This window comes from Amycolatopsis acididurans, assembly GCF_012328925.1.
GTDB lineage: Bacteria > Actinomycetota > Actinomycetes > Mycobacteriales > Pseudonocardiaceae > Amycolatopsis_E > Amycolatopsis_E acididurans.
Map to the genome: position 1 here is coordinate 1 of NZ_JAAXLS010000027.1, position 57,671 is coordinate 57,671.

Here is a 57,671-nt window from a genome sequence, read left to right on the forward strand (position 1 = left end):
GGTCTACCCGTCCGCACCGGCAACAAATCCTCGATCAACGCCCACTGCTCATCCGACAACAACCGAAACCGCGACACGACAGCAGCATCCCAGCCGACAACCAAGATCTTTGTCAGACACGCCCTAGGAGCACGAGGAAGCGATATCGGCCCGGCACCACCTCCGCCAGCCGATACACCTCGTCGATCGACGCGTGGGGCCGCTCAGGCGTTCGGTGCTGATCAGCGCCCTTGATCCGGCACGGGTTGCGCTTGATCCGCCCGTCGTCCACTGCCGTCGCGAACATCGAACGCACCAGCCGGTACGCCTTTGCCGTCCGGTCCTCCGAGCGCCCGTTGTCCAGCAGTTCCGCCCGCCACCTACGGACACGCTCCGGACCGATCTCGTTGACCCGAAAGCGGCCCAGGAACGGCTCGACGTGGTTTCGCCAGACGCTCGTGTGCTCCTCGCGGGTCCGCTGCGAGACCTTCCGTTCCTTGAGCCAGGCCCGCCCGTACTCGCCGAACGACACCCGGCCCAACTCCGGGTCCAGCCAATCACCGCTCAGGATTTCCGCCTCGACGACGGACAGCCACTGCTCCGCGTCCCGCTTCCCGGCGAACGTGTGCGGCGCGGGATGCATGAGCCCATCCGGTCCGAGGTAGCGCGCCTGCCAGCGCCCGGACGCCAGCTTGCGCAGCGCACCAAACCGCCGACGGCCCTTCCTGTTGGGCATCAGGCGGCCCGCCCCTGGTACGTCCGACGTGTGATCGGCTCGACACGTCCGGCCTGCACGTAGTCCTCCAAGTCATCCACGGCAAGGCGCACATGTGAGCCGACCTTGTGGAAGGCCACGCGCCGCTCAGCGATGAGTCGGCGGATGAACCGGACCGAGGTGTTCAGATACTCGGCCGCTTCCTGCACGTTCAGGTACTTCGCTTCCACTGTTCCCCCTATCAAGCCGCGATTGCCGAAGTTTCTGGAGGACGGCCCGGAGGCCCGGCCGCGAGCAAAGCTCTGTCGTATTCGGCCTTCCAGCTGATTCGCTCGGAAATGGCCCGCATGAGCAGGTGAGCCCGCGGCGGGGCGTCCCGATCACCGGGCGCGACCTTGCGCCAGATCAGCCGCGAGGTGCCCTGTTCAGGTTTCTCGATCCCGACTGCGGCGAGCATGTCCCGGACGAACGCCTTGCGGTCGGCCTTGTGATCGGCCAGGGACTTGCCCGACCACTTGCGCGAGACCAACACCCGCCGACCGGGCAGCCCGAGCGTGGTGCGCCGATGCGCCCGCCCCTTGCAGTGCCCTGGTGTCATCCGACTTGTCGCGCCCCGCGGCTGAATCCCGTACAGCAGCCACACCGCACACCGAGGCGAACACGGCGTGACGGCCAGCTCCGCGTGCAGCCGGTCATGGTGATCACGCTGACGACTTGTCGACGCCTCGACAACCTCCCCCGTGGACTTGGTGAGGTACTTCGTCAGATAGCCGATGTGCCGACCCGCTTCCTCAGAGCCACCGAGGATCCCCTTGGAGTGCACCTGCTCGCCGAAGGTCACCACGTGAGTCGGCGCCTCAACAGCAGCCGCCGCGTCCTCCCAATCCACCAACGGTTTCCGTGATTCCGGATCTACAAAGGACTTCGTCCGCATGTCCCACACGGGCATGTAGTCCCGGCCGTACCGGAGTTCGTCATGCGCCGGCCACCACACCTGGTGATAGGTCGCCTCCGTGACCTGCCGGATCACCTCATGCGGAATCGACCCCCGCAACGCGGTGTGCAGATGCGGTGCCGCCCGCTTCTGCGGCTCCACGGTGGCGAAGTACTGCACATCCCACCCGACGACGCGGCGCAGGTTCTGCCACCATCGATCCACCAGGGCCGAGAAGTGCACCGCGTCCCGCGCTGCCCGCCGGTAGTCGTAGGTCGCGATGTCCACCGGCGTCCCGTCGTCCCGTACACGCCCGTAGGTGTCGCAGGTGAGGGTGACGAACATGGAGGGCCGGAACTTGCCCGCGAACTCCCGCCCGAGCGTCGTCTTGGCGACCTTGCGGCGCGGCAGGTTCGGCGCGTCCTGCCGCCGTTTCGTGGACCGCTTGACCGGTGTCTTGCCGGGCAGGTCCGGTGAGGGCAGGCGGCCGCGCATGCCGAGTTGCCGGAGTTCTTCATCGACTCCGCGGATCTCGTCGCGCAGCTCGTCTGCCTGGCCCTCCTCCCCAGTGCCGACAGCGTGCCGGTACGACTCCACCAGGTCTGCGCGGAAGGCCATCAACTCCTCCTGATCGTCGGTCGGCGGCTCCGGGGTGAAGTCGGGTTCTTCGTCCAGGTGCCAGCCCTCGCGACATTGCGCCATTCGTAGCGCCTTCGCCTTCTTCGCGCACGGAGCGCAGACACTCTCCACAGTGGAGCCGCACGGCACAGCGACGTAGCGAAGTTCTCCGGTATCAGGGTCGCCAACCTCCATCGTGAAGGGACGGACACAAACGCCGTACTTCTCCGCCGTCGCCCGCATGACCTCTGTGGACAGTGGCAACGTCATCCGCTCGGCTCGGGTTTGTGACATCAGGCGGCCACCCCCGACACGCGCTCGGCGGTCACGAACGCCTCCAGGGCCTTCACCATCTGGTCAGGCACCCACCCGGCACGGACTCGTAGCGGTTCGCGGAGTCCCTCACCCCAGACGTAGCCCACACCGGCCGCGGACTCGTCGATGCGGTTTGCCCACGCGCCTCGTTCGTACGCCTGGTCCCCAAGCACCATGCCGACATGCGACTTGGCCGTGACGCGCAGGCAGATACGCCGCGGGAACAGCTCCCGCACCGGCACGGTCTCCTTCGTAGGCTCTTGCACGTATCCGCGCACGGTGAACCCGAGCGCCCGGCCCTGGGTGGTCAGCAGTGCCACCCGCTCCACGATCTGATCCCGAGTCTTGCGATCCACATAGCGGGTCAGAGCGCCGATCTCGTCGAACTCGAGCAACTCCAGCGGATTCTCCGTCGACACCGGGACTGTGCGGACTCGGCCGGCGAACTCCGTCTTGCGCGCATCCATCGCCGCAACCAGGTCGTCCAGCAGCGCGAGGGCATCCTTGGCAGTGACGGCGTAGCGATGGAAGATCCCGCGCCCGTACGCGAGTTCCATGCCCTTAGGGTCGATGCCCGACACGCGCACCAGGCCGTCACGGATGGCCGGGGCAATCGATGTCAGCGGGCACCACATGACCGAGTTTTTCCCGGCCCCGGATGCACCCGCTGTGAGCGTGTGGCTTCCCGAGCCGTAGAGCGGAAGGTGCCAATCCTGCCCGTACTCTGTCCGCCCTGCCCATGCGTGGCGCACGTCAACCGAGTCCCCGAGCGCTGGAACAGCCACCGGGACGGCGAGCAGGTCTCGCCGCTGGAAGTCGATCGACACCACGTTTGGCGCGACTTCCCGCACCTGGCAGCGGGCCACCTTTCGTGCGGTTGCCAGCGCACGGGCCGCTTCGTCGAAGTCCTCAGGCTTCTGACCGGGCACAAGCTCCACCCGGACCTCGTCCCACGACGGCCCCGACCGAACGCCGCGCACCCGAGGAATCCGCACACTCCGGTTCTCCGAGCTGCGCGTGATCTTCTTGCGCCCTACGAGGCTTACGGTCACATCCACCGGGATCGTGTCGTCCTTCACCGACAGGCCGCAGGCGTGCAGCCAGCCCGGCAGCTTTGGCGCGTAGACCGTCCAGCGTTGCCACCACGACCGCAGCGCCTTCCCTGCCCACTGGTCGTAGGAGACCAGATGGAAATACCGCCACAGCGCCAGAACAGCGGTGACGCAAAGGCCGACGCTGGCAAGGGAGACCCAGCCGACGTAGTAGCACCAGGCCGCCACCGCAACGACGGTGACGCTCGTACGGGGGTGGGTGACGATCTCCTTGACGACCCAGCCCAAGGCGCGCAACAGCCACCACAGCGCCAGGAACACCACCGCCGCAGCCGCCAGAGCTTCGGCGACCGAAGCCAGCGCACGCCCGAGCTTGTGCAGGACCCATACGACGACGGCCAGCCCGACGCCGCCGAGGAACAACAGTCCCAGGGTGTGTGCGTTCATCGGGCACCACCATCCGGGATGGGCAGGGGGAGCCGTCCGGCGCAGGCCGCGCAGGTGGTGTCGCCAGGGGCCAGGCGGGTGAACTTCTTGCACACGGTGCACCGCGGCCGGGTGCGGCCCGTTGACACCGATCGTTTCTCGTTGTCTATCGTTGGCACTGTCTGCTCCATCGGGTAGACAGCGCAGAAGCGGAAACATGGTTGGTAGCCTCGGGTTCCGCTTCTGCGCCTCAACTTCTCGGGACTCGCATGAGGGCGCACGGCATCACCACACGAACCCTCGTGTGTCTCTAAAGGACAGTTCTCGGTATCTAGAGCCCTTCGTGTGGGCGCATCACACACGCCCTGCACGCGAACGGCTTGTTACGCACCACCAGGTGCGGGCGCCCGCACAGCCAGCATCGCCGCTTCACGAGCCAGCGACGCCGGAATCCTCGGGCTAGGGACGCCACACTCCTCACCTTCTCTCGATCAGTTGCGCTTGCGGTCGGCGACGTAGGTGCCCTTGGCCCGCACCGTGACGACGAGCCCGCGGAACCGCAGGAGCTGCGTGGCGTGGCGGGCGGTGCCGAGCGAGACGCCGTACGCGGACGCGAGCATGCGTTCACTCGGGAGGGCCGCGTGCGGGGCCAGTTCGCCGGATTCGATCTGCGCGGCGATCTGGTCGGCCACCCACTGGTAGACGTAGCCTGGTTCCCCGCCAGGGCGTCCCGTTGTTGGTCGTTCCTGCTCCCGCGGGGCGTCAGGCGTCGTCATTGTCGCGAGCCCCTTCATGCGGCCTTGGCTGACTGCTCGCCCGCAGCGGGTGCCTTGGAGCGCCCGCTGCCGCTGGTTGCGGCCTTGAAGCCGGTCGCGCGGAAGACGAAGGACTGATACTTGAACTCGCCGTTACCCGCCACACGCGGCTCAGCGGTCAGACCTTCCAGCTCGATCGGCCGCATACCCGGCAGCACTTCCGTCGTCGCGGGCACGGGCTGAACGTCGGCCAGGAACGTGATCTCGAACGACGCCCGCTTGGCGTTCACCTCCGACGGGTCGGTGACAGCCACCTTCCACTGCCGCTTACCGGTCGTCTCGTCGATCCGCTGACGAGCCGGGCGACCGGCCGCACGGTCCTCGCGCGACTGGTACTCGTTGTCCGGCGATACCTCGCCCACCATCACCAGACCCTGCGGAAACGCCTCGTCGAACTCAATCGGGAAACGGTGTCCCCTCGTGATAGCCATGTCGATGAATTCCTTTGCTGTGTAAGTGTTTTCTGTCTGTCAGTCGTGTTCTGGGAACGCGCGCGTGCGGTTCTGCAAGTCACACCACTCACCGAACGCGGCGGCGGCGATTGCGAGATTCCGAGCGAAACGCGCAGTGTCGACCAATGCGCCGATCCGCGCCGGAACCTGGAAGACGAAGGTGGCGTCCTCGTCCCCGACGACCAGTTGCCGGACACCAGAAGGCGACGGTACGACTTCCGCGTCCCAACCGGTTTCGGGCTGGATCACCACGTGAATGCCCATGTGCTCTCCCGTTGGTCTTTGGTTCTCCCGCGACCAGCAGGACGCGGTATAACCCAGGAGACACCCAAGGCAAGACAACAACCCGGACAAACTGTCCGGGTCCATTTCAGAGGGGGCTAGCGCGAGGGAGGAACGGCCCTATTCACTGCGTCGAGCACGGCGGCCCAAGGCAATTCACGACCGGGGGCAGAGCGCGGTTCGTGCAGCGGCCATACGTCGTCGCCGTACACAAGATGTACCCCAGCGCGCCGCAGCTTCGCAATATGGTCCTCCCACGACGGATGCCGCGCGTGGGCAGCATTCACGCGAGGGAAGACCACCACGGGCAGGTCACGCGTGCCGATGGCCTCGTTGAGCTGAGTAAGAGCCTGATTGTCCGCGATCCCGAGCGCGAGCTTGGCAACCGTGTTCGCCGAGGCCGGGGCGACGAGGTAGCAGTCCACCCGGGGGTGGGGACTCTGCTCGTCCGGGGAGCGAGGCTCGACCCTCACGGGTAAACCGGTCACCTCTTCGATCTCCGAGAGTGTGCCGGACTTGGCCAGCCAGTGGCCGGCGGTCGGTGTGAGGGTGACCGCGACCGTCCAGCCCTGCTCCTGAGCCGGGCGAATCAAACGAGGAAGCAGTTCCTCCACACCACCCGAGCCCGATCCAACAAGGCCAAGCACACGCGCAGCCATCCGCTACCTCACCGCGCCGCAGCGCTCAGCCAACGCCAGCAACGCCGACGACTTCCGGCCCGCCGAGGCCGGGGGCACGCCGGTACATCGAGCGCACGACCTCCCGCACTACGGTCGAGTGCCGCACGATCCCGGGCGACTTCTGCTCGGCCGTCAACAGAGCTTGCAAGGCGTCATCGTCCTTCGCCGTCAGGCTCAGCGCACGCGCGAAGTCGATCAGGTGCGTGACCTGCCGCTCGACGGGAAGGTGGTCGACACTGACGCTCGGGGCGTGCTCGATCACGCGTGTCACGTCGCCCAGATCAAGCGCGGCGGAGATCCGGTGAAGCTCGACGTTCGACGGGCCGAAGCCGGTCTGCCAGTAGTTCGCATCCACACCCAGACGTTCCCCCGCGCGCGTGGCGTGTGCGAGCAGGTCATTCGAGGTGGCCCGGTCCTGGTGCCGAGCAGCGGCGACAGCCGTCCGGAGGTAGAGCATCCCGTAGAGGCTCAGCGCGGCCGGGTCACCGGCGGCCATCTTCGGCTCCAGCCACCGTGCGGCAGCCTCGCCCAGCTCCAGCGCGTCCTCGAAGCGGCCCACGGCCAACAACGCGTGCGTACCGGAGCGGGCAGCCGAGGCCAGGACCAGCGGATCGTCCGCCTCATCGGCGGCTTGCATGGCCCGCTCCGCGGCAATCCACGACAGGTCGGCCTCACCGATCTTGCTCAGCGCCGTGGCTGTCAGGTGATGCACACGCGCCGAGATAGAGGCCGCTTGCCGCTTGTAGGCCGGGTCATCGGCACCGGCAGCTTCCATCTGCTGGCTGGTCTTGATCAGGCCAGGGAGCGCCTGGACGACATGCCCGAGGTCGCCACCCTGGTAGCTCAACCAAGCGCTCTCCACCAGCGCCGCGACGGGTGCCGGGTCGATTCGCTCAGGAGCAAGCGCAGAGGCGAACAACGTACGGGACAGACGACTAGGGGCCATCAACGCGTCACGGATGGCGGGAACGTCGTCGTGGCGCTCCTCGTCCTCCATCAGCACGGGCTCACCGAGCAGGTCCCCGAGCGTGACGCGCAGCGCCTTCGCGACCTCCGCCAGCACGTCCAACCTGCGGATATCGCGCTCGCCGCGCTCGATCTTGCTCAGCCAGTCCTCGGACCGGCCCACAAGGTCCGCCAGTATGGCCTGCGAGAGACCACGGCGGCGCCGGTAGAAGGCAATACGCTCTCCGATGCTGAGCTGATCACCCGCACCACGCATGGGAACAGGCTAGCAGCGTGGCTCTATCGACACGCAGATGTGAGCACAACGTTCAACTAGCTCACTCCGCGAGCGGCTTAAGGACATAGCCGTCAACGACGTGAAGTTGATGGGGTACCCCGGCCAACATTCTCTGTAGAGACCCGAGTTCTTCGGACGTAGCAAAGATAATTTGACGATTACCATCATCGTTGGCTGCACGCTCCAGCAACGCGGAAAATGATACCTCTTTTGCGCTCTGCTGCCTCGGTTCATCGAAGATTAGAAGACCAGGATGATTTGTATCGGTTGTTCGAGCAGTCTCTAACAAGCCCAGGAGGTACGCCCAAACGACCCGAATTGAGTCCGATGCGGAGATATCAGCCTGTAAGTCGAAGTCATCGCGACGAGGCAGATAATCATCGCGTGATATCCCGAGCCTTTCATCTCTAAATGACCCAAAATCATAGGAACGGAGCTGGTCAATGAAGACGCGCTCCAGCACCGACAACTTGTTTTGGTCCGGGTCCGACAGTCGATCCTTGGGCAAGTTGGCAAGGGAACCACGGACTCGACGGCCCTGCTCCGACAAGCGTTCCAGTTCCCCCAGAAGGACATAGAAGCGTTCAGTCACCGATTTGAGTTGATGAATGCGCTCCTGTAATCGAATTCGGCGCGCAACGTCTTCTTCGGCTGGTGATTCGCCAGGAGCTATAAGTGTCGAGCGGATTGAACGGATACGGTGACGAGCCTCTGCGGCGCGTCGACGCAGTGCAGCCAATCTTTCACGATTAGCATCAAGTACCTGCGCGGTATCACGCTCCATAACGGTGAAGAGTTCGATCTGCTGCTGAATGTAGTCGACGCTCTCTTGGGTTGACGAAGTCTGCAAAGGCGATTCTGCGCGCAGAAGGGAGGCCGGAATTTGTTGATGGCACACGGGACAATCTTCGTGCAGTCGTGCCAATGATGCGGAACCAAGATTTTCGAGCTTCAGGATATCTTGATGTTCGCGCAGATCTTCTTTGAGTGCAAGCACACGGCTTCTGACGAGTTCAAGTTCACTCTCGTCGCGCAGAACTTGCTCGCGAAGCACGGCGCTCGTCTGCCGTATCGCGTCGGACTCTTCGAGTGCCGCGGAAAGGTCTGCCTCAAACTCGTTGGCAGCCCCATCAACCTCGCGGGTACCAATTGCATCCAACTCGACTTGCGATCGAATCGCGTCTTCGATAACCCGTTCTACGGGCACCCAATCTCGTCCAACACTTTCAGCCAGAACAGGGTTCGTCGGGGGAGGCCATGCGACGGTTAGCTTCTCAGGGATGCCAATCAAAATCAGTCCGTCATTGGCAATTGATTCTTTGAACAAACGCACAGCGGCTCGCCAATTGTCCTGTAGAGACTTTTCTTCCGCCCGTAGTCGCAACTTCTCTGATTCAATTTGTCCAACGTCCAGCCTCAGTAGAAACTCGATAGCTCGGCGCTTGACATCTGGAACTCCGGAGAAATAGGGCATCTGGGCCTGAATTCCGCCCCAGCCTCTGCGCTGCTCCACGAACAGAAGGGGGAAAACCTGCTCCATGTATAACGGAACTTGCCGGCCGTCGGTAGCCGTCAAGAGCGGGAGTTCCCAACCGATGAAATCTGCTAGCCACCGATGAAAACCGAACGGATTCTGCGCCGCGCCCGCTCGGCCCACGTAGTAGTCTTGAACCGGATAATCGTCCGGATCGGTCAAGGCAGGGCCGGTGACAACTCGAACAAGGCCAGCATCGATATCATCATCTTTGACCCACCGAGTCACCGTAGCTCTGGTGCCCTGTTCCCCTTCAATCTCCAAACTGACCCACGATGACAACACGGCAGTTTCGGCCTTTGTCGCAGCGTCATAGATTAGGCGATCGCGCATCGCCGACGTCACAGCTTGCGCCGGACGGTTTGTGATCATCCTTTCGAGACCTAATGCAAAAAGGAAGCTCTGCATGGACGTCGACTTCCCCCGTGAGTTGTCGGCGCGAAGAACCATGAGTCCGTCTGACAGGGGGATGTCTGCCCCGAACGGGCCAAGCTCGGTCTCGACCCGGAGACGGAGATGACACAAGCGAAGTTTCACCTTCGCCTCCATTCCAGCAAACGCGCAACTTCTTTCTGTGTAACCTTGCCACCGAGACGATCGAGTCGAGCTCTTTCAACTTCGAAAGCATCACTCTTTTCAATTTCGGATACAACTTTTTTACTTGTGGTCGTTAACTTATAAACGTTCTTGTTCTTTTGCTCTAGCAACCCTAGCCCTACCGCCAAATCGATCGCTCTGTCTAGGGCTGGCTCAAATCTGACAAGCGCCCGGTCGGGAAGGTCGTTGTTGGTTCGAAGGCTTATGATCAGATCGATATTTGCATCGCTGCGTACGGCCCAACTCAGCAATTGGAGCCCCTTCCAGCTTGCGCCTGCCCCATGGCTCTTGGCCACCAAGAGCAGAAGGAGCGGTATGCGACGCTCCGGCCGGAGCGATGCGGGAACCGGGTCTGGCCGTCGTTCGAACTGAAAAGGAACATCAAGTAGTGCTTCAAGGTCGCTATAGATTGGGTCAGACATCGCCGCCACCGAAACTGAGAGGACATCTCATGAGCCACTCCCCAACTTGCCCCATGGCAAGTCGCTGCGCGTCGCCCGGCCGAATTCCTCCCACGTTCGTAAGAAGCTCTTTTTCGTACTCCTTTATCAAACCTAGAATTCGCTGATTCGAGGGCGTTGGATCTAGTTCACTTTCCAGTTCTAGATGTTCTTGGCGAAGCTGCCGTTGCAGCTCGATTGCTTCCCAAGTTGCGGGCCAGCTCGTCAAGCTGTCCATGATCTTTTGCTTGACGAGAAAGGCCCGAATCAGCTTGTTTCGCAGGGGAGCGATGTTTACGCTCATGATCTGCTCTTTGAGCTGCTCCAGCTTCCCGTCCAGCGTTTGCGCTAGTGCCGGTTTGTTACCTTCGAATTCACTAATGTAGTCATTTGGAATTTCGAGGTCATGAATCAGGACCTTCGCGGTATCGTCTTGCAGTGCCGCCTGAAATTCTGCGGGATAGTCATGCGGCGTCTTAAGGCGGATCGAAAAATTTGAACTAATGAAACTCAGGTTGTAGCCGCGAATAATACCCGCGCGCTTCGCGGCGTATTCGATCAGCTCTGAAGCGTGGTACTCGGGGACCAATAGGAAGTAGCTTTGCAATACGACGCCATCGAGCATTGATTCAAGCTTGACGGCATTTTTCTTCAATTTTTCTGTGTCTCGGTAGAGCTTTTGTTTTTGCTTGTCGGTTCGATGTCTCAAGTTGGCAGAATCCCTATCGGCGTAAGCCTGGTAGGCGATGCCGTCGGTCGAGAACCCTTCGATCCCACAGTCGCCGCCCATTTCGGCGGGTATGTAAACCAAATCTGCAGGTGAATACCGCCGTCTGAGCAATCCCCAAAAGTACTCTTCGAAGGCGTCGCCAGGGTCGGCAGCTGGAGTGCGGTCAGGGTCGATCATCGACATTCGATAGCCCGCTTAGATTCAGAGGAGAGCCCAAGCGTGCATGACTGCGCTCGCTTCGACGAACGCTGCGACGCAACGTGAGTCACGTTGCCGACAGCGGAGGCGTCACACCCTGCCTGCATTTCCTCGTATCCCACTGCAGCACCATCCACCTTTGCCACACGTAGTTATCCATTGAACACCGTAGTCACTTGATCGCCTTGAGTGAAGCGCCCCCATATGTTGGCAAGGTGCGTACTCGTTACATCATTACCCGATTGCATCTTTACTTGTTGGGCGTACTTGGCTATTGCGCGACGCTCTCGTTGTTGTCCACCTCGTCGCAGTACGTTCGCGCGATCATCCCGCCAAGTGAGAATCATCTTGGTGCCGAACTTGGCTCTAATGGATCAAGGCGCGCCGCCGGCGGCGGCGCGCTCGGCCTGTCACGTTGGCGACGGCACGTGTCCCGACGCGCGGCTTACGGCGGGCTGCCGCTCCGCTCCGCCCGCCGAGCCGCGTGGCCCGAGTGGGTCGCGGTTCCCGGCAGCGCAACCCCCGGCGTCGCGCGGGAGCCAAGTGGGCGAACACCGACAACACGCGAGATGCCCGGCACGCTCCAACTCCAAACAGAGCGAGCGGCGCCCCCAGGCGGCCGAAGATTGCTCATGTTCACTTACGTCGTGCAACGCGTCCGGTCCATTACCGTACGTGCGTAACGAGTTGGTCACCAGCCCCGACGCCCGATCATGACAACGGCCGGTAGCACCGCGTCAAGGCGGGAAAGAGTACCTTGACCCGGCCCTACCGACCGCGTTCTTGGCTTCGTGTCGGGGTGGTGGAGGGGTGTGGTCGGGAGCCCGCGGGCGTGCCATTCCCGTGCCATTAGGCGGGGTCAACAGGAGTCAAACGGGGACCCGCGAGACACCCTCTCTGCCTGGTCAGCGGGCTAGCGATGGCTGATCTTGAAATCTTCCAAACTGGCTACGCGGGTTCGATTCCCGTCGCCCGCTCCGAGATGGGCACCGTGTGCTCACGCCCCCGTCGGGGGGTTCGCCTTGTCTCTTCGCCATTTTTCCGGGGGTTGAACCCCCGTGCCCCCACCAGGGGCTTTGCCCCTGAACCCCCGTTCGGTGCCAGTCAGTCCGCGTGCGGCGGTGAGTTTTGTCGGTGTGGCGGGTCAACATGAGCAGCGAGACCCGACCTAGGAGGGCACATGACCACCAAGCCGCTCATCACCTGCCTCTGGTTCGACGGACAGGCCGTTGACGCCGCGCACTTCTACGCCGACGTCTTCTCCGACGTCAAGATCGGCGACACGGTGCTCTACCCCGACGGCACGCCCACACCGGGCCAGGTGATGACCATCGAGTTCGAGATCAACGGGCAGAAGTTCGTCGGGCTCAACGGCGGGCCGCAGTTCAAGTTCAACGAATCGATCTCGTTCCAGGTTTTCTGCGACGGGCAGGACGAGGTGGACTACTACTGGAACGCACTCACCGCCGACGGCGGCGAGGAAGGCCCATGTGGCTGGGTGAAAGACAAGTTCGGCCTGTCCTGGCAGGTCATTCCCGAGCAGTTCGCCGACTACGTGACCGGGCCCGACCCGGCCGGCGCCCAGCGTGCGACGCAGGCGATGTTCGGCATGAAGAAGCTCGACGTCGAAGCGCTGCGCAAGGCGTACGAGGGCTGACCGGCGGGCGGCGCGGACGCACGCCGCCCGACCACCGTTACGAACCCACCTGCCGCGCGGTAGCCATCGCGCGCTCGGTCTCCCAGAACGCCCGCATCGACACCACGAGCCCCTCGGCGTCGACCCGGTAGACGAACACGCCGTCCGTGTCGACCCGGTACCCGCCCGGCAGATACGACGTGATGGTCCCGACGTTGGCCACCTCGTCGCCCGCCGCATGCGAATCCCGCATCACGAAATCGAACCGCTCGACCTTCGCGATCGCGAGATCCCAGAACCCCGAGATGCCCTCGCGCCCGTGGTGCCCCTTGCCCTCCTCGTCGAACATCGACGGGCCGACCGGGTCCTCGACGACCCCGTCCGGCGCGAACAGCGACACCCATTCGTCCTTCGCGCCGCGCACCACGGCGTTCATCGACCGCCACGCCGCGACCCGCGCCGGCGGCTGCTCGGCCTCGGGATCCCAGCAGACCTCAATCGTCACAACGCACTCCTAGAACTTCGAGATGATCTCGTCGGCGAACTTCTTGATGGCGTCCTTCTTCGGCCCGACCGGGTCCCCGAAGGAAAGCCCGTCGAAGATCCACGGCTGCGTGACCACGTCGGTCACCCCGATTTCAGCCTGCTCGCGGTACCCGTCCAGCCCGAACCGGTCGATGCACACGGCCTGGATCTCGAACGGCTCGTCGGCGCGCCCGTACTCCTCGCGCAGCGCGGCCAGCCGGTCGATCGTCGTGCGCAGGTCGTCGAGCTTCATCATCGCGCTCGACCACCCGTCCGACACCCGCGCGGCGCGGCGCAGCGCGACCTCGGTGTGCCCACCGATGTAGAACGGCACGTGCTCCGAGGGTGCCGGGCTCATCTGCAGCTTGTCGAAGTCGAAGAACCGCCCGTGGTACTCGACCATCCCGCCGCTGAGGATCAGCCGCAGCACGTCGATCGCCTCGTCCACCCGCTTGCCGCGGTTGGCGTACGGCGCGCCGCACCATTCGAACTCCTCCGGCGACCACCCGACGCCGAGCCCCAGCCCGAACCGGTCGCCGGTGAACGCCGCGACCGACCCGACCTGCCGGGCCAGCAGCACCGGATTGCGCGAGCCGAGCTTGAGCACCGAGGTGTAGAACCGGATCCGGCTGGTCACCGCGCCCATCGCCGCGACGGCCACCAGCGGGTCCGCCCACGGCGTCTCGGCGTCCCAGAACCGGTTGCCGTCGGGAGTGTAGGGATAGTCGGCGGACACCTTTTCCGAATAGAACAGCGAGTCTGGCAGCACCACCGAGGCGAAGCCGCACTCCTCCGCCGTCTGTGCGAGCTCGGTGAACTGCTCGAGGGGGTTCATCGCGACCGAGAGGCTGAACTTCATACCCGCGAGACTATAACGTGTTCTATTTTACGTCGAGTGCGAAACACCTGGCCCGGCGCATCAGGTGGCGAGATCGAGCACCAGCACGGGTGCCGGGTGGTTCCCGGGAACCAATTGGCTAGTGTCCACGTTGTCCGGTTCAAGACACCGAACCCGTGGGGAGTGACCGATGGGCACCGCGATCACCGTGATCGTGCTCGTACTGATCATCGTCGGCGGTATCGCGTTCTTCGCGCGGTCGCAGGCGCAGGCGCGGCAGCGCCAGCTCGAGGACGCCAAGGCCGACGCCCGGCGGCTCGTCGAGCGCCTCGGCGGCCAGGTGCTCAACCTGACCGGCACCGACGTCGCCTCCCAGCAGGCGCTGGCCGACGCCTCGGAGCGGTACAACGCCGCCGGTTCCCAGCTGGAGCAGGCCAAAACCGCCGAGCAGGCCAGGCTGGTCAAGGAAACCGCGCTCGAAGGCCTCTACTACGTCCGCGCGGCGCGCACCGCCATGGGCATCGACCCCGGCCCGAAGCTGCCCGAGGAAATCCAGCGCGAGCAGGCCGGCAAGGTGACCGAGCACCGCAAGGTCGACGTCGAGGGCCAGAGCTACGAGGCCTCCCCCGACCCCGGTGCCGGCACGCCGTACTACTACCCCGGTGGCCGCGTGGCCGGGCGGCCGGTGCCGCAGGGCTGGTACAGCACGCCGTGGTGGAAGACCGCGCTGGTCGCGGGCGCCTGGGGCATCGGCTCGATGCTCCTGTTCGACGCGATGTTCTCCGGCATGTCGGGCATCGCCAGCGCGCAGGCCTGGGAGTCCGGCTACGACGCGGGCCAGGAGGACGCCATGGCCGACATGGGTGACGGCGGAGACATGGGCGGCGACATGGGTGCAGACATGGGCGGCGATTCCGGCGGAGACTTCGGTGGCGCCGATTTCGGCGGAGACTTCGGTGGTGGCGACTTCGGCGGCGGAATGGACTTCTAGCCGCACCGGCGGCCGGGCCCCTCGCGACAGCACGAGGGGCCTGTTTCGCTTCAGGCGGGCTGGCAGACCGGGCACCAGTAGAGGTTGCGGCCCGCGAGTTCCTTGTGCGCCACCGGCGTTCCGCACACCAGGCACGGCTGCCCGGTGCGCCGGTACACATACACCTCGCCGCCGTGCCGGTCCTGCCGCGGCGCCCGGCCCGTGACCTCCGGCAGGTGCTCGTCGGCGACGGTGTCGATCCGCCCGCTGCGCACCCCGGCGCGCATGAGCACCACGAGGTCGTCCCAGATTTCCTTCCACTGCACGGGATCCAGCGATCTTCCCGGCAGCATCGGGTTGATTCCGTGCCGGAACAGCACCTCGGCGCGATAGACGTTGCCCACCCCGGCGAGCACCGACTGGTCCATCAGCAGCGCCGCCAGCGACGTCCGCGACGCGGAGATCCGCTCGAAGGCCCGCTCCGGTCGCGCGTCGCGGCGCAGCGGATCGGGACCGAGCCTCGCCTTGATCGCGTCAACCTGGTCGGGCATCAGGAGCTCGCACCGGTTGGGGCCGCGCAGATCCGTCCAATGTGTACTACCGATGAGCCGCATCCGCACCTGACCGACGGGCGGCAGCGCCGGCAGTTTCGCCTCGCTGAACGTTCCGTACAGTCCAAGATGGATATGCACGGTGCCGGGCTCGTAATGGTGGAACAGGTGCTTGCCGTGGGCCTCGGCCTTGACCAGCACCTGTCCATCCACAGCGGACGCTTCGGTGAACTTGCCCTGCGGGCTGGAGACCCGCACCGGTGCGCCGCCGTAGCGGCGCTGGTGCAGGCGGGCGAGCCGGTGGAGGGTGTGCCCCTCGGGCATCAGGCGGGCAGCGGCGGCGGCGTGCCCGTGCGCTCGTAGTCGAGCAGCTGCTGCACGCGGCGGCCGTGCCGCTCCTCCGGCGAGGGCGGGGTGGACAGGAAAGCGTCGACGATCGCGGTGGCTTCCTCGACGGTGTGCATCCGCGCACCGACGCCGATCAGCTGCGCGTGGTTGTGCTCGCGGGCCAGCTGCGCGATCTCCGGCTTCCAGGCCAGCGCGGCCCGGGCGCCCCGTACCTTGTTCGCCGCGATCTGCTCGCCGTTGCCGGAGCCGCCGATGACGATGCCGAGGCTGCCTTCGTCGGCCACCACGCGCCGCGCCGTCTCGATGCAGAACGCCGGATAGTCGTCCTGCGCGTCGTAGACGGCGGGCCCGATGTCGGTCACTTCATGGCCCTGCCCCTTGAGGTAGGTCACCAGGTGGTTCTTCAGCTCGAAACCGGCATGGTCGGATCCCAGATACACACGCACGGCGGTGAGTCTGCCATCCTCTCGCGCATGCGATGGACGGAGGTCGGCGACGGGGTCCTCGCCCGCCGGCACGAGCACCTCGATCTCACGCTCGGCCTGGTCATCGGCACCGAACGCTGCCTGGTGATCGACACCGGCGGCGACGAGACACAGGGCGCCGAATACGCCGCCGCGGTGCGCGGGATCACGTCCCTGCCGTGGGTGGTCGTCATCACGCACGCCCATTTCGACCACCATTTCGGCACCCGCGCGTTCCTGCCCTGTCCGGTCTGGGCCCACGAACGGTGTGCCGCCGCGATGAACGACGACCGTCCGGAGTGGGTGGAAACGTTTCGGCGCGAAGGAAAACCCGAACTGGCCCGCCGCCTCGCCGCGGCGCGGCCGGTGCCGCCGACGGACGTCCTCACCGCCGAGGTCACGCTCGACCTCGGCGGCCGCGCCGTCACGCTATTGCACCCCGGCCGCGCCCACACCGACCACGACGTGGCCGTGCACGTCCCGGGCGCGGGCGTCGTGTTCACCGGTGACCTCGTCGAAGCGGAACCCGCGATCGGGCCGGACTCCCACGTCCGCGAGTGGCCGGCCGCGCTGGACCGGCTGCTGGATCTCGGCGCGCACACCTACGTGCCAGGGCACGGCGACCCGGTCGGCGCCGAGTTCGTGCGCGCGCAGCGGGACCGGCTCAGTCGAAGTTGAGGCCGCCGGTGCGGGTGCGCTTCAGCTCGAAGAAGTCGGGGTAGCTCGACAGGGCGAGCGCACCGTCGAACACCTTCGCCGCGTCCTCGCCGCGCGGGATGGACGAGAGCACCGGGCCGAAGAACGCGACGCCGTCGATGTGGATGGTCGGTGTGCCGACGTCCATGCCGACCGGGTCCATGCCCTCGTGGTGGCTCTTCTCGAGCGCCTCGTCGTACTCCGTGGACTTCGCGGCGGCGGCGAGTTCCGCCGGCGCGCCGATGACGTCCAGCGCCTCGGCGAGCACCGCGTCGATGTCCTTGTTGTCCTGGTTGTGGTAGCGGGTGCCGAACTCGGTGTAGAAGTCACGCAGCACCGCTTCGCCCTCGGCCTGCGAGAGCGCGACGGCGACGCGCACCGGCCCCCACGCCCGCTCCATCAGCTGCTGGTACTCCTCCGGCAGGTCACGCCCGGAGTTGAGCACGGCGAGGCTCATGATCCGGAAATGCAGGTCGAGGTCGCGATGCTTCTCGACCTCCAGGATCCATCGCGAGGTGATCCACGCGAACGGGCAGACCGGGTCGAAGTAGAAGTCAACGCGCGGGCGCTCAGCAGCCATGTGTCCTCTCCCTGTGGTCTCGGGCGCGAAATAACCCTCGACCGGGCCAACAGCTCACGAACCTGCCTTGTTCCCCACCGCATACATGATTGGATAGCGGGATAGCCGAAAGAGACCACCGCTAGTGCTACGAGGTGCCTGTGCCCGCCCCTAACCTGACCCGCGACCAAGCAAAGCAGCGTGCCGGCCTGCTGGAAGTCGAGTCCTACGACATCGCTCTGGACCTCACTGACGGTAACGGCGGTCCGGGTGAGAGAACGTTCGACTCGACCACCACCATCCGGTTCTCCAGCGCGCGGGCCGGGGAGAGTTCCTGGGTCGACATCGTCGCCGCCAGGGTCCGTTCGGCCACGCTGAACGGCAAGGCGCTGGACGTCTCCTCCTACGTCGAGGACGACGGCATCGCGCTGCCGGAGCTGGCAACCACCAACGAACTGGTCGTCGAAGCCGACTGCCGCTACATGAACACCGGTGAGGGCCTGCACCGGTTCGTCGACCCGGTCGACGACGCCGTCTACCTCTACACCCAGTTCGAGACGGCCGACGCCAAGCGCATGTTCGCCTGCTTCGACCAGCCCGACCTCAAGTCCACCTACCGCCTGACGGTCACCGCGCCCAGCGACTGGAAGGTGGTGTCCAACGCGCAGGCCGAGGCCACCGAGAAGACGCCGGAGGGCGCCACCCGGACGGTGTTCGCCGTCTCGGAGCGCATCTCGACCTATCTGGTCGCGCTGATCGCGGGCCCGTACGCCGAGTGGCACGACCAGTACACCGACGAGCACGGCACGATCCCGCTGGGCATCTACTGCCGCGCGTCGCTGGCCGAGCACATGGACGCCGAGCGCCTGTTCACCGAGACCAAGCAGGGCTTCGGCTTCTACCACAAGGCGTTCGAGACCACATACCCGTTCTCGAAGTACGACCAGCTGTTCGTGCCGGAGTTCAACGCCGGCGCGATGGAGAACGCCGGCGCGGTCACGTTCCTCGAGGACTACGTGTTCCGCAGCCGCGTCACCCGCTACTCCTACGAGCGCCGCGCCGAGACGCTGCTGCACGAGATGGCGCACATGTGGTTCGGCGATCTGGTCACCATGCGCTGGTGGGACGACCTGTGGCTGAACGAGTCGTTCGCGACGTTCGCCAGCGTCCTGGCGCAGGCCGAGGCGACCGAGTACAAGCACGCGTGGACCAGCTTCGCCAACATCGAGAAGTCCTGGGCCTACCGCCAGGACCAGCTGCCCTCGACGCATCCGATCGCGGCCGACATCGTCGATCTGCAGGCGGTCGAGGTGAACTTCGACGGCATCACCTACGCCAAGGGCGCGAGCGTGCTCAAGCAGCTCGTGTCCTACGTCGGGCTGGACAACTTCCTCGCGGGCCTGCGGGTCTACTTCGGCAAACACGCGTGGGGCAACGCGACGCTGGCCGATCTGCTGGCCGCGCTGGAGCAGGCCTCCGGTCGTGACCTGTCGGGCTGGAGCGCGCAGTGGCTGGAAACCACCGGGCTGAACTCGCTGCGGCCACGGTTCGAGACCGACGGCGAGGGCCGCTTCACGAAGTTCGCGGTCGTGCAGACCGGCGCGAAGCCGGGCGCGGGTGAGCTGCGCACGCACCGGATCGCGGTGGGCGTCTACGACGACGTGGACGGCAAGCTGGTCCGCGTCAAGCGGGTCGAGCTCGACGTCGCGGGCGAGGTCACCGAGGTGGCCGAGCTGATCGGCGCCAGGGCGGGCAAGCTCGTGCTGGTCAACGACGACGACCTGACCTACTGCACGATGCGGCTCGACGCCGGATCGCTGACCACGCTGGTCGACCGGATCGCCGACATCACCGAACCGCTCCCCCGCACACTGTGCTGGTCCGCGGCGTGGGAGATGACGCGCGAGGCGGAGCTCAAGGCCAGGGACTTCGTCGCGATCGTCTCGCACGGCATCCACGCCGAAACCGAGGTCGGCGTCGTGCAGCGGCTGCTGCTACAGGCGCAGACGGCGCTGAACTCCTACGCCGAGCAGCAGTGGGCGGCCGAGCGGGGCTGGCCCGAGTTCACCGCGCGCCTGCTGGAACTGGCGCGGGCGGCCGAGCCGGGTTCGGATCACCAGCTGGCGTTCGCCAACGCGCTCGCCGGCTCCGTGCTGAACGACGAGCAGCTGGACGTGCTGGCGGGCTGGCTGGACGGGTCAGTACCGCTGGAGGGGCTCACGGTCGACGCGGATCTGCGCTGGCGGCTGCTCAAGGCGCTGGTCGCGCACGGCAGGACCGGCGACGCCGAGATCGACGCCGAACTGGCCCGTGACGACACGGCGACCGGCCGCAGGCACGCGGAGTCGGCACGGGCACTGCGCCCCGACGCCGAGGCGAAGGCCGAGGCGTGGCGCCGCGCGATCTACGACGACGAACTGCCCAACGCGATGAGCAACGCGATCATCGGCGGGTTCTCCCACCCCGGCCAGAAGGACCTGCTGATTGGTTACGTCGGCGAGTACTTCGCGGTGATCGACGAGGTGTGGCAGCGGCGGTCCAGCGAGCGGGCGCAGCCCGTGGTCGTCGGCCTGTTCCCCGCCTGGGCCGTCGAGCAGTCCACTGTGGACGCGGCCGACGCGTGGCTGGCGCAGGACAAGCCCGCCGCACTGCGCCGCCTGGTCTCCGAAGGCCGCGCGGGCATCGTCCGCGCGCTGGCGGCGCGAGAGTTCGACGAGAGCTGACCGACCACGGCAAAGGGCGCTCTCACCGGCTGGTGAGAGCGCCCTTGTGGTTGGCCCTGGACTAGTGCGGTGCGTGACCGGCCTGGTCGGAGAGCATGCGCAGGCCGGACACCAGCCCGCCGACGAGGTCGCCCTCCTTGAAGGAGGCGACCATGCTCATCACGGCCAGCTTCGCGGCGCGGTCGGGCAGGCGCTGGAACGCCTCGGCCCCGGTGACCAGCTCGACGACGCGCTCGCCCGGCGAGACGGCGATCAGGACGGCGTTGCCCGCGCCCTCGCCGATGGAGGCGTGCAGCTTCTCCGCCGCGACGCGGGTGTCGCCGCCCAGCTCGCCGAGGTAGACGCTGAAGTCGATGCCGGTCTCCCGGCTCGCCAGGGTCAGCGCCTCGTCGAGACGGGCCAGCTGGGGCACGCTGAATGGGCTGGACGGAGCAGCGGGCTCGTACATCTTCGCGACCGAGCGCCGCCCGGTCGGGGTGATGCCGACACCGAACTCGGGTTCGGCGGACTCGGTCTGCTGAACCAGTTCACCAGCTTCCACGGGCACCTCCTGCTGCCGTCCCCGACGCCGCTTCGCCGGAGCTCACCGGCCGGTGGGCACCGACGCCCGCCGGATTGCCGCTCCACCACATGGGCGGGTACTCCCAGGGCTGGCCGGGGCGGTACCTCGGCGTCGCGGCGAACTTCGACCGCAGCGTCACCAGCGCGACCACCGCGTAGATCGCGGCCGGGATCAGCGCGAAGACCAGGATCGTCTCGACGATGTTCACACCTGGCAGCGTAGCGGTCGGGTCGCGTCGTCGTTGAAAGTGTCGGCGCTGAGGCCAAAAGTGTCGGCGCCGACCGTTCGTCGTGTCCGGTTCGCCGTCCGCCGTGTGCCGCGCATGCGTTCGCGCAATGGGCCGAAGACCTCTGCCGCGAAAGGTCGCAACTCACCGTGCGGCTGGGTGCACTCAGCGCTATCGGCTTGTCCGGAGGATCAAATGCTCGTAGTTTTTCACCTGTACGGGCCTTGCGCCCCGGCTCCCCATCCCAATCAGTAACGCCCAGGGTCCCCGGAGGATACAAAATGAACCTCACCCTTACCCCCGCTCAGAGCAATGCCGACCACGTTCGGTCAACGGCCGCAGCTACTCAGAGTTGTGGGACGCGAGTCACCCGAGGCACGCGGGTGACGTCGGGCACGAGGGTCACCCGGGGCACACGTGTGACGCGAGGCACAAGGGTCACCGCGGGCACGAGGGTCACGCGAGGCACCCGAGTCACCAGGGGCACGAGGGTGACCAGCGGCACAAGGGTCACGCGTGACAGCACCACGAGGGGCACGCGAGTCACCTGTGGCACGCGAGTGACGAGGGGGACGCGAGTCACGAGCGGCACGAGGGTCACGGCCGCCTGAGCAGGGTCAGCGCTGCGTGAGCACGAGGGGCAGCGCTGCCTGAGCACGGTCAGCGCCGCCCGAGCACGAGGGGCAGCGCTGCCTGAGCCAGCACCAACGGCATCGCCGGACGAGGACGTCGGCGCGCCCCGGCCGCCCACGAGGGCAGCCGGGGCGCCGGCGTAAACAGGCCCCTGCGCTAACGCTCGGCTCCGGCCGGGCCCGGCCCGCCTCGCCGCTCCCGACGGCCGCGGCATCAGCACCGAGCGGCCGGGTGTCCCGCGCACCACCGCAGCCCGAACCCGACCCGGCGACCGCCACCGAGAACCCGGCGCCGGACAAAAGTCAGGCGGCCACCCCGAGGTATGGCCGCCATAACGGATCCGCGTCACCGGAGTGCGCGAGCAGCCTCCAGTGCGGACCGTGTGGCGCCGTTGGCACCACACGCAGATGCCACTCCAGTTCGGACAGCAGCTTGTCGGCTTTGCGGTGATTGCACTTCGCACAGCAGGCGACGCAGTTCTGCCAGCTGTGCGCGCCACCCCGGCTGCGCGGGATGACGTGATCGATGGTCTCCGCCCTGCCACCGCAGTACGCGCAGCGGTAACGGTCCCGGTGCATGAGCCCGGCCCTGGTCAGCGGCACCTGCGCCCGGTACGGCACACGAACGTAGGTGGACAGCCGGATCACCGACGGCACCGGAAGCGACACCGTGGCCGCGTGCAGTTCGAGCCCGCCGGGATCGCCGTGCACGACCTCGGCCTTGCCGCACATGACGAGCACCACGGCCCGCCGCAGCGGCAACGCCGTCAGCGGCTCGTAGGTGGCGTTGAGCAGAAGCACGCGCCGCCTCCCCCAGGAGGGGGCGGTGCCGGCCGACGGATCCCGCCCTCTACGCTGTCCGGGCGGTCGGCTTCCCCGGCCGCCGCCCCGGGATGGCCCACTCAAGAGGTGGCCGCTCGGCGCGGTGCCACCAGGGTAGGCACGCAGAACTACCTCCGGCGCCTGCCCGGCCACGTCGTGGTCGGGGACGCCGAGGGGGATCGGTTGTCGGTCTGGCACTCGACCACCTCCACCGGTGCAGCCATAGTCGACCACAGATCACCCCGGAAATGCACCTGTGTTAGAAGACGTGTCCTGTGAGATCTGTCCGACGTTCCTTGTGAAGCCGGGCCCGACCGGCGAGAAAGGGGCCACGTTCCCACGTGAATCCATTGCTCACCGAAACCCCCGAGTGCGTCACGCAGCAGGACTCCTGGTGCTACCAGGTGTTCCAGGTCACACACAACGAGTGGCTCGCCGCTTCGGCGGGCTGGCTCATCGCGAAGCCGATCAAGATCATCCTGATTCTGCTCGTAGCGTTCGTGATCCGGTGGCTGCTGCGCAAGCTGATCGACCGGGTCACCACGATCCCCCGCAACAACGGCCGCAAGATGCCTGCGCTCCTGCGTCCCCTGCGCGACCGCGCCGGCGACCTGCTCGGCCCGGTGACGCTCGAACGCCGACGCCAGCGTGCCAGGACGATCGGCTCGGTGCTCAAGTCGCTGACATCGTTCATCGTGCTCGGGCTCGCCACGCTGCAGGTGCTCGCAGAACTCGGGCTCAACCTCGGCCCGATCATCGCCTCGGCCGGGATCGTCGGCGTCGCGCTCGGCTTCGGTGCGCAGAACCTGGTCAAGGACTTCCTGTCCGGGATGTTCATGATGATCGAGGACCAGTACGGCGTGGGTGACGTCGTCGACGTCGGCGAGGCCAGCGGCACCGTCGAGGCCGTCGGCCTGCGGATCACCACGTTGCGCGACGTCAAGGGCACCGTCTGGTACGTGCGCAACGGTGAGGTGCTGCGGGTCGGCAACTCCAGCCAGGGCTACGCCAACGCCGTGGTCGACGCGCCGCTGAGCTACTCCGCCGACGTGGAGCGCGCGGTCGAGGTGCTCACCCAGGCGGCGGCCGACGCCGTGGCGTCCGAGCCGCTGTCGGAGGACGTGCTGGAGCCGCCCGAGGTGCTCGGTGTGGAACGCGTCACACCGGAGGGCATCGAGATCCGGCTGACGGTCAAGACCCGGCCCGGCAAGCAGTGGTCGGTGCAGCGTGCGCTGCGGGCCCGCGTGATCGCGGCGCTCGAGGAGGCCGGGTTCGAACCGCCGCTCGGCCGGTTCCTGAGTCAGACCAACTCCAACGGCACGGCACAATAGGGGCATGGCCGAACCGACCGGAGACCCGCTGACCTTCTACCAGGCCGTCGGAGGCGAGCCGACCTTCCGCAAGATCGTCGCGCGCTTCTACGCCGAAGTCGCGAACGACGAGGTGCTGCGGCCGCTGTATCCGGAACAGGATCTCGGTCCGGCGGAGGAGCGGCTGCGGCTGTTCCTGATGCAGTACTGGGGCGGCCCGCACACCTACTCCGACAACCGCGGCCACCCGCGCCTGCGGATGCGGCACGTGCCGTTCAAGATCGGCCCGATCGAGCGTGACGCGTGGCTGCGTGCGATGCGCGTCGCGGTGGACGAGGCCGATCTTCCCGAGCCGCTGGCGCGGCAGCTGTGGGAGTACCTGGAGATGGCGGCACACAGCCTGATGAACAGCTTCGAGTAGGCGGTTTTCCGCCTACAGCCCGAAGGCGCCGCCCTCGATCAGGATGGTCGCGCCGATGCCGATCAGCACTACGGGCAGCAGGATGTGTCCCCACCGGGACAACGCTCGCGCGACCAGCGGGCGCCCGGCGAGGAACCAGCTGATCGCGCACCACACGGCGACCCCGGCCAGGAACACCAGGACATAACCGACCATGCTCGCGGTCCCGGCGACCGCGAACACCGGCACGTACACGCCGATGTTGTCCCCGCCGTTGGCGAAGGTCACCGCGGCCACCTGGAGCACGCCCGCTCCCGAGGCGGCAGGAGCCTCATCGCCCGCGTCCCGGCGGCTGTTCCAGGCTCGCCGCGCGGCGCGCAGTCCGAGCAGCAGCGGCAGCAGTCCCAGGTACGGGATCGCCGATCCGGGCAGCAGGCCCGCGCCCAGCGCACCGGCCACCGACGCCGCCAGTATCCCGGCGAACCCGAGGTACTGCCCTGCCGCCACTCGCGCGGCGGCGGCGCGCTCATGGCCCGCGTGGCCGAAGAACACCGCCAATACCAGCATGTCGTCGATATTGGTCGCCGCGAACATGCCCGCGGCCTGGCCGAGCACCCTCAACTCCACCGGTGCGTTTTCAGAACAGCAGCGGCAGCAGTGCCTGGCGGCGGCGCAGCACCGCGCCGTACCGGGCGTCCAGGCGCAGCCACGAGCCGGTCGCGGTCACCCGCACCACATCCTCCGGTATCGATGAGTCGACAAAACCCATTCCGGACAGCGCGAACAGGCAGCGCATCGGGATCTTGACCTCGGACGCGTCGCCGCTGACCGTGAGCACCGTCTGATCCATCAGCGACGCTGGCGGCGTGCCGTGCGGGCCCGCGTTCTCCCGCGCCAGCGTCACGCCGCGGTCGGTCAGCTCCGAGACGACGCGCACCGGCACGTCGTCGATGTGCTGCCAGTGACCGCCGATCGGCAGCTCGGCGTGCCACATCAGATCCCGCGGCGGGCCCGGGTCGATCCGGTCACCCCGCGCGATGGTGAGCGACGCGAGCAGCTCGCTGCCGGAGACCGTGACGTCGTTCGGCAGGATCTCGCCGTGCACCGCCCTGGTCGCGAGCACCTCGAACGGCGTCACGACCCACGCCTCCAGCACCCGCGGGTCCCGGTTGCGCAGGCGAACCACGCTCTGCCCGTCCAGGCGCACCGCGCGTGCCACGAACGCGCCGAGCGTCTCGCGGTCGGCGTCCTCGGCCACCCGCAGTTCGGTGGCGGTACGCGGATGGGTGCTCTCAGTCATCGGCGCCTTCCAGCCTCGTGCGCAGGAACGCCCGTTCCTCCTCGGTGAGCCGCCGCGGCCGCTCCGTCGCGACCTCGTAGGGCGCGAGCACGGTCTGCGCCGTGACGGCCACCTTGTCCTCCTGCAATGGTCCACTGTGGACTGTGTAGCCGAGTGTAAGAGACGCGAACTTGAGGTCCCGCAAGGCGACATCGACCCGGATCTGCTGGCCGTTCACCACGATCGGCGCGTGGTAGCGCACCGCGAGATCGACCACCACCATGCCCTTCGCGAACTCGGCGAGCCCGGCCCGGCCCGCCTCGTCGAACAGCAACGGGACACGGGCCTCTTCGAGCAACGTCACCATTTTCGCGTGATTGACGTGCCCGAACACATCCATGTCCGACCAGCGCGGCCGGACCATCGCTACGTACACCACTACCTCACTGTGCTCCGGAGCTGACGCGCGGCCACCGAGAGGGTGGCCAGGTCAAGCCTGCCGGAACGGCTGATCTCGTCCAGCGCGACCCTGGCCCTGGCCAGCCGCGACGCGTTGGCCTTCTCCCACTGGGCGATCTTCTCCTCCGGCGAGTCCTCCGGATCGCTGTGCCGCAGCGCGTCCAGCGTGATCGCCCGCAGCGACGAGTACACGTCGTCACGCAGCGACAGCCGCGCCAGCGCGTGCCAGCGGTTGCCGCGCTCGAGCGCGCTGATCGACGTCAGCAGCTTGTCGACGTCGAGGTGCGCGGACAGCGCGTAGTACAGCTCCGCCGTTTCCTGCGGGCTGCGCTCGGTCTCGGCCCGCGCCTCCCGCTCGGCCAGCTCGGTGACCTCGATGACGTCGAGCAGCCCGTAGCCGTCCAGCAGCGTCGCGACCCGGTTCGCCAGTTCGCGCGGCACGCCTTCACCGGTCAGTGCGGCCGTCTTCTCCTCGACGGCGTCCGCCTCGCGGCCGCGGACCAGGCCCGCCACCGCCGGAGCGAGTTCGGCGATGGTGGTGCCGAAGCGGCTGATCTCGGCGCCGACCGCGAGCGGCTGCGGCCGGTTGGCCAGGAACCACCGCGACGCGCGGTCGAGGAGGCGACGCGACTCCAGGGCCATCGCGTCGCCGGTCTCGGTCGGCACGACGTTGTCCAGCGCGTTGATCGCCGTCCACAGCGAGCCGAGATCGAACACGCGGGTCACCACGGTGAACGCGCGGATCGCGTCGGTGGCGGTGGCGTTCATCTCCTCGGCGAGCCGGAACGCGTAGGAGATGCCGCCGCCGTCGACGACCTCGTTCACCAGCAGGGTGCTGATGATCTGGCGGCGCAGCGGGTGCTGGCCGATGTTGTCGGCGAAGCGTTCCCGCAGCGGCTTCGGGAAGTACTCCGGCAGCCTGCGCGCGAACACCTCCGCGTCGGGCAGCTCGCTGGCCAGCACGTCGTCCTTCAGGTCGAGCTTGACGTGCGCGAGCAGGCTCGCCAGTTCCGGCGAAGTCAGGCCCTTGCCCGCCTGCTCCAGCTGCAGGAACCCGTCCACGCTCGGCAGTGATTCCAGCTCGCGGTCCAGCGCGCCGGAGGACTCCAGGTCGGCGACCAGCCGCTCGTGCACCGAGACCATCGCGTTCGCGTGCGCGCGGCTGACGCCGAGCACCTCGTTCTGCCGGTAGTTGTCGGCCAGCACCAGCTCGGCGACCTCGTCGGTCATCTCGTGCAGCAGTTCGTTGCGCGATTCGCGTTCCAGCTGCCCGGCCGTCACCAGGTGGTCGAGCAGGATCTTGATGTTGACCTCGTGGTCGGAGCAGTCCACCCCGGCGGAGTTGTCCAGCGCGTCGGTGTTGATCTTGCCGCCGCGGCGGGCGAACTCGATGCGGCCACGCTGGGTGAGCCCGAGGTTGCCGCCCTCGCCGACCACCTTGACCCGCAGGTCGGCCCCGTTGACGCGCACGGCGTCGTTGGCCTTGTCGCCCGCGTCGGCGTGCGTCTCGTCCTGTGCCTTGACGTAGGTGCCGATCCCGCCGTTCCACAGCAGGTCGACGGGGGCGAGCAGGATCGCCCTGATCAGCTCGGCCGGCGACAGCGTCGTGATCTCGTCGCCGAGCCCGAGCGCGCGCCGCACCTGCGGCGTGAGCGGGATGGTCTTGGCGCTGCGGGGATGGATGCCCCCGCCTTCGCTGATCAGCGAGCGGTCGTAGTCGTCCCAGGACGAGCGCGGCAGTTCGAACAGCCGCTTGCGCTCCCGGAACGACGAGGCCGCATCCGGGTCGGGGTCGAGGAAGATGTGCATGTGGTTGAACGCGGCCACCAGCCGGATGTGCTCCGAGAGCAGCATCCCGTTGCCGAAGACGTCCCCGGCCATGTCGCCCACGCCGACGACCGTGAAGTCCTCGCTCTGGGTGTCCACGCCCAGTTCGCGGAAATGCCGCCGCACGCTCTCCCACGCGCCGCGGGCGGTGATGCCCATCGCCTTGTGGTCGTAGCCGACGGACCCGCCGGAGGCGAACGCGTCGCCGAGCCAGAAGCCGTAGTCACCGGCGACCTCGTTGGCGATGTCGGAGAACGTCGCAGTCCCCTTGTCCGCGGCGACGACCAGGTAGCTGTCGTCGCCGTCGTAGCGCACCACGTCGTTGGCGGGCACCGTCTTGCCCTCGACCAGGTTGTCGGTCAGGTCCAGCAGCCCCGAGATGAACATGCGGTAGCAGGCGATGCCCTCGTTGAGCTGGGCATCGCGGTCCACGCCAGGGTCCCCGGTCGGCGCCGGCGGGCGCTTGACCACGAACCCGCCCTTCGCGCCGACCGGCACGATGACCGCGTTCTTCACGGCCTGCGCCTTGACCAGCCCGAGAATCTCGGTGCGGAAGTCCTCGCGGCGGTCGGACCACCGCAGCCCGCCGCGGGCGACGGCGCCGAAGCGCAGGTGCACGCCCTCCACGCGCGGCGAGTACACGAAGATCTCGTACTTCGGCCGCGGCTCGGGCAGGTCGGGCACGCTCTGCGGGTCGAGTTTGAACGCCAGGTACGAGCGGCCGGCGACCCGGTAGTTCGTGCGCAGCGTGGCGTTGATGACGGCGAGCAGCCTGCGCAGGATCCGGTCCTCGTCGAGGCTGGTGACCTTGTCGATCATCGCGGTGATCTCGGCGGCCATCGTTTCGCCCTGGACGTCGGTATCAGGGTCGGTGGCCAGGTCGAAGCGGTGCTCGAACAGGGCGAGCAGCGCGGTCGCGATGTCGCAGTGCGCGAGGACGGTGTTTTCGATGTACTCCTGGGAGTAGGGCGCCCGGGCCTGGCGCAGGTAGCGCGAGTAGGCGCGCAGGACGGCCGCCTGGCGCCAGGTGAGGCCGGCGCGCAGGACGAGGCTGTTGTAGCCGTCGACCTCGCACTCGCCGCGCCAGGCGGCACGGAAGGCGTCCTGGAAGCGGACCTGCAGGTCGCGTTCGGCCTCGTCGGTCAGGCCTTCCAGCACGCGCTGACTGATGCGCAGGCCGAAGTCGTAGATCCAGGAGCGGGTGCCGTCCTCGCGGTGCAGGTCGTACGGGCGCTCGTCGACGACCTCGACGCCCATGCGCTGCAGCACCGGCAGCACGGCCGACAGCGTGACGCCCTCGCCGAGCAGGAACAGCTTGAACCGCCGCTCCCCCGGTTCGGCGTCGTCGGGCACGTAGAACGACATGGCGAGGTCGCCCTCGCCGTCGAGGCCTTCGAGCTCGCGCAGATCGGCGAGGGCTTCCACGGCGCTGAAGTCCTCTTTGTACGCCTCCGGGAAGATCCCCGCGTAGCGCTGCCCGAGTTCGGTCGCCGACTCCTCGCCCAGCGGCCCGGCCGCGCGGCCCGCCTCCCCGGCGCGTTCCCGGCGCTCGGCCAGAATCGCCTCCACCATCAGGTCGTCCCAGCCGCGCACGGCGGAGTTGAGACGTTCCTGGATGCGCAGGGTGTCGGGTTCGAGCTTGCGCGACGGGTCCGTGTGCACGATGAAGTGCACTTGCGCCAGCGCGGTCTCGCCGACGCGGGTGCCGTATTCGAGGTTCGTGCCTTCGAGTTCGGCGAGCAGCACTTCCTGCATCGCCAGCCGGGACCGCGTGTTGTAGCGGTCGCGCGGCAGGAACACCAGGCACGAGTAGAAACGGCCGTAGGGGTCACGGCGCAGGAACAGCCGCAGCCGGCGCCGGTCGGACAGTGTGATGGCGCCGATGGCGGTGGAGTAGAGCGAATCGTGGTCGGCGGAGAACAGGTCGGCACGCGGCCAGTTCTGCAGGACCTCGAGCATGCGCTGGCCGGAGTAGGACTCCATCGGGTAGCCGGCGCGGTGGATGACGTCGCGGACCTTGCGGGAGACGACCGGGATGTCGAGGACGTCCTCGTGCAGGGCGCTGGTGGTGAACATGCCGAGGAAGCGGTGTTCGCCGGTGACGTTGCCGCGCTCGTCGAAGGTCTTCACGCCCACGTAGTAGGGGTACACCGGGCGGTGCACTGTGGACGGTGCGCTGGCCTGGGTGAGGATGAGCAGCGTCGGCGCGAGTGCGGTCGCGGCGCTGTCCGGGCCCGCGGTGAGGCTGCGGGCCGCGAGGCTGTCCTGGCGGAGCACGCCAAGGCCCGAGGCCAGCGCCGCGCGCAGAGCGGGGTCGTCGTCACCGGGCTCGCCTTCGACCAGTTCGTAGCGCCGGTAGCCGAGGAAGGTGAAGTGGCCGTCGACGAGCCAGCGCAGCAGCGCGGCCGTGCTGGCGATGTCCTCGCGCGGAAGCGGCGGTGGGGTGGCCTCCAGCTCGGCGGCGAGGTCGAGCGCGGCGCGGGCCATCTTGTCGGTGTCCTCGACGACCTCGCGCACATCGGCGAGGACGGAGGCGAGGCGGGTGTCGAGCTCGCGGGCGCGGTTGGGGTCGGTGATCAGGTCGATCTCGACGTACATCCACGATTCGACGGAAGCACCCTCCGGCGGTTCGGCGGCGTCGGCCTCCGGGTGGATTTCCCGCAGCTGACCGGTGATGTCGCGCGTGACGACGACGATGGGGTGTACCAGACGCTGCACCTGGATACCGTCGCGAGAGAGCTTCGCGGTGATCGAGTCGACCAGGTAGGGCATGTCGTCGGTGACGATCTGGACGACGGTGGCGTCGCGGGTCCAGCCGTCCTCGGCGGTGGTGGGGTTGAGCAGGCGGACGGCGGGCCGGCCGGGCACCCGCTGCTCGGCGAACTGGCAGTGGGAGCGGACGGCGCCGACGAGGTCCTTGGGGTCGTCGCCGAGCACCTCTTCGGCGGGGATGTGGCGGTAGTAGAGACGGATGAGGGCGGCAATGTCAGGTGCCTGCTGCGCCGCGGCTTCGATCAGCTCGTCCCGGATCTGCTCCGGGCTCGCCGGCCGCCGCTGCGGTGCTCCGTGCCCGGTGAGGCCACCGGGGCGCGAGGAAACGCCTGTCGAGCTCATTTCAGGTAACTCTCCACTGAGCCATGATCACACGCCAATAGGACGAACAGCCCCACCCTAGTGCGAAGCGCGGACACGGCAGCCGGAGAGTTCCCATGGCCCGGCTCCGCCCCACCGGCCCGGCGAGGCGGAGCCGGTGTGGGGTCAGTTGCCGGCGTAGACGTACGGCTTGAGCGGCGGCTCGGACGACACGTGCGGGTGCAGCGCGAGTTCCGTGGTCACCGCACCGAGCGCCGAACCGTAGTCGGTCGCGAACCGCGCCGGATCCACGCCGGGCATGAACACGCGGCCGCAGGCCTCGCGCGAAACCCGTGCCGGATCGGCCGGGCCGGGATGGGTCAGCGCGTCCATCGCGATCGCGTACGCGGCCGGGTCGTAGGTGCCGACGGCGAGATGTTCGGAGGCCAGATCGGCGGGGCAGATGTCCTGGATCGCGACGTTGGTGATCTGCCCGCCGCCGCCGTGCAGGCTGGTCGTGCCGGTGCTGTCGAGGTTCGGCTGCACGAACTCGTCGGTGCGGGTGTAGATGTCGGTGTAGGAGATGCCGGGGAAGGTTTCCTGGCCCGAGTTCATGGCCCTGGTGTAGTTCGAGTTGAACGTCTGTTGCCACAGTGCGGGCGCGCAGCCGGCCACCGGCGGGCACATCGCGTTGACCACCAGGCTGCCGTGGTTGGTCGCGCCGAACGCGACGTAGTCATCGACCATGGGCCGCAGATCGGGCCAGAAGCGCAGCGCGAACCGGGGTTCGGTGCCGCCCTGGCTGTGCCCCAGGATGTCGACCTTGCGGCCGCTGATCCGGTGTACGTAGCGGATCGCGTTGACGACGTACTCCGCGGAGACCTGCGCGTCGGACATCGCCTGGTCCGGCTCGGTCACGGCGCAGTAGGGCCGACCGAGCGCGTCGAGCGCGTGGAACCAGTTCCAGCCGAAATCCTGCTGCGGTGTCACGGTGGTGCCCTGCACGAACAGCACGACGTTCTCGGTCGCCGCGGTGGCGTTCGCCGTGCAGGTGATGCTTTTCGCCAGTTCCCCGGCGGGCACGCTGAGCGCGGGCCCGGGCCGGGCCACCGGCGCGAAGGCCGGCGATTCGGCGGCGGCCGCGGGTGCCGAGACGGTGACGGCCAACAGCGCCGCCGCCAGGAGAACACGGTAAAGGCGCATCGTTGCTACCTTCCTGTCTGTCCACAACGGATCCACTTTGGATGCGGCGCACCATAACCGCACCGTCGCCGTCGATGCAACATATCTGAAAATGTTGCATCCGGTTGTGGGTCGCCGTAGAGTCCGTTCCGTGACCGCGGACGTGTCTTGGGAACAGCTGGCCGCCGGCGCGGCGATCGATTCCGCGCGCCGCCAGCCCGCCACTCGGTTGTCGGGAGAGCTGTACGGTGCGCGGCCGACGGGCAACGCCGGGCCCCGCGAGGCGCTACGGGCGGCGCGCCGGAGTTTCGTCGCCGGAGAGCGGATCGACATGGGAGCACTGGCCGGCACGCTCGGAGTCGACAGGGCGACGCTGTTCCGCTGGGTCGGCAACAGGGACGAGTTGTTGTCCGAGGTGATCTGGTCGCTGTGCCTGCCGACCTGGCAGCGTGCCGTCCGGATGGCCGAGGGAACCGGTGTGGCGCGGGTGATGTCGGTGTTCCGCGCGTTCAGTGGCGACATCATCAACGCCGGGTTCTTCCGTGCTTATCTCCGGCGTGAGCGCGAGCGGGCGCTACGGCTGCTCACCACGCGCGCCGGCGTGCACCAGAGCCGGGTGATCGCGCTGATCGAAGGGCTGTTGCGGGCCGAGCAGCAGAGCTCGGGTCTCACCCTGCCCCTGCCGGTGCACGACATGGCCTACGTGATGACTCGCGTGGTGGAGTCGTTCATCTACGCCGACCTGATCATCGGCGAAGAACCCGACGCCGCGAAGGCCGCTGCCGCCGTCGGCGCCCTGCTCGGCCCCGCATCGGGTTAGCGGTGACACGGGCGCTGGTACGGGGGGTGCTGGCCCGGGGTGTCGGCCCGGGGTGTCGGCCCGGGGGTGCTGGCCCGGGGGTGCTGGCCCGGGAGCGCCGGTCCGGGGACGGCAGGTCCGGCACTGACCCGGAAGCACCGGTCCGAGGATGCCGGTCCGGGGACGCAGCCCCGAGCGCCTGACCGGGGGCGCCTTCTGCGTGACGGGCGGGCTCTCGACGCGATGTCGACCGCCGCGGTCATCGGTTGCAGCGCGTCCGCACCGACGTTCGGTCTCAGCCCGGCAGCCAGCGCCCGCCCATCGCATCCGGGCGGTCGCTGCGACGATCGCCAGCAGCACCACAACCACGCACCACCCCACAGCGACGCAATGGCCTCCACAACGTTCACCGCGACGTCCACCTTCGGCGCGGGCGCTGGCGCCTTAAGTCAGGTCTCGGTGCGGTGGCGGCCGTTGCCGCGGGCTTCGCCGTTGCGGCTGTGGCCGTTGACCGTCCGCGTCGCGTCGTCGCCCGTGCCGAGCCGCTTCACGAGTGCCGCGGCGCTCGTTGTCCCGGCCTGGTGTTCCGCGAGTGCCCTCGCGAGCAGGTCGGCGAGTCCCGCGTCTTCGGGCAAGTCATCGTCGAGAAACGAGGTGCTCTGGCCCGCGTGGAAGGGCTGGAGGCCGTCGTCCTCGATGTTCGGAGTACTCGTGAAGTGCGTCTCGGACTTTGCGGGCGACGTGTCGTCGGCGTGGTCGTCAAAGGGCTCCAGCGATGGAGGCAGCCGCAGCTTGGGCAGCCAGTCCTCGTTGACCTTGACGCCGCGTCCCTCATCCGAGCCGGTCGTGCCCGCTGCGTCTTTCCCGGAGCCAGCCTCGACCGAGTCGACATGAGCAGAGTCATCCTCGGCCGACTCACCACCGCCAGACGCCACCCGGCGAGTGCCTTCTCCGGCCGAATCGCGGGCAGCTGAAACGTCCTCGACGGAGGCATCGGCAACCGAGCCATCTTGACCCGGACCGTCTTCAGCCGAGCGATCCCGCGCCCGGCGGCGTCCGCCCGAGCTTTCCTCGGCGGCACCAACCGAGTCGCGTTGGGGCACATCACGTTCCGTCGAAGCGCGTCCTGCCGCGTCGTGTCGGGCCGAGGCGGTCCCGGCCGCCTCCGCAGCCTTCGCTGCGGCGCCGGCATCCGGCTCGCTGCCCGTCCCGGCGCCCGTCGCCGACCCGCCATCCCCGGCGTATACCGCCGAGTCGGCATCGTCCAGCCGGCTCAAGTCGAGGCCATTGTGCTTCCCTGACCCCGCGTTCTGCTCTTTGACCCCGGCAGACGCTTTGACGCCACTGCGGTCTTGGCCGCCGGCGCCGTTTCCAGTCTCCGAAACAACGTCGGGCGCTTCGTGTATCGCGTCGGCCGACGGGGCGGCCTCGTTGGTCGCCCGCACCTCCGCCGAATCGGCGCTCGCCGTGCGGGACGTCTCCTCCCCTACGTCCGCTTCGCGACGCCGTCCAGGGTCGGAGTCGGATGCTCGCCGCCTGCCCCCGACACCTGACCCGGGCGAGATACCCAGCCGATCCAGAACCGACCGTGCCGCAACCGAACCGTGCTCCGAATCGTGCCGCGTCTTCGGCTTGTTCGCCGCGTCCTCGTGCTGATCGGTGACCGCGTCGTCGTGATTCGCGGCGCGGTCTCGACGCCTCCGCCCGACGGTCGAGCCGCTAGCCGGACCCTCGGTACGGTCGTCACCCGCGTCGGCGGCAGCCGTGTCACCGCGCTCGACAGGCGAGTCTCCGCGCCCGTCGCCAGACGAGTCCTCGCGCTGCCCGCCATCGCGGCCGGACGCGCCACTGCCTTCGGCCGCGCCAGTATCGAGGCCCACAGCGGCGTTCGCTTCGCGTCGCCCCGCTTCAGGATCACTCGACGCCGCCCCACCCGTCACCGAACCGTGATCGGCCGCGTGCGCGGCTCGGCGCTGCTCGACGCCGGGAGCGGTTCCAGTCGCGGAACCGTCGTCGCCCCCGGCAGTGTGGCGCCGCTCTGGCTGGCCGTTAACGGTGTGAGCGGCTTCAGACCGCTCGTCGTTGTGGCTGGTCTTGCCGGTTCCTGCTGAACCGTTCGTCGCCTGCCGCGCGGTGTCGGATTTCGCCGGAGTCGGCTCGAAGATCAACGAGAACCGGTGAGCGGGTTCATCCGCGGGCGCGGGCGCCAAAGGCAGATCCGGCACACCTGCCGAATCGTCCCACGCGAATTTCCTGGACTTATGGGCGGACTCATCAGCGGCCGACACTGACGTGTCAGATCCCCGCGAGACTCCGCGAGTCTCCCGGTGGTCTCCGCGAGTTTCCCAATGGTCTCCGTCAGCTGCCCGGTGGTCACCGTCGATGCTCCGGGAGTTTCCGCTAGCTTCCCGCCGGTCCGCATCGACTTTCGAGCGATCCCCGCCAGCTTCCCGGTGGTCACCGTCAACTTTCCAGCGGTCCCCACCGGCTGCCCGGTGGTCACCGTCAACTTCCCGGCGATCCCCGCCAGCCGCCCGGTGGTCACCGTCAAGTTCCCGGCGATCCCCGCCAGCCGCCCGGTGATCACCGTCAACTTCCCGGCGGTCCCCACCAGTTTCCCGGTGGTCACCGTCGATGCTCCGGAAGTCTGCGTCAGTCCGGCGGTCCTCGCCCGCGGTCTGCCCGCGTTCGTCGGTAGCCTTTCCCGGCTCGTCTGCCGTCCGCATCGGCGCCTCGCCATGCACGGAAGCAAGCCGCAACTCACGCGAGCCCTGCTGCTCATTGGATGCCCACGTCGCGGTGCCCGCCCGGGGCGCCACGCCGAGAATCTCGTCGAGGTCGACCGACGCGTGGCCGCCGTTGCCGAATTCGCCGGTCAGCAAACCCATCGCTTGCCTGCGCGACCGGGCGTAAAGATGCTCGGCGGCCCTGGTCTGATGCAGGCACTCGATAGCCTCGTCGGCGCGCCCCAGTCGTTGCTCAACGTTGGAAAGCTCGGCCCACAAACGCGAAGTCAGCGAATGCAGGCCGTGCCGTTCGGTGCTGTACACGGCGTCCCGCAACATCCCGGCCGCCGCTTCGACTCCGCCCGAGGGCAGCAGGATTCGCGTCGCGACCGCCATCCGAAGCCAGCCGAGCGGCGCGGTGGCCGCCGCGCGCACCGGCTCGTCGAGCAGCGGTTGCGCGATCTCCAACGCGTTCTCCATGTCACCCCGGTCGAGCAACGAGCACACGAGATGGAGGATCAGCCGGGAGCGTACGACTCCCCCGTCGCGACCCGGGTCGTCCAGTTGTTCCAGCAGCCCCAGACCGGTGCGCGCCGCGTCTCCGGCCCCCAGGGTGTCCGCGTGCCGGCGCCGGTGCGCGGACATGCCGACCCGTAGGTAAGCCCGTGCGAGCAGCCGGTCGTCACCGTCCAAGCTGTCGTCGCCGCCGCACAGCTTGTCGGCTTCGACGAAGGCTCGGTCGAGTTCCGGCTTGCGACCGAACTGCGAGAGACAACCCACCAGCTGGCACAACGCGGCAGCCTTGTCAGCCCCGGCGAACGCCGTCGTCGCCAGCACTGGCCTCAAGGCGGCGAGCCCCGTCAGCGGCGCTCCGACACTGCGCGCGCACACCGCGAGATCGGTGCGAAGGCGCGCACCCAGCTCGATCTCACCGAGATCCTCGGCCGCACGCAGCACGGCGACCGCACGCCCGACCGTGTCCGCACGCAAGCCGAGCCGGACGCGCGCCGCGACGACCAGTCCCTCGGCACGCACCCACAACTTGTCGGAGTCGGCGGTCTCCGCCAATGCCGCGGCACGCTCACCGAGAACCAGAACCAGCTCGGGCGCGCGCAGGCTGAACTCAGCGGCCTGCCGGAGCAGCCGCTCGATCGCTTGCGTCTCGCTGTTACCGGTCGGGTTCCATCCAGTGACGCGCGCCTCGGGCGGGCTGGACCGGATGTGCTTGGTGGCTACCACGTGGGGACTCCGCTTCAGTGTTGGCTCAAGCGTGCTCGCTCGGCGCGCCGGTCAATCGCGCGTCAACTTGCGGTGAGTCACCCGGTGTGGCCGGGCCGCCTCCGCTCCCATGCGTTCGATCTTGTTCTTCTCGTAGCCTTCGAAGTTGCCCTCGAACCAGAACCATTTGGCCGGGTTCTCGTCGTCGCCTTCCCAGGCGAGGATGTGCGTGGCCACGCGGTCGAGGAACCACCGGTCGTGCGAGATGACCACAGCACACCCGGGGAACTGTTCGAGCGCGTTTTCCAGAGAACCCAGCGTTTCGACGTCCAGGTCGTTGGTCGGCTCGTCCAGCAGGATCAGGTTTCCACCCTGCTTAAGCGTCATCGCGAGGTTCAGCCGGTTGCGCTCACCACCGGAGAGCACGCCGGCGGGCTTCTGCTGGTCCGGCCCCTTGAAACCGAACGCACTGACGTAGGCCCGCGACGGCATCTCGGTCTGCCCGACGTGGATGAAGTCCAGTCCGTCGGACACGACCTCCCACACCGTCTTCTTCGGGTCGATGCCGGCCCGGTTCTGGTCCACATAGGACAGCTTGACCGTCTCACCGATCTTGACGTCGCCCGAGTCGGCCTTCTCGAGTCCGACGATCGTCTTGAACAGCGTCGTCTTACCGACACCGTTCGGGCCGATCACACCGACGATGCCGTTGCGCGGCAGATCGAACGACAGGTCGTCGATCAGCAGCCGGTCGTCGAAGCCCTTACTCAGGTGACTGACCTCGACCACCACGCTGCCCAACCGCGGGCCCGGCGGAATCTGGATCTCCTCGAAGTCGAGCTTGCGCGTGCGCTCGGCCTCGGCGGCCATCTCCTCGTAGCGGTCCAGACGGGCGCGGGACTTCGTCTGGCGCGCCTTGGCGTTGGAGCGGACCCACTCGAGCTCGTTCTTGAGTCGCTTGGCCAGCTTCGCGTCCTTCTTGCCCTGCACCTCCAATCGTTCACGCTTCTTCTCGAGGTAGGTCGAGTAGTTGCCCTCGTAGCCGACGACCCGGCCGCGGTCGAGCTCCATGATCCACTGCGCGACGTTGTCCAGGAAGTACCGGTCGTGGGTCACGGCGAGGACGGCACCGGGGTAGCTGGCCAGGAACTGCTCCAGCCACAGCACACTTTCCGCGTCGAGGTGGTTGGTGGGCTCGTCGAGCAGCAACAGGTCCGGCTTGGACAGCAGCAGCTTGCACAGCGCCACCCGGCGACGCTCACCACCGGAAAGATGAGTCACGGGCTCGTCCGGCGGCGGGCAGCGCAGTGCGTCCATCGCCTGCTCCAGCTGCGAGTCCAGCTCCCACGCGTCCGCGTGGTCGAGGTCCTCCTGCAGCCGGCCCATCTCCTCCATCAGCTCGTCGCTGTAGTCGGTGGCCATCTGCTCGGCGATCTCGTTGAAGCGGTCGAGCTTCACCTTGACGTCGCCGAGCCCCTCCTCGACGTTGCCCCGCACGGTCTTGTCCTCGTTGAGCGGCGGCTCCTGGAGCAAGATCCCTACCGACGCGCCGGGCTGCAGGAAGGCTTCCCCATTGCTCGGCTGATCGAGTCCCGCCATGATCTTGAGGACGGTGGACTTACCGGCCCCGTTCGGACCCACGACGCCGATCTTGGCGCCTGGGTAGAACGCGGTGCTGACGTCGTCGAGGATGACCTTGTCCCCGACGGTCTTGCGCACCTTTTTCATGGTGTAGATGAACTCGGCCATAAGGTCGATCGTAGAGCCGAGCCAAGCGCGACCGAACGGCGGTCACCATCCAGGAACCCAGCGTGACCCCCTGCTCACCTTCGGAACATCAGATCAACTACCGCCCGGGCCCGCTCCCTCAGGCGATCGGCACGGGTTCAGCGGCCTCAACGAGCATGTTCCGTTCGGATGGATTCGAAGCTTTGCGGGCGTCACCTCCTCTGCCGGGTTCGTCGACGCCGGCGCGCTGAGCTGGGGCCACGCACCGCAGCAAGTTGGGTCCGACGGCCAAGGCCTCAACCTCAGGTACAGCGCGAGCCTCTCGCCCCTGCTCGCGGCCGCTCATGTAAAGCCGCCCGTTGACGATGACCGGATCGCCCTTGCGCACCGACACGCGGACACCCGCAGCCAACCTGCGCCAGCACCTCACGCGCACCCTGAAATGCCGACCGTCGACCCACCTTTCCCTGGCCTTGTCGTAACGCCGCTCGTTGCTGCGCAACCAGAAACTCACCATCTCGTGCCCGCGCTCGCCCACTCGCCTGACCTCGAGTTCGCTGCACACCGTGCCGATCAACGTGACCGGGGTTTCGCCTGCCGCCATCACCCGCACCCTTTCCTGCCTCTCGGTCCGTGTCCGTTGAGATCAGCCTGGCGGCAGCGGGCACGCGAGGAAAGGGAGAAATGGCGTGGCTGTGGATAACCGGGGGTGTGTGGACAAGTCCGCGATCAAGCCCGCCGTTTGCCCTGATCCGCCATTTGTTTGAGCATGGCGTTATAGGCCGCGAGGTCGGAGTCGCCGCTGGTCTCCTCGCGCCGGTCGTTCCGCTTCGCTTCGCGGTCGTCGGCACGCGCCCACTGCACGAGCAGGGCGATCAGCACGAGCAGGACGGGGATTTCCCCCGACGCCCACGCGATTCCGCCTCCGAGGCGCTGGTCGGAAAGCAGATCCTGTACCCACGGCAGGTTCAGCGAACGGTAGAACGCCTCGCCGATGACCGTCTGCTTGGACATCAGGACTACGCCGAAGAAGGCGTGGAACGGCATCGCCGCGAACATCATGCCCAGCCGCCCCAGATGCGGAAGGCGACGCGGCGCCGGGTCGATACCGATCACCGGCCAGTAGAAGACGTAACCCGACAGCAGGAAATGCGCGTTCATCACAAGGTGTGCCCAGTGATAGTTCAGCGCCGTATCGAACAGCCCGGAGAAGTACAGAGCGTAGAACGAACCGACGAACAGCAGCAGGGCCACCACCGGTTGAGTGAGAAATTTGGCCAGTGGCGACCGCACGAACGCCAGCAACCACTCACGCGGTCCCGGCGGCGCGTCCTTGCCTCCCACCGGCAGCGCACGCAACGCGAGCGTCACCGGGCCGCCCAGCACGAACAGCACCGGCGCCACCATCGACAGCATCATGTGCAGGCCCATGTGGGCGCTGAACATCGCCGGCGCGTACAGGCCGAGCCCGGACGACGTCGCGATGAGCAGCACGAAGCACCCGGCGAGCCACGACACCGTCCGCCCGACCGGCCAGGCGTCGCCGCGTCGTCGCAGCCGGCGCACGCCCACGATGTACAACGCGGCCAGCACGATCGCGGCCGTGCCGTAGATGAGGTCGAACCGCCAGGCGAACAGCAGCCGCAGAACGGTTGGAGCACCGGGCAGGTCGTACCCGATGAGCACTTCCGTCGTGGACGGCTGGGTCACGGCGTTCTCCGGCGGTGGAGTGCGCGCCAGCGCCGTCGCGATGCCGATGGTCACGAACATGATCACCAGCTCGACAGCGGCCAGCCTAAGCAGCTGTCCGCCACCCTTGCCGTGCACGAGGCCCCGCACGCCTCGGCTGCGTTGTTGCTGCCCGAAGACACCGAGCACGAGTAGCGCGACCATTTTGGCGACGACCAGCAGGCCGTAGTCGGTCGTCAGCAGGTCACCCAGGGGGATCCGCACGAGTGCGTTGACGACACCCGACAGGGCCATCACGATCCAGCAGACCAGTGCGATCTTGGAGAACCGGCTCGCCGCGAGAGTCAGGTGCTCGCCCCGCCGCCAGCCGTGCGCCAGCAGCGCGAACAACCCGCCGACCCACACCGACGCCGCGACAAGGTGGTACAGCAGGCTGTTCGTGGCCATGTCGTGGGCGCCACCGCTGGCCGAGTGACCCGTCACCGCGACCGGCACCAGTCCCGCGACCGACACCGCGAACAGCACAGCCGTCCAGCCCCACGACAACGCCAGGCGGCACCCCAGGGCCAGCAGCAGCGCGATCGCGGCCGTCACCAGCCACGCCTTCGGCTGCTCGATCGCGTCGACGAGGTCGAGCAGCACCTGCGGGGAGAACAGTGCGGTGACCGGTTTACCCGCACCGTCCGCCGCCGTGAAGAACACCGACGCGATCGCCGCGACGAACCACACCCAGGCCGCGGTACCCGCCGTCCGCAAGGCCGCGTATCCGTCGCGCGCGACAGTGCCCGAACGCTGGGGCGGCACAAGGAACGCCGCCAGCAGTAGGGAACCCACGCACACCACGGAGGCGGCGTCGGCCAGTACACGCACCACACCGAGCCCGTAGTGCGTGAGCGCGCCCGGATCCGGCAGGCCGGCGATCACGTACGTGGCGCCGCCGGTGATCGCGACGATCGCGACGGCAATGACCGCCGCAAGGATCACGCTCACCATCAGCAGTGGGGCGACACTGACCTTGCGGCGTGAGGATGCTTCAGACTCCACGCCACGAGGGTAGGCCCGGTTCAGCAGACCGGAGTCGGCGCGGTGAGCTCACGGTGACGTGCGCGACCTGCGGCGACCGCTGCGGGTGCGATCACCGCGGCGAGCAGGCCGACCACGACGAACGACGTGGAAAGAGACGTCGCCTGTGCGACTCCGCCGATCATGGGCGGCCCGGCGAGGAATCCGCTATAGGCGACCGTGGTCACGAACGCGATTTCGCGCTCTCCACCTGTGTCGTCGGCGCGCTGTCCGGACGCCCCCGCCAGGCTCAACGCGATCGGGAAGGACGCGGCCAGCCCCACCCCGGCCAGGCCGAATCCGACGTACGCGAGCGCGGCGACCGGCACCACGGCAGCCGTGACAAGCCCGCATCCGGCCAGGGCCGCCCCGATGACCAGCGTCGTCGTGGCGCCGAGCCGTTGCTGCACCCACGCTCCGCCGAGCCGCGTGAACGCCATCGCGAGCGAGAAGCCCGAGTACGCCAGCGCCGCCGCGCCCTGCCCGATCTGATGCGTCGACACCAGCAGCAGCGCCGACCAGTCCGCGCTCGCGCCTTCCGCGATCGCCGAGCACAGCGCGATGGCGGCGAGCAGCCACAGCACGGGACGCCGGATCGGCGCGCTCCTGGCGCCGGTCGTGTCCTTTCGCTCCGGTGTGACGGTTCGTGGAAGCCCACGCACGACCAGCGACAGTGCGATGACAACCACGACCGCCGCAACAAAGAGATGCCTCAGCGGGGACCAATCCTGCGCCGCCGCGAGCCCAGCGGCGGCGGACGCGACGAGACCGCCGAAGCTGAATCCGGCGTGGAACACCGGCATGAGCGGCCGCCCGGTGCGCCGCTCGACGCCGACCGCACCGATGTTCATCGCCACGTCGAGGAGCCCGACCGATACCCCCAGCCAGAACATCACCAGAGCCAGCCACGGCACCGTGCCTGCGACGCCGAGCAACGGAAGCAGAACGGCGGACAGCAGCGTCGAGACGACGATCGCGGCTCGCGCGCCGGCACGTTCGACCAGGCGACCCGACAACGACGCCGAGATCAACATCCCGATTGTCAGGCACAGCAGTGCCAGACCGAGCGCCCCCGGCGTGGCCCGCAACTGGTCACTGATCGCGGGCACGCGTGGCGCCCACGACCCGTAGACCGCCCCATTGAGCGCGAACACCACGAAGACCGCGACCCGGTCGCCGACCATGACCCACCTCCCCGCCTCACAATGTCTTAAGCGCTTCAGGAAGTCCAGCCGTTTAGACTGGCGGGATGACCGAACGGCGGCGGCCGACGCTCGACGACGTGGCCGAGGCCGTCGGTGTTTCCCGCGCGACGGTGTCCAACGCGTACAACCGTCCCGACCAGTTGTCCGCCGCGTTGCGTGACGAGGTGCTGCGCGTGGCCAGGCGGCTCGGATACGCCGGGCCGAACCCGATCGCGCGCAGTCTCGCCACTCGGCGCACCGGTGCGATCGCGTTCATGCTCGACACCGGCCTGTCCGCAGCCTTCTCCGATCCGGCGTTGTCCATCACGCTCGACGCGCTCGCCGCGACGGTCGATCCGGAAGGACACGCGCTACTGCTGTTGCCCGGCGGGGACAACGGCGGCCCGCGCGCCGACCGCGTGCTCGCCGCGCAGGCAGACCTCGCCGTGGCGTACTCGCTGGCGGATGGCGCGCCGGCCTTGCGCGCCGTACGTCGGCGGGGGTTACCACTCGTCGTGATCGACCAGCCCGTCGTGCCGGGGTCCGCACGAGTCGGCATCGACGATCGCGGCGGCGCCGCAGCGGCCGCCCAACATCTTCTCGAGTTCGGCCATCGTCGCTTCGCGATCTTGTCCGCGCAATGCCTTTCTGCGCCGCGAGGTGGACCACTCACACCGGCAGAGGCGATCAGGAGCCGTTTCCGAGACAATCGCGAACGGTTACGGGGTTACCTCGAAACGCTGGCCGACGGGGGAATCGCCAGTGCCGATGTGCCGATCTGGGAGACGTCCGGAATCTCCCGCGAGCAGGCGATGGCGGGTGCGAGTGGCCTGCTCGATCACGAGCCTACCGCATTATTGTGCATGTCGGACGAACTCGCCCTCGCCGCCCTCGCCGTCGCGAAACAGCGAGGAATCAATGTTCCGGGCGCACTGTCCATTGTGGGCTTTGACGACACGCCATCGGCTCGATGGTCCGAGCCTGCCCTGACGACGGTCCGGCAGGACCTCGAATACAAAGGTCGTTTGGCAGGAGAACTCGCCTTACACATGCTCACCGGCGGGCGGCGGCCTCCTCGTCCGACCATACTCGACGTGGAACTGATCGTCCGCAGCTCAACCGGACCTGCTCGTTAGCACGGTTCCGCGGCCCGTACAACGAGGTTTGGAAATCTGTGGACAACTACTCCCCGATCGAGCGAACGGAAACTACTTATCCACAGAAGTAGAAATGCCTGCTGACAAGTCCGCGAGCACCCGCCATTCTTGAATGCGTGAGGGAGATGCGGCATCGCAAGCCGCACCACGATTCATCAGGGGGAAACATGAGACTGCGAGCGTATCTGCCGAAGGCGCTCGTTCTTGCCGCGATCGGCCTGCTGGGCGCGTCCGGCGTCGCGCAGGCAGAGCAGGTGTCACCGCCGGATCGGCCCGAGTTCAGCTGCCAGCAAGGCGAATTCTGCGCCTGGCCCGGCGAGTTCTACAGCGATTACATCCAGCGGCTCGACCTCCGCACGGCCAATCCGGAGGAATGCATAGTCCTTCCGAACGGGATCGAGGCCAGATCGCTCGCCAACAGGATGACCAGAGACGTGACCGTGTATCAGGACAACGAGTGCTCAACGGAAGGCGACTTCACGACATATCCGGGCAACGGAACGTTCGTGCCGCACGCCCCGTTCGTCGTGCGGGCGGTCCAGATCTGGGACGGCGCCTGACGCGTCGAGCACGCGTGCCGCGTCCGGTTCCACGACCTGACGCGCCCACGAAAGACAAGGCGGGCGGACATCGCTCCTGGGGACCGTCATCCGGTGCCCGTCCGCCTGGGGCCGCTTCCCGACGACGGCCCCATCCCCGCGGGTGCGCTACCGCCCCGACATCGGCGCACCCGCGGGGACTCATTCCACGGACAGCGGCGCAGTAGCCGTGATCCTCGTGCTCCGCACAGCGAGGATCACGACCCGGCTCCCAAAGATCCGTGCGCGCCGCCGGAGCCCCGGAGCAGGGCTCTTGGCGATCACGTACGGGCCGGGGAGCGGCATTCGATCGGCGGTCACGCCGAAGACCAGCCGTGCTCGAAATTCCTGGCGGTACGAGTCCATCGCTCGCCGGGGGCGAAGCCGTCCGCGGCATCGCCGGACACCAACGCACGGACTCGATGGGGGCGGCACGAACGGTATGCAGCTTAGGGATTCGCCGGGCGCCGCCACAACTAACGACAAGGAGGTGTGTGCTCATTGGCCCCAACCAGACCTGCTCCACGGTTCACGTCAGACGCCGAGCCCGCTGTCGTCGCTTCGGCATCGACCTCGTGCGACGGTTGAGCACCCAGCGGGGCGCCTCAGGCGCTTGAGGAGTCGGCGGGCTTCGCTTTGTGCATTGCTTCGTCGCGGAACGCGCCGACCTCTTCCGCCGAAAGCCCCTTCGGGTGCCGGGACAGGATCGCCCGAATCGCGACGGGGTCGGCCTTGGGCTTACGGTCCGCGGTGACCAGGCCGTTGCGTTCCTGCTCGGTATCGGTGAACTGGGTGTAGCAGAAGCCCGCGAGCACGGGCGAGTCCAAGATCGCTGTCACTAATTCGTCGAGCCTGCGCACCAGGTCTTCGGCGTCAGTGACAGTGGAGTAGCCGAACCAGTTCTCTCCGGTGACCGGGATTGGCGAGAGCCCGCCGAACTCCGTGAGCATCACGGGTCTGCCGGGTACCACCTCATCGAGCACGAGGCGCCGTCCTCCGGGCCGGCCCGTTGCGAGGGTCCTGGCCAGTACGTCCCCGTCGCCGTAACGAGCAGCAAGGGAGGGACCGCTTGACGAATAATCATGGATTCCATAGATATCAGCTGCGGTGATTTCCCAGCCATCGTTGGAAACCACAGGGCGCGTCGGATCGATCGACTTTGTGAGGTGGTACATCGAGCGAGCGAAGTGTGCTTGCGCGGGCACGGTGGCGATGTCCGGCACGCCCCAGCTCTCGTTGAGCGGGACCCACGTGACAATGCACGGATGGCTGCGAACCCGGCGCAGTACTTCCAGCCATTCACGAGTCAGCCGTTCGACGGCGTTGGCCGAGAACTCGTAGGCGTTCGCGGTCTCACCCCACACGAGCAAACCAAGACGGTCGCACCAGTAGAGAAACCGCGGGTCCTCCACTTTCTGATGTATGCGAACGCCGTTGAAGCCGAGTTCCTTGATCAGCTCGACTTCCCGGCGCAACGCCTCGACGTCGGGGGCGGCCAAGTGTGACTGCGGCCAGTAGCCCTGTTGAAGAACCATGCGCGGGTAGTAGGGAACCTGGTTCAGCAAGAACGAGCCGTCCCCGGCGCCGAGCTCCCGAAGGCCGAAGTAGCTGCCGACGACGTCGGCCGAGCTGTGTGGTGGACGAATCTCGACCGTCGCATCAATGAGAACGGGATGTTCCGGAGACCACAGCAGCCGATTGCGATCCTGACCGTGCGCGAGACCGGGAATGCTTACGCCGAAACGGAAGTGCTTCCGATCGACGCGGACCGTTTGCTCGGCAAGGATCTCCTCGCCGTGTTTGAGAGTCACGGCGACAGTGACGGGTTCACGTGGTTCGCTGGCGAGTTCGCCTTCGCACGTGACCGAGGCCGCAGACACACGGGACGTCCAGTGCAGCTGGGTCAGGTGCAGCGCCGGCACGACCTCGGCCCATACCGGCTGCCAGATCCCGGTCGTGCGGTGATACCAGATGTCGTGGGGCTCGTGTTTCCAGTCCTGCTTGCCCCGGGGTTGGGTCGCGTCGTCGGGTCGATCCTCAGCCCGGACCACAATGGACTGTTTCGCGGTACCTGGTTTGAGCGCCTCGGTTACGTCGACAGAAAAGGGGGTGTGACCACCTTCGTGCCCGCCAACGTGAATGCCGTTGATCCAGACTGTGGCCGTGTAGTCGATCGCGCCGAAGTTGAGGATGAACCGGTAACCGGGAGCCAACATCGGCGCTTCGAAGTCCAGTCTGTACCAGACCACCGCGTGCGGCTCTGGCGCGCGAACGCCAGACAGTTCGGACTCGGGCGGGTACGGGACGGTTATCGTGCGGTCGAACGGAACGGCGCCAGTGTGCCAGTCTTCGGTGAGACCTCGATCTTCGTCGTCGAACGTGAATGCCCACTGGCCGCACAGGTCGATCCAGCCGGAGCGGACGAGTTGCGGACGCGGACAGACTTTCTCGGACTCAATGCTTGTCACGCCTGGCACGATACGCAGCCAGCAACGTTGCTGCGAGCCGTTGAACCGTCGCGAGGCACGTTGCCAGCGTGATGTTGTGACTGCGGGGTCAGCGACAAGCCGTGACCGGAAAAGCTCCGGCCCAAGCCGTGATCACCGGGCGGGCCGGAGACTCCGGCCTGCGGTCGCGTTCTTCCTGAGTTCGAGGTCGCGAGAGGAGGTGAAGACGTCTCAAGCCAGGGGTGGAACGCGTTCCTTGCCGCGCATGGCGGCGGCGAAGCTGTCCCGGCGACGGTGACGCCGGGTGGTGCCGTTCGGCGCCCTTCCGGAGGTGGCGCCTCGGATTCACACGCTGACGCAGTCCGACTGGGCAGCTGAGCTCCGAACCGGCTCGGCCATCTTGGTCCGGATAGCGGGGTCGATGTTGCGAGGCGCCGGACGCAGTCCGTGGGCGCGTATGAATGCGCTGACAACACAGCTGCCGGGCGGGTGGACGCTGCCGCACACACCCGAAGCTCTGGTGGCCGGGGCACTGCGCGCCCGCGGCCACGACGTGAGGCGCGGCGTCGAGGTCGCATCCGATCGTTGGATGTGGCTGGCAACGGGAGGACAACCGATCACTCGAGCCGGTGGCCGGGACGGGGCGTGAGGCGACCGACGTACCGCCGGCCGTCGGACGTCGAGCCTCGAGACATCGAGCGCATGTAGGCGGTCGAGCGGCTGACGTCCGGCGTCGGCTGGGTTCCGGCGACCGGCCGGGCCTCGGCAACGGCTGGGTCTCGGCGACCAGCTGACTTCGGCGGCTGGGATCACCCGACGGGTCGCGTCCGGCGACAGCTCGCATCCGGTGGCGGGTCCCGTCAGCCGACGGGTCGCATCCGGCGGTGGGTCACGTCCGGCGAGGCTCGGGGCACGCGACTGCTGGGGTCAGGCAAGGGTCGAGGCAAGCGACAAGTCACGTCGGGCGACGGCTGGGGTCAGGCGAGGGTCGGGGCACGCGACGAGTCACGTCCGGCGGCGGCCCGCGTCAGCCGACGGGTCGCGTCCGGCGACGGGTCGCGTCCGGCGACGGCTGGGGTCAGCCGAGGGTCGGGGCACGCGACGAGTCAAGTCCGGCCACAGCTCGGGTCAGGCGACGTCGGCTACGACGCACGTGATGTTGTCCGGACCACCGCCGTCGTTGGCCAGCTCGACGAGTTTACGCACCACGGCGTCGAGATCGGTCACCGTCGCCAGGGTTTCACGGAGGGTGTCGAACGCGACCACGTCGGACAGGCCGTCCGAGCAGATCAGGTAGCGGTCGCCGGCACGGGCCTCGACGGGAAACAGGTCCGGATCCGCGGTCCCGCCCGCCTGCAGCGCCCGCGTGAGCACGGACCGACTCGGGTGGGTCATGGCCACCTCCGGCGTGATGCGACCCTGCTCCACCAGCTCCTGCACGACCGTGTGGTCGCGGGTGATCTGTTCGAGCTCGCCGTCGCGCAATCGGTAACCGCGGGAGTCGCCGACGTGGGCCGCGGCGAACCGGTCGCCCTCCCACAACAGCGCCGTCAAGGTGGTCCCCATGCCCTGCATCGCCGGGTCCTCCTCGGCGAGCTCGGTGAGACGGCGCACCGCCTCCGCCACCGCTTCGCCCAGGGCTTCGAGACGGTCCTCCGCAGCCGAACCGTCCTCGAGCCGCTGGTCCAGTTCGGTGATCGCCGCGATGGCTCCCGAGCTGGCGACCTCGCCGGCCACATGCCCGCCCATGCCGTCGGCGACGGCGAGGAGCCGTGAGCTCGTGTAAACCGAGTCCTCGTTCGCATCCCGGCGCTGGCCTACATCGGTCGCGACGGCATACCGGAGCTTCAGTGACCCACTGGGTTCCATACTTGAAGTAAAGCAGTGGCCGCCCGGCGTCGGCACCGGCCTCACCCCACCCCGCATCCGGCCCGGCGCAACCCGCCGCGGAATCGGACCGTGTAGCGGGCGGCGCACCACTGGGTCGCAACCGTCGCATCACGCTGTTCCCACTGGTCAGGACGACTTCGGGCGACCCCTGCAACCACCGGACCTCGAGCCCGGCGCGGTGTCGTATCGGGCAGACTCGCCCAGCTTCGAACGGCGTTCAGCGATCGGTCAGCCATGGTCGCGAAGCTACGGGGAGGTCGGTCGCCAGCCCCTACTTCGTGAGCGGTTAACCTGCTGGGCGTGCTGGTGTTACTGCCCCCTTCGGAGACCAAGGCGCCAGGTGGGGACGGACCACCGCTGGACCTCGACGCGCTGTCGTTCCCGGAGCTCAACCCGGTGCGCCGGAAAATCGCCGAAGCGCTCGTCGATCTCGCCGCCGACGTCCCCGCCAGCTTGAAGGCGTTGAGCCTCTCGCCCCGGCAGGAGGACGAAGTCGCACGTAACGCGGCGCTCTGGTCCTCGCCTACGCTCCCCGCCTTGGAGCGCTACACCGGCGTTCTCTACGACGCCCTCGACATCGGCGCCTTCACCAAGGCGCAGCTGGCGAAAGCGGAGCAGCGGCTCGCGGTGGCGTCGGCCCTGTTCGGGATCGCGCGCGGGGCGGACCGCATTCCCGGCTACCGGCTCTCCGGCGGCAGTTCGCTCCCCTCCCTCGGAGCGCTGCGCGCGCTCTGGCCTCCTGTCCTCGAACCGACCTTCGGCGCTCTGGACGAGTTGATCGTGGACCTCCGCTCCGGCGCCTACGCCGCACTCGCCCGCATACCCGGTGCCGTCGCGGTGCGTGTGGTCACCCCCGGCGGTAAGACCGTCAGCCACCACAATAAGGCTTACAAGGGCAAACTGGCCGCGGTACTGGCGAAAGCCGGCCGTGAACCCTCCACTGTGGAGGGTCTACTCAGCACGGCCACCCGCAGGGGCCTGCACATCGAGCGCACTGGTGACCTCGAGCTGGAAATGATCATCGAGGGCTGATCTCGCCCCAAAACGCCGGTCACGGCACGCCGTGGCGCCCCGGCCGGTACGGCGTCACATCAATCGCCGGCGGCTCGCCGACCGCGAGCGCCGCGATCAGCGCCCCCGCGAACGGCGCGACCGTCAGCCCGGACGCGCCGAATCCAGTGGCCACGAGCACGTCCGGCTGTCCATCGAGCGGCCCGAGCAGCGGAAGTTGATCCGGCGTGGCCGGCCGGAAACCGATACGCGTCTCCAGAAGCGTCGCCTCCGCCAGGCCCGGCGCGACGGCGAGCGCGTGCTCCAGCACCTCACGCTGGCCGCCCGCGGTGACGCGGTGATCGAATCCTGACCCCGTTTCACGGGTCGCGCCGGCGACGACGCGCGAGTCCGGAAACGCCAGCAGGTAGTGGCTCGACACCGGCAGCACGACCGGCCAGGTCGCCGTGTCGGCCTCCGGCAGCCCGAAGTGACTGATCTGCCCGCGCTGCGGGGCGACTGCGAGCGACACACCCAACGGCGCGAGCAACTCGGCACTCCATGCCCCCGCCGCGACCACGATCTTGTCCGTGTCGACGGGTGTCCCGCCGACACGCACTTCGACCGCCCCCGACGCAGCGAACAGCTCCGCATGCCCGGGCAATATGGTCGCGCCGCGCTTGGCCGCCGCGGTCAGCAGCGCACGTCGCAATCGACGCCCGTCGACGCGCCCACCGCCTGCGACGTGGACGGCCCCGAGCTCCGGGGACAGCGCGGGGAACAACTCGCGCGCCTGCGCCGGGTCGAGCCGCCGCACCTCACCGGCCTCGGGTGCCGCGCGCCTGGTCACCCGGTCGTACGCCTCTTCCAGCTCTCGCTCGTCCGACGAAACGACCATGCCGCCGACGATCTCGAACGACGAATCCTGGATCCCGTCCTCGGCCAGCGACTCGGCAAGCCGCGGGTAGAAGGCCGCGGCCACCGATGCCAGGGCGTAGTGCTCTCTGCCCGCACGCGAGGTCCACGGACACACGATCCCCGCTCCGGCCTCCGTCGCGACACCCGGCCGCTCCTCGTCCACCACGACGACGTCTGCACCCCGCAGCACCAGCTGATACGCGGTGCCGGCCCCGGCGATTCCCGAACCGATCACGATCACCCGCACGCCCGACAGTCTCGCACCGTAAATCGGTTGCGGGCCACGGCAGCGTTCCAGCACGATCGGGAAATCCCGGAGAGGAACGGCGAGAGGAGGAGCCCGATGACTGTCTTCGCGATCGCTCCTGCCCTCATCAATCGTCCGCCCGCCTCATCCCGGTAACGCTCGCGGTGGGGCGCCTCACCAGGAGACACCCACCGAAATGCCAGGACACAAGCGACGTCGCCGGTTCGATGACGACGACACGACCTACAGCCGCCGCGGCCGCCTCACCGAGTACGAACGCGCGCGGCTGGCCGAGTCCGAAGACGACAGCCCGATCCCCGGTGGCGGCGACCGCTACTCCACGTGGGACACGGGCGAGCACGGTCCGGCGCCTTATCCCGGCTGGCTGGTCACCGACCTCGCCGCGGTCGACACCGAACTCGGCTTGCTCAAGACCGGGAAGGAAGCCGACGTGCACCTCCTCCGGCGCGGCCTGCCCGGCGGGACGGGCGCTCGCTTCGGGCTGCCCGATGACGACGACGGCCGTTCCGGCAGCCAGTGCCGCGACAGGAGTGACCATTCACGCCGACCTGCCGACGCACGCGACCACGACCGAGGTGCCGGTGACGTCGGCGACCGCGACCGCGACGGCGACCGCGACGGCCGCAACCAGGACCGCGTCAGCTACGGCAGCCGCGATCGCGACGGCGCTGGCCGTCCCGGCGGCACCGGCGGCCACCCCGACCGCACGAACGGCCGCTCCTGCCTGCTGGCCGCCAAGCGGTATCGCGCCGCGGAGCATCGGCAGTTCCAGCGGGACGCCGACTACCTCGAGGGCCGCCGGATGCGGCGTTCCCGGGAGACGCGGGCCATGGCCAACCGCACGGGGTTCGGGCGCAATCTCATCGCCGAGCAGTGGGCCGTCGCCGAGTTCCACGCGCTCTGTCGCTTGTGGACAGTCGGCGCTCCGGTGCCTTACCCCGTTCAGCGCAACGGAACCGAGATCCTGCTGGAGTTTCTCGGCGACGCGCACGGGCACGCCGCCCCTCGCCTCGCGCAGTTGCGTCCCGGGCCGCGCGAACTCACCTCGTTGTACCGCCAGGCGGTCGAAGCCATGCACCTGCTCGCCGGCGAAGGGCTCGCGCACGGGGACCTGTCCGCCTACAACGTGCTCGTCCATGACGGACGTCTCATGCTCATCGACCTCCCGCAGGTCGTCGACGTCGTGGCCAACCCGCGCGGACCCGAATTCCTGGCCCGCGACGCGGCGAACCTGGCGAACTGGTTTACTTCACGCGGACTCGACATCGACCTGCCCGGCCTCATCGCCGGCCTCGAGGAGCGGGCCGGTCTGAAGTGAACGCGACCACTCCGCTAAACTGATCACAGACCGCAACCGGCGGCGTGGACAAGTGTTGTTCTTCGCGGCCAAGCCAACGGAAGGCTCGCGGCAATCCACACCCACCAACGGCGTGAAATGCGCCGGGTCCGTCCCTGTGAACGCCCAGGACAACACTTCGCCGCGCACGCGCGGGCAATTGGGCCTCCTTGCGACGTGCCACGTCCGAGAGGCAGTTAGTGAGCATCACTATCGAGTCCACGTCGACGACCTCGTTCGCCGACTTCAACCTCCCGCAGCCGCTGCTCGACGCGCTGCGTGACGCGGGCATCGACGCGCCGTTCCCGATCCAGTCGGCGACCTTGCCCGACGCGCTCGCCGGGCGCGACGTGCTGGGCCGCGCCCAGACCGGTTCCGGCAAGACGCTCGCCTTCGGTCTGGCGCTGCTGGGCAGGCTCGGCGGCGGCAAGGCCCGCTCCAAGCGGCCGCGTGCGCTCGTCCTCGTCCCCACCCGCGAGCTCGCGATGCAGGTCGCCGACTCGCTCGCGCCGCTGGCCAAGGCGATGGGCCTGTGGTGCCGCACCGCCGTCGGCGGCATGGCCTTCACCCGCCAGGCCGACGTGCTCCACCGCGGCGTCGACCTGCTGATCGCCACCCCCGGCCGGCTGTCCGACCACGTCCGCCAGGGCACCTGCGTGCTCTCCGACGTGAACTTCGTGGCCCTGGACGAGGCCGACCAGATGGCCGACATGGGCTTCCTGCCGCAGGTCCGCGAGATCCTGGACCTGACCCCGCCCGGCGGCCAGCGGCTGCTGTTCTCCGCGACGCTGGACGGTGACGTCAAGAAGCTGGTCGACGCGTACCTGACCGACCCGGTCGAGCACTCGGTGGCGCCGGCGACGGCGAGCGTGGACACGATGGACCACTACGTGTTCCAGGTGACCCACCAGGACAAGCAGGCCATCGTCACCGAGATCGGCGCGCGCGAGGGACGCACGATCATGTTCGTGCGCACCAAGCACCACGTCGACCGGCTCGCCGAGCGGCTCCGCGCGAAGGGCGTGCGGGCCGGTGCGCTGCACGGCGGCAAGACGCAGGGCCAGCGCAACCGCGTGCTCGCCGACTTCAAGGACGGCTACACCCCGGTGCTGGTCGCCACCGACGTCGCCGCCCGCGGGATCCACGTCGACGACGTGAGCCTGGTGCTGCACGTGGACCCGGCCGCCGACCACAAGGACTACCTGCACCGGGCCGGCCGCACCGCCCGCGCCGGGGCGTCCGGCACCGTGGTCACGCTGGTCACGCACGACCAGCGGCGCACCGTCCGGCGGATGACCGAGCGCGCCGGTGTGCGGGCCCGTTCGGCCGTGATCCGGCCCGGTGACGGCGAGCTGGCGGAAATCACCGGTGCCCGCGAGCCCAGCGGTGAGCCCGTGGTCGAGCGGCGGCGTGAGCCGCAGCCCCGCCGCGGCAACGGCCCGCGCGGCGACCGTGGCCGCAACTTCGGCGCGCACCGTCAGTCCCGCGAAGGGTTCCGCCCGCGTCGCAACGGAGGCTCCGGCCGCGGTCCGGCGCGGCGCACCCGCGACTGACACACGCTGCACAAACCTGCGGTGGCCATCGCGTGACGGTGGCCACCGCAGTCGTTTGCGGCCACCTGAGAGGATGCAGGGCGTGGATGGACATGAGCGGGTGTTCGACTGGCTGGACACGGAGGCGGAGAAAAGGGCCAAGGCCGGGCTGACGCGCAAGCTGCGGCCGCGGGCCGCGGCCAGCGACGAGCTGGACCTCGCCGGCAACGACTACCTCGGCCTGGCCAGGGACAAGCGTGTCGCGGGCGCCGCCGCCGCTGCCGCGCTCCGCTGGGGCGCCGGATCCACCGGCTCCCGCCTCGTCACGGGCTCCACCGAACTGCACACCGAACTCGAGCACGAGCTCGCCCGGTTCTGCGGCTTCCAGGCGGCCCTGGTCTTCTCCTCCGGGTTCACCGCGAACCTCGGCGCCGTGACCACGCTCTCGGGCGGCGAATCGGCCATCGTGACCGACAAGTACATCCACGCCTCGCTCATCGAGGGCTGCCGGCTGGCCCGCACCGACGTCGCCGCCGTCGCCCACGCCGACCCGGACGCGGTCAAGCACGCGCTCTCGACGCGCCGCAAGGACCGCGCGCTGGTGGTCACGGATTCGGTGTTCTCCGTGGACGGTGATCTCGCTCCGCTGAACCAGCTGTCCCAGGTCTGCCGCGAGCACAACGCGGCACTGCTGGTCGACGACGCGCACGGGCTCGGTGTGCTGGGTGAGGGCGGCCGGGGCGCGCTGAACGCGGCCGGGCTCGCCGGAGAACCCGACATCGTCGCCACGGTCACGTTGTCGAAGTCGCTCGGCGCGCAGGGTGGCGCCGTGCTCGGCCCACGCAGGGTGATCAAGCATCTGGTCGAGACCGCGCGCAGCTTCATCTTCGACACCGGCCTCGCACCGGCCGCCGCGGCCGCCGCGCTGGCCGCGCTCGGCGTGCTCAAGTCCGAGCCGGACCTGCCGCAGAAGGTGCTGAACAACAGCACACGTCTCGCGGATCACTTGCGGGGCAACGGTTTCCGGGTCAGCGAACCGCAGGCGGCGGTGGTCTCGGTGCAGGCTCCCACCCCTGAGGACGCCGTCGAATGGGCCGCGCGCTGCGCGGAACAGGGTGTGCGGGTCGGCTGTTTCCGGCCGCCGTCGGTTCCGGACGGCATCTCCCGGCTGCGGCTGACGGCACGCGCCGATCTCACCGACGGTGACATCGACACCGCCGTGAAGGTGATCAGCGAGTGCGCGCCACCCTCCGCCACATCCTGATGTGCGGGATGCCGTCCTCGTCGAACTCCTCGCCCTCGGCCACGTAACCGAACTTCGCGTAGAAACCCCGCGCGTAGGTCTGCGCGTCGAGCACGCTGTCGGCGTCGCCGATGCGCGCCAGCGCGGCGGTCATGAGCCGTGCGGCCAGCCCCTGCCCGCGTGCCTGCTTGGCCGTGACGACGCGGCCGATCCGGAAGTTACCGTCACCTTCGGCGAGCACCCGCAGGTAGGAGGCGAATCCCTCGGTCCAGAAATGCCGTGTGCTCGCCAGCAGATCACGCCCGTCCAGCTCGGGATACGGACAGTTCTGCTCGACGACGAACACATCGACCCGCAAGCGCAGGATCTCGTACAGCTGGGCTGCGGTCAGCTCGGTACCGGCGACATTCACCGGACCTGCCTACCAGAGCAGCGACCGGCCCCGTGACTGCGCCTTGATGTCGTCGGCGTAGGTGGACACCCGCGCGTACACGCCGGGCTTGCCGGCCCTGGCGCATCCATCGCCCCAGGACACGATGCCGATCAGGGTGTCCCCGACGACCAGCGGGCCGCCGGAGTCGCCCTGGCAGGCGTCGACGCCGCCGTCCGGGTAGCCCGCGCACACCATGCTCTTCGCGTCGTAGTTGCTGTACGACGACGAGCACGAGGCGTCACCGATCACCGGCACGACGGCGCTGCGCAGGTACTGCGAGCGGGCGCCGCCGTCGGCGGTGCGCCCCCAACCGACCACGGTCGCGTTGGTGCCCTCGTTGTACATCGACTTGTCGGACGCGTCGGGCAGTTTCGCCGGCTGGTACGGAAGATCACGGTCCAGGGTGAGCACGGCGACGTCGTCACCCTTGCCGGGATCGGAGAACCCGGGCTCGACCCAGACATTGGTGACCCTGGAGACGATGCCGTCGTTGTCGCGCTTGTCCTGCCTGCCCGCGACGACACGCATGTCGTCCCGGCTGACCGCGGAGGCGCAGTGCGCGGCCGTGGCCACCGAGGACCGGCCGACCAGCACGCCGCCGCAGAACTGGTTGTCGCGACTGTCGGTCAGGTACACCGCGTACGGGTAGTCCTTTATGGAAGCCTCGTTGCCGCCGACGATGCGCGGCTCGACCTGTGGCGAGGGGGACCCGGACGTCGCCGCGAACGCGGCGATCGGCAGCGACACGGCAACGGCCGCCGCGCCGGCGAGCGCGAAGCGGAACTTCCGATCGCGTTTCGCATGCTTGGGCATAGCTGTACCCCCTCTAGGTCGGACCGCAGACACAGTAGTTCACTCACCCGCTGATGCGATGTCGCTGGATTGGGTGGTCTGTGGTCCACAAAGCTCTCTGCCAAGCTGAACGTTGTGCGATTCTCCAGGTTTGCGATCGTTTTGACCGCTTTGGCGCTCGGCGCCTGCGCGGCCCCGAAACAACCGCAACCTGCGACGGTCACGCCGCCGGAGTCCCCGGTGTCCAGCGCACCGCCGACGAGCACGCAGGCTCCCGCCTGGCAGGTCGGCGCGCATCCGCTGCCGCTGCGCCCGGACGGCTACGGCGTCATCGAGCCGACGCCGGACGCGCTGCGCGACCGGAACCTGCCCACCGCCGACATCCTGCCGCCACCCGCGAACGGCCAGTACGCGGCGACCGTCAACGGCGTCCCCGCCGATGTGCTGGCCCGCAGCACGTGGCAGGCCGCCTGCCCGGTCAAGGTAAGCGATCTGCGTTACCTCACCATGTCGTTCTGGGGGTTCGACGGCAAGGCGCACACCGGCGAGATGCTGGTCGACGCCTCCGTCGCGCAGAACGTGACGGCGGTGTTCGGCAAGCTGTTCGCGGCGCGGTTCCCGATCGAGGAGATGCGGGTCACCGCACCGGCCGAACTGGATGCGCATCCGACCGGCGACGGCAACAACACCAGCGCGTTCGTGTGCCGCCCGGCCCGCGGCCAGACCAGCTGGTCGGCGCACGCCTACGGGCTGGCCGTCGACCTCGACCCGTTCTGCAACCCCTACACCAAGGGCGATCTGGTGCTTCCGGAGCTGGCCAGCGCCTACGTCGACCGGACGTGGAAACGGCGGGGGATGGTGCTCGCGGGGGACGCGACCGTGCGGGACTTCGCGGCGATCGGCTGGAGCTGGGGCGGATCGTGGAGCAGCCCGACCGACCGGATGCATTTCACGGCGACAGGCGGGTAGGAACAATGCGAGTGACTGGAAGGTTGAGCAAGTCGTGCCTCATTACGACCTGGTGATCGTCGGAACCGGTTCGGGGAACTCGATCCTCGACCCGCGTTTCGCCGACTGGAAGACCGCGATCGTGGAAAAGGGCGTGTTCGGCGGGACATGCCTCAACGTCGGCTGCATTCCGACGAAGATGTTCGTGCACACCGCGGACCTCGCCGCGACACCGTCGGTCAGCAGCCGGTTCGGGGTCGACGAAGAGCTGCTCAACGTGCGATGGCGGGACGTGCGCGACCGGATCTTCGGCCGGATCGACCCGATCGCCCAGGGCGGCCGCGAGTACCGAATGACCCACGAGGACAACGCGAACGTCACCGTGTACCAGGGCGAAGGCCGGTTCACCGGGCACAAGGAGCTGACGGTCACACTGGCCGAGGGCAGCGAGACCATCACCGCGGACAGGTTCGTGCTCGCCGCCGGCGCGCGGCCTGTGATTCCGGACATCGACGGGCTTGACCAGGTGGGCTACCACACGTCGGACACCGTCATGCGGCTCGACGAGCTGCCCTCGCGGCTGGTGATCGTCGGCAGCGGGTTCATCGCCGCGGAGTTCGCGCACGTGTTCCGCTCCTTCGG

The 57,671-nt window shown here is 68.0% G+C and carries 49 protein-coding genes and 1 pseudogene (1 of these 50 running past the window's edge); 15 read left to right on the forward strand and 35 right to left on the reverse strand.

Annotation, left to right across the window (positions count from 1 at the left end):
* Positions 1-112 precede the first annotated feature (112 nt).
* The 12 genes and pseudogenes from HFP15_RS28235 to HFP15_RS28290 all read right to left on the reverse strand — a co-directional run bounded on the left by HFP15_RS28235 (position 113) and on the right by HFP15_RS28290 (position 10,989).
* Positions 113-715: a tyrosine-type recombinase/integrase gene (locus HFP15_RS28235; RefSeq protein WP_246272102.1), complete on the reverse strand. Its 603-nt coding sequence runs from the start codon at positions 713-715 to the stop codon at positions 113-115.
* Positions 715-924 carry an excisionase gene (locus HFP15_RS28240; protein ID WP_168519802.1) on the reverse strand — a complete coding sequence of 70 codons (210 nt, stop codon included), beginning with the start codon at positions 922-924 and terminating at the stop codon, positions 715-717. The genes HFP15_RS28235 and HFP15_RS28240 overlap by 1 nt, the downstream gene beginning before the upstream one ends.
* Before the next feature lie 11 nt (positions 925-935).
* Positions 936-2,540: a replication initiator gene (locus HFP15_RS28245; protein WP_168519803.1), complete on the reverse strand. Its 1,605-nt coding sequence runs from the start codon at positions 2,538-2,540 to the stop codon at positions 936-938.
* Positions 2,540-4,060: an FtsK/SpoIIIE domain-containing protein gene (locus HFP15_RS28250; protein WP_168519804.1), complete on the reverse strand. Its 1,521-nt coding sequence runs from the start codon at positions 4,058-4,060 to the stop codon at positions 2,540-2,542. The genes HFP15_RS28245 and HFP15_RS28250 overlap by 1 nt, the downstream gene beginning before the upstream one ends.
* Positions 4,061-4,530: 470 nt before the next feature.
* Positions 4,531-4,815 carry a GntR family transcriptional regulator gene (locus HFP15_RS28255; protein WP_168519805.1) on the reverse strand — a complete coding sequence of 95 codons (285 nt, stop codon included), beginning with the start codon at positions 4,813-4,815 and terminating at the stop codon, positions 4,531-4,533.
* Positions 4,816-4,829: 14 nt separating this feature from the next.
* Positions 4,830-5,285, reverse strand: coding sequence for a hypothetical protein (locus HFP15_RS28260; protein ID WP_168519806.1), 456 nt, complete (start codon positions 5,283-5,285; stop codon positions 4,830-4,832).
* A 39-nt stretch (positions 5,286-5,324) separates the two neighbouring features.
* A complete protein-coding gene (locus tag HFP15_RS28265; protein WP_168519800.1) occupies positions 5,325-5,570 on the reverse strand; it encodes a hypothetical protein in 246 nt (81 codons plus the stop codon).
* A gap of 116 nt (positions 5,571-5,686) precedes the next feature.
* Positions 5,687-6,247: a flavoprotein gene (locus HFP15_RS28270; protein WP_168519807.1), complete on the reverse strand. Its 561-nt coding sequence runs from the start codon at positions 6,245-6,247 to the stop codon at positions 5,687-5,689.
* Positions 6,248-6,250: 3 nt separating this feature from the next.
* A pseudogene (locus tag HFP15_RS28275) lies at positions 6,251-7,490 on the reverse strand (helix-turn-helix domain-containing protein).
* Between the two features lie 61 nt (positions 7,491-7,551).
* Positions 7,552-9,453 (reverse strand): hypothetical protein, encoded by a 1,902-nt coding sequence (locus HFP15_RS28280; RefSeq protein WP_168519808.1) that lies wholly within the window; start codon positions 9,451-9,453, stop codon positions 7,552-7,554.
* 125 nt (positions 9,454-9,578) lie between these two features.
* Positions 9,579-10,064: a hypothetical protein gene (locus HFP15_RS28285; protein ID WP_168519809.1), complete on the reverse strand. Its 486-nt coding sequence runs from the start codon at positions 10,062-10,064 to the stop codon at positions 9,579-9,581.
* The gene (locus tag HFP15_RS28290) at positions 10,057-10,989 is read right to left on the reverse strand and encodes a hypothetical protein (RefSeq protein WP_168519810.1); all 933 of its coding nucleotides are present in this window, start codon (positions 10,987-10,989) and stop codon (positions 10,057-10,059) included. The genes HFP15_RS28285 and HFP15_RS28290 overlap by 8 nt, the downstream gene beginning before the upstream one ends.
* 1,201 nt (positions 10,990-12,190) lie before the next feature.
* Between HFP15_RS28290 and HFP15_RS28295 the strand changes: the two genes are divergently transcribed.
* Positions 12,191-12,667 (forward strand): VOC family protein, encoded by a 477-nt coding sequence (locus HFP15_RS28295; protein ID WP_168519811.1) that lies wholly within the window; start codon positions 12,191-12,193, stop codon positions 12,665-12,667.
* Positions 12,668-12,704: 37 nt separating this feature from the next.
* Here HFP15_RS28295 and HFP15_RS28300 read toward each other — a convergent pair whose 3' ends face one another.
* Together HFP15_RS28300 and HFP15_RS28305 are read right to left on the reverse strand one after the other, a co-directional pair.
* Positions 12,705-13,151 carry a nuclear transport factor 2 family protein gene (locus tag HFP15_RS28300; protein WP_168519812.1) on the reverse strand — a complete coding sequence of 149 codons (447 nt, stop codon included), beginning with the start codon at positions 13,149-13,151 and terminating at the stop codon, positions 12,705-12,707.
* 9 nt (positions 13,152-13,160) lie between these two features.
* Positions 13,161-14,030 (reverse strand): TIGR03619 family F420-dependent LLM class oxidoreductase, encoded by an 870-nt coding sequence (locus tag HFP15_RS28305; protein ID WP_168519813.1) that lies wholly within the window; start codon positions 14,028-14,030, stop codon positions 13,161-13,163.
* A gap of 169 nt (positions 14,031-14,199) precedes the next feature.
* On the opposite strand from HFP15_RS28305, the gene HFP15_RS28310 reads away from it, so the two are divergent.
* Entirely contained in the window at positions 14,200-15,000 is an 801-nt protein-coding gene (locus HFP15_RS28310) for a hypothetical protein (protein ID WP_168519814.1), read from the forward strand.
* 50 nt (positions 15,001-15,050) lie between these two features.
* On the opposite strand, the gene HFP15_RS28315 is transcribed toward HFP15_RS28310, so the two are convergent.
* Together HFP15_RS28315 and HFP15_RS28320 are read right to left on the reverse strand one after the other, a co-directional pair.
* Complete coding sequence (locus tag HFP15_RS28315; RefSeq protein WP_168519815.1) at positions 15,051-15,854, reverse strand: Fpg/Nei family DNA glycosylase; 804 nt, start codon at positions 15,852-15,854, stop codon at positions 15,051-15,053.
* Complete coding sequence (locus HFP15_RS28320; RefSeq protein WP_168519816.1) at positions 15,854-16,324, reverse strand: ribose-5-phosphate isomerase; 471 nt, start codon at positions 16,322-16,324, stop codon at positions 15,854-15,856. The genes HFP15_RS28315 and HFP15_RS28320 overlap by 1 nt, the downstream gene beginning before the upstream one ends.
* Positions 16,325-16,351: 27 nt before the next feature.
* Between HFP15_RS28320 and HFP15_RS28325 the strand changes: the two genes are divergently transcribed.
* Positions 16,352-17,020, forward strand: a complete 669-nt coding sequence (locus HFP15_RS28325; RefSeq protein ID WP_168519817.1) for an MBL fold metallo-hydrolase — start codon at positions 16,352-16,354, stop codon at positions 17,018-17,020.
* On the opposite strand, the gene HFP15_RS28330 is transcribed toward HFP15_RS28325, so the two are convergent.
* The gene (locus HFP15_RS28330) at positions 17,007-17,618 is read right to left on the reverse strand and encodes a mycothiol-dependent nitroreductase Rv2466c family protein (RefSeq protein ID WP_168519818.1); all 612 of its coding nucleotides are present in this window, start codon (positions 17,616-17,618) and stop codon (positions 17,007-17,009) included. The genes HFP15_RS28325 and HFP15_RS28330 overlap by 14 nt on opposite strands.
* A gap of 140 nt (positions 17,619-17,758) precedes the next feature.
* On the opposite strand from HFP15_RS28330, the gene pepN reads away from it, so the two are divergent.
* The gene (pepN, locus tag HFP15_RS28335) at positions 17,759-20,320 is read left to right on the forward strand and encodes an aminopeptidase N (protein ID WP_168519819.1); all 2,562 of its coding nucleotides are present in this window, start codon (positions 17,759-17,761) and stop codon (positions 20,318-20,320) included.
* 61 nt (positions 20,321-20,381) lie between these two features.
* On the opposite strand, the gene HFP15_RS28340 is transcribed toward pepN, so the two are convergent.
* From HFP15_RS28340 to HFP15_RS28355, 3 genes are all read right to left on the reverse strand, one after another.
* The gene (locus HFP15_RS28340; protein WP_168519820.1) at positions 20,382-20,861 is read right to left on the reverse strand and encodes a DUF5130 family protein; all 480 of its coding nucleotides are present in this window, start codon (positions 20,859-20,861) and stop codon (positions 20,382-20,384) included.
* The gene (ctaJ, locus tag HFP15_RS28345) at positions 20,848-21,090 is read right to left on the reverse strand and encodes an aa3-type cytochrome oxidase subunit CtaJ (RefSeq protein WP_168519821.1); all 243 of its coding nucleotides are present in this window, start codon (positions 21,088-21,090) and stop codon (positions 20,848-20,850) included. Before ctaJ ends, HFP15_RS28340 begins: the two co-directional genes overlap by 14 nt.
* A 953-nt stretch (positions 21,091-22,043) precedes the next feature.
* On the reverse strand, positions 22,044-22,541 hold the full coding sequence (locus tag HFP15_RS28355) for an HNH endonuclease (RefSeq protein ID WP_168519823.1): 498 nt from the start codon (positions 22,539-22,541) through the stop codon (positions 22,044-22,046).
* Between the two features lie 362 nt (positions 22,542-22,903).
* Between HFP15_RS28355 and HFP15_RS28360 the strand changes: the two genes are divergently transcribed.
* Entirely contained in the window at positions 22,904-23,893 is a 990-nt protein-coding gene (locus tag HFP15_RS28360) for a mechanosensitive ion channel family protein (protein ID WP_168519824.1), read from the forward strand.
* 4 nt (positions 23,894-23,897) lie between these two features.
* Positions 23,898-24,293 carry a globin gene (locus HFP15_RS28365; protein WP_168519825.1) on the forward strand — a complete coding sequence of 132 codons (396 nt, stop codon included), beginning with the start codon at positions 23,898-23,900 and terminating at the stop codon, positions 24,291-24,293.
* A gap of 12 nt (positions 24,294-24,305) precedes the next feature.
* Here HFP15_RS28365 and HFP15_RS28370 read toward each other — a convergent pair whose 3' ends face one another.
* The 5 genes from HFP15_RS28370 to HFP15_RS28390 all read right to left on the reverse strand — a co-directional run bounded on the left by HFP15_RS28370 (position 24,306) and on the right by HFP15_RS28390 (position 32,112).
* Positions 24,306-24,899 carry a cadmium resistance transporter gene (locus HFP15_RS28370; RefSeq protein WP_312871786.1) on the reverse strand — a complete coding sequence of 198 codons (594 nt, stop codon included), beginning with the start codon at positions 24,897-24,899 and terminating at the stop codon, positions 24,306-24,308.
* A 10-nt stretch (positions 24,900-24,909) separates the two neighbouring features.
* Positions 24,910-25,572, reverse strand: a complete 663-nt coding sequence (locus HFP15_RS28375; protein WP_168519826.1) for a DUF8185 domain-containing protein — start codon at positions 25,570-25,572, stop codon at positions 24,910-24,912.
* Positions 25,565-25,987 carry an acyl-CoA thioesterase gene (locus HFP15_RS28380; protein WP_168519868.1) on the reverse strand — a complete coding sequence of 141 codons (423 nt, stop codon included), beginning with the start codon at positions 25,985-25,987 and terminating at the stop codon, positions 25,565-25,567. Before HFP15_RS28380 ends, HFP15_RS28375 begins: the two co-directional genes overlap by 8 nt.
* A 2-nt stretch (positions 25,988-25,989) precedes the next feature.
* Entirely contained in the window at positions 25,990-30,951 is a 4,962-nt protein-coding gene (locus tag HFP15_RS28385) for an NAD-glutamate dehydrogenase (RefSeq protein ID WP_168519827.1), read from the reverse strand.
* A gap of 144 nt (positions 30,952-31,095) precedes the next feature.
* Positions 31,096-32,112, reverse strand: a complete 1,017-nt coding sequence (locus HFP15_RS28390) for a lipase family alpha/beta hydrolase (protein WP_168519828.1) — start codon at positions 32,110-32,112, stop codon at positions 31,096-31,098.
* 130 nt (positions 32,113-32,242) lie between these two features.
* Between HFP15_RS28390 and HFP15_RS28395 the strand changes: the two genes are divergently transcribed.
* Positions 32,243-32,911 carry a QsdR family transcriptional regulator gene (locus tag HFP15_RS28395; protein WP_312871787.1) on the forward strand — a complete coding sequence of 223 codons (669 nt, stop codon included), beginning with the start codon at positions 32,243-32,245 and terminating at the stop codon, positions 32,909-32,911.
* A 428-nt stretch (positions 32,912-33,339) separates the two neighbouring features.
* On the opposite strand, the gene HFP15_RS28400 is transcribed toward HFP15_RS28395, so the two are convergent.
* The 5 genes from HFP15_RS28400 to HFP15_RS28420 all read right to left on the reverse strand — a co-directional run bounded on the left by HFP15_RS28400 (position 33,340) and on the right by HFP15_RS28420 (position 42,497).
* Complete coding sequence (locus HFP15_RS28400; RefSeq protein ID WP_168519801.1) at positions 33,340-36,855, reverse strand: hypothetical protein; 3,516 nt, start codon at positions 36,853-36,855, stop codon at positions 33,340-33,342.
* A gap of 51 nt (positions 36,856-36,906) precedes the next feature.
* Positions 36,907-38,583, reverse strand: coding sequence for an energy-dependent translational throttle protein EttA (gene ettA / locus HFP15_RS28405; RefSeq protein ID WP_168519830.1), 1,677 nt, complete (start codon positions 38,581-38,583; stop codon positions 36,907-36,909).
* Between the two features lie 118 nt (positions 38,584-38,701).
* Positions 38,702-39,166 (reverse strand): single-stranded DNA-binding protein, encoded by a 465-nt coding sequence (locus HFP15_RS28410; protein WP_168519831.1) that lies wholly within the window; start codon positions 39,164-39,166, stop codon positions 38,702-38,704.
* A 125-nt stretch (positions 39,167-39,291) separates the two neighbouring features.
* Positions 39,292-41,244 carry a bifunctional copper resistance protein CopD/cytochrome c oxidase assembly protein gene (locus tag HFP15_RS28415; protein WP_168519869.1) on the reverse strand — a complete coding sequence of 651 codons (1,953 nt, stop codon included), beginning with the start codon at positions 41,242-41,244 and terminating at the stop codon, positions 39,292-39,294.
* A gap of 71 nt (positions 41,245-41,315) precedes the next feature.
* Positions 41,316-42,497 carry an MFS transporter gene (locus tag HFP15_RS28420; protein WP_168519832.1) on the reverse strand — a complete coding sequence of 394 codons (1,182 nt, stop codon included), beginning with the start codon at positions 42,495-42,497 and terminating at the stop codon, positions 41,316-41,318.
* Positions 42,498-42,562: 65 nt separating this feature from the next.
* On the opposite strand from HFP15_RS28420, the gene HFP15_RS28425 reads away from it, so the two are divergent.
* The gene (locus HFP15_RS28425; protein WP_168519833.1) at positions 42,563-43,633 is read left to right on the forward strand and encodes a LacI family DNA-binding transcriptional regulator; all 1,071 of its coding nucleotides are present in this window, start codon (positions 42,563-42,565) and stop codon (positions 43,631-43,633) included.
* Positions 43,634-43,821: 188 nt separating this feature from the next.
* The gene (locus tag HFP15_RS28430) at positions 43,822-44,214 is read left to right on the forward strand and encodes a peptidase inhibitor family I36 protein (protein WP_210717982.1); all 393 of its coding nucleotides are present in this window, start codon (positions 43,822-43,824) and stop codon (positions 44,212-44,214) included.
* Positions 44,215-44,837: 623 nt separating this feature from the next.
* Here HFP15_RS28430 and HFP15_RS28435 read toward each other — a convergent pair.
* The gene (locus HFP15_RS28435) at positions 44,838-46,700 is read right to left on the reverse strand and encodes a glycoside hydrolase family 2 protein (protein WP_168519834.1); all 1,863 of its coding nucleotides are present in this window, start codon (positions 46,698-46,700) and stop codon (positions 44,838-44,840) included.
* A gap of 1,107 nt (positions 46,701-47,807) precedes the next feature.
* Positions 47,808-48,548, reverse strand: a complete 741-nt coding sequence (locus tag HFP15_RS28440; RefSeq protein WP_168519835.1) for a Stp1/IreP family PP2C-type Ser/Thr phosphatase — start codon at positions 48,546-48,548, stop codon at positions 47,808-47,810.
* A gap of 321 nt (positions 48,549-48,869) precedes the next feature.
* On the opposite strand from HFP15_RS28440, the gene yaaA reads away from it, so the two are divergent.
* A complete protein-coding gene (gene yaaA / locus HFP15_RS28445) occupies positions 48,870-49,601 on the forward strand; it encodes a peroxide stress protein YaaA (RefSeq protein WP_168519836.1) in 732 nt (243 codons plus the stop codon).
* Between the two features lie 19 nt (positions 49,602-49,620).
* Here yaaA and HFP15_RS28450 read toward each other — a convergent pair whose 3' ends face one another.
* On the reverse strand, positions 49,621-50,724 hold the full coding sequence (locus tag HFP15_RS28450; RefSeq protein ID WP_168519837.1) for an NAD(P)/FAD-dependent oxidoreductase: 1,104 nt from the start codon (positions 50,722-50,724) through the stop codon (positions 49,621-49,623).
* 196 nt (positions 50,725-50,920) lie between these two features.
* On the opposite strand from HFP15_RS28450, the gene HFP15_RS43015 reads away from it, so the two are divergent.
* From HFP15_RS43015 to HFP15_RS28470, 3 genes are all read left to right on the forward strand, one after another.
* Positions 50,921-52,063 carry an RIO1 family regulatory kinase/ATPase domain-containing protein gene (locus HFP15_RS43015; protein ID WP_246272104.1) on the forward strand — a complete coding sequence of 381 codons (1,143 nt, stop codon included), beginning with the start codon at positions 50,921-50,923 and terminating at the stop codon, positions 52,061-52,063.
* A gap of 218 nt (positions 52,064-52,281) precedes the next feature.
* Positions 52,282-53,634 (forward strand): DEAD/DEAH box helicase, encoded by a 1,353-nt coding sequence (locus tag HFP15_RS28465; RefSeq protein ID WP_168519838.1) that lies wholly within the window; start codon positions 52,282-52,284, stop codon positions 53,632-53,634.
* An 82-nt stretch (positions 53,635-53,716) separates the two neighbouring features.
* Positions 53,717-54,877, forward strand: a complete 1,161-nt coding sequence (locus tag HFP15_RS28470; protein WP_312871788.1) for an 8-amino-7-oxononanoate synthase — start codon at positions 53,717-53,719, stop codon at positions 54,875-54,877.
* Here HFP15_RS28470 and HFP15_RS28475 read toward each other — a convergent pair.
* Positions 54,843-55,268, reverse strand: a complete 426-nt coding sequence (locus HFP15_RS28475; protein ID WP_168519840.1) for a GNAT family N-acetyltransferase — start codon at positions 55,266-55,268, stop codon at positions 54,843-54,845. The two genes, HFP15_RS28470 and HFP15_RS28475, sit on opposite strands and share 35 nt — an antisense overlap.
* A gap of 9 nt (positions 55,269-55,277) precedes the next feature.
* Entirely contained in the window at positions 55,278-56,102 is an 825-nt protein-coding gene (locus HFP15_RS28480) for a S1 family peptidase (protein ID WP_168519841.1), read from the reverse strand.
* Positions 56,103-56,216: 114 nt separating this feature from the next.
* Here HFP15_RS28480 and HFP15_RS28485 point away from each other — a divergent pair, with 114 nt between their 5' ends.
* Complete coding sequence (locus tag HFP15_RS28485; RefSeq protein WP_376768901.1) at positions 56,217-57,050, forward strand: M15 family metallopeptidase; 834 nt, start codon at positions 56,217-56,219, stop codon at positions 57,048-57,050.
* Positions 57,051-57,084: 34 nt separating this feature from the next.
* Positions 57,085-57,671 carry the start of a mycothione reductase gene (locus tag HFP15_RS28490; RefSeq protein ID WP_168519842.1) on the forward strand. Its footprint extends 793 nt past the window's final position, so only the first 587 of its 1,380 coding nucleotides appear in the window; the start codon lies at positions 57,085-57,087; the stop codon falls past the right edge of the window.

Excerpts from the sequence above, each read along its gene's own strand:
- HFP15_RS28430 (WP_210717982.1), top strand. The coding sequence starts at position 43,822 with ATGAGACTGCGAGCGTATCTGCCGAAGGCGCTCGTTCTTGCCGCGATC.
- ettA (WP_168519830.1), bottom strand. The coding sequence starts at position 38,583 with ATGGCCGAGTTCATCTACACCATGAAAAAGGTGCGCAAGACCGTCGGG.
- HFP15_RS28270 (WP_168519807.1), bottom strand. The coding sequence starts at position 6,247 with ATGGCTGCGCGTGTGCTTGGCCTTGTTGGATCGGGCTCGGGTGGTGTG.
- HFP15_RS28265 (WP_168519800.1), bottom strand. The coding sequence starts at position 5,570 with ATGGGCATTCACGTGGTGATCCAGCCCGAAACCGGTTGGGACGCGGAA.
- HFP15_RS28235 (WP_246272102.1), bottom strand. The coding sequence starts at position 715 with ATGCCCAACAGGAAGGGCCGTCGGCGGTTTGGTGCGCTGCGCAAGCTG.
- HFP15_RS28330 (WP_168519818.1), bottom strand. The coding sequence starts at position 17,618 with ATGGCTGCTGAGCGCCCGCGCGTTGACTTCTACTTCGACCCGGTCTGC.
- HFP15_RS43015 (WP_246272104.1), top strand. The coding sequence starts at position 50,921 with ATGCCAGGACACAAGCGACGTCGCCGGTTCGATGACGACGACACGACC.
- HFP15_RS28420 (WP_168519832.1), bottom strand. The coding sequence starts at position 42,497 with ATGGTCGGCGACCGGGTCGCGGTCTTCGTGGTGTTCGCGCTCAATGGG.
- HFP15_RS28480 (WP_168519841.1), bottom strand. The coding sequence starts at position 56,102 with ATGCCCAAGCATGCGAAACGCGATCGGAAGTTCCGCTTCGCGCTCGCC.
- HFP15_RS28415 (WP_168519869.1), bottom strand. The coding sequence starts at position 41,244 with ATGGTGAGCGTGATCCTTGCGGCGGTCATTGCCGTCGCGATCGTCGCG.
- HFP15_RS28390 (WP_168519828.1), bottom strand. The coding sequence starts at position 32,112 with ATGCGCCTTTACCGTGTTCTCCTGGCGGCGGCGCTGTTGGCCGTCACC.
- HFP15_RS28315 (WP_168519815.1), bottom strand. The coding sequence starts at position 15,854 with ATGCCCGAGGGGCACACCCTCCACCGGCTCGCCCGCCTGCACCAGCGC.
- HFP15_RS28365 (WP_168519825.1), top strand. The coding sequence starts at position 23,898 with ATGGCCGAACCGACCGGAGACCCGCTGACCTTCTACCAGGCCGTCGGA.
- HFP15_RS28310 (WP_168519814.1), top strand. The coding sequence starts at position 14,200 with ATGGGCACCGCGATCACCGTGATCGTGCTCGTACTGATCATCGTCGGC.
- HFP15_RS28260 (WP_168519806.1), bottom strand. The coding sequence starts at position 5,285 with ATGGCTATCACGAGGGGACACCGTTTCCCGATTGAGTTCGACGAGGCG.
- HFP15_RS28410 (WP_168519831.1), bottom strand. The coding sequence starts at position 39,166 with ATGGCGGCAGGCGAAACCCCGGTCACGTTGATCGGCACGGTGTGCAGC.
- HFP15_RS28285 (WP_168519809.1), bottom strand. The coding sequence starts at position 10,064 with ATGTCTGACCCAATCTATAGCGACCTTGAAGCACTACTTGATGTTCCT.
- HFP15_RS28305 (WP_168519813.1), bottom strand. The coding sequence starts at position 14,030 with ATGAAGTTCAGCCTCTCGGTCGCGATGAACCCCCTCGAGCAGTTCACC.
- HFP15_RS28295 (WP_168519811.1), top strand. The coding sequence starts at position 12,191 with ATGACCACCAAGCCGCTCATCACCTGCCTCTGGTTCGACGGACAGGCC.
- HFP15_RS28425 (WP_168519833.1), top strand. The coding sequence starts at position 42,563 with ATGACCGAACGGCGGCGGCCGACGCTCGACGACGTGGCCGAGGCCGTC.
- HFP15_RS28250 (WP_168519804.1), bottom strand. The coding sequence starts at position 4,060 with ATGAACGCACACACCCTGGGACTGTTGTTCCTCGGCGGCGTCGGGCTG.
- HFP15_RS28290 (WP_168519810.1), bottom strand. The coding sequence starts at position 10,989 with ATGATCGACCCTGACCGCACTCCAGCTGCCGACCCTGGCGACGCCTTC.
- HFP15_RS28280 (WP_168519808.1), bottom strand. The coding sequence starts at position 9,453 with ATGCAGAGCTTCCTTTTTGCATTAGGTCTCGAAAGGATGATCACAAAC.
- HFP15_RS28375 (WP_168519826.1), bottom strand. The coding sequence starts at position 25,572 with ATGACTGAGAGCACCCATCCGCGTACCGCCACCGAACTGCGGGTGGCC.
- HFP15_RS28385 (WP_168519827.1), bottom strand. The coding sequence starts at position 30,951 with ATGAGCTCGACAGGCGTTTCCTCGCGCCCCGGTGGCCTCACCGGGCAC.
- HFP15_RS28245 (WP_168519803.1), bottom strand. The coding sequence starts at position 2,540 with ATGTCACAAACCCGAGCCGAGCGGATGACGTTGCCACTGTCCACAGAG.
- HFP15_RS28440 (WP_168519835.1), bottom strand. The coding sequence starts at position 48,548 with ATGGAACCCAGTGGGTCACTGAAGCTCCGGTATGCCGTCGCGACCGAT.
- HFP15_RS28325 (WP_168519817.1), top strand. The coding sequence starts at position 16,352 with ATGCGATGGACGGAGGTCGGCGACGGGGTCCTCGCCCGCCGGCACGAG.
- HFP15_RS28255 (WP_168519805.1), bottom strand. The coding sequence starts at position 4,815 with ATGACGACGCCTGACGCCCCGCGGGAGCAGGAACGACCAACAACGGGA.